Source organism: Acidovorax sp. (assembly GCF_046314175.1).
In the GTDB taxonomy this organism is placed as follows: Bacteria; Pseudomonadota; Gammaproteobacteria; order Burkholderiales; family Burkholderiaceae_C; genus Acidovorax.
Window position 1 is genome coordinate 1 of sequence record NZ_JBKBXG010000036.1, and the last position, 49784, is coordinate 49784.

Consider the following 49784-nt stretch of genomic DNA (forward strand, 5'->3'; position numbering starts at 1 on the left):
AGCCCGCGCCCGCAGCCAGCCACGCTGCCGCCCTGCTTGCAGGGCAGCAACCACGGCGCACTGCAGGGCCCTGGCTGTGCCCCCTGGCACCCCGCCATTGCTGTAACGGCACCCTGATTGCCATGAGAGCAACGAAGAAGTAACGACAACGAAAGAACGAGGAGAAGAAAAATGATGAAGCTGATCCAACGCACCACCGTGAAGAAGAACGAACGCGCCCTGCTGCTGCGCAACGGCAGCTTTGACCGCGTGCTTCCAAGCGGCACCTACTGGTTGTTTGCGGGCATGGACCAGCTGCGCGTAGAGACCTTCGCACTCGAACAACCCGCCTTCACCCACGGCCTGGCCGACTACCTGATGGCGCAGGAGCCTGCCGTGGTGGCAGCAGAGTTTGTGCAAGTGAACCTGTCGGAGCAGCAAGTGGGCCTGCGCAGCGAAAACGGCGTGCTGGTCGAGGTGCTACCCCCTGGCACCCGCCGCCTTTATTGGAAAGGCCTGGTGGAGGTGAACGTGCAGGTGATCGACCTCGACGCTGGCCCCGAGCTGCCCGCCGCCCTGGTGGCGCGCCTCACGCAAACCCAGCTGCGCCAGCGCAGCGTGACCGGATTGACCGGCGTGCTGCAAGTGCAGGTGCCCGAGGGCCAGTGCGCGCTGCTCACCATCGACGGCAAGGTGGACCGGCTGCTGCCTGCAGGCGCCTACGCGTTCTGGAAGTACGGCCGCACCATCGCCGTGGAGCTGGTGGACCTGCGCCTGCAAGCCGTGGAGGTGTCGGGCCAGGACATCATGACCCGCGACAAGGTGAGCCTGCGGCTAAACCTGTCGGCCACCTTTCGCTACACCGATGTGCTGCGCGCCTTTGCCCAGTTGCAAAAGCCTGCCGACCACCTGTACCGCGAGCTGCAGTTTGCGCTGCGTGCCGCCGTGGGCACCCGCACGCTCGATGAGCTGCTGGAGAACAAGACGGTGATCGACGACGTGGTGACCGCGCAAATGGCCACCAAGCTCATGCCTTTTGGCATGGCGATGGAAAGCGTGGGCGTGAAGGACATCGTGCTGCCTGGCGAGATGAAAACCATCCTGACCCAGGTGGTGCAGGCGGAGAAACAGGCTCAGGCCAACGTGATCCGCCGCCGCGAAGAGACTGCCGCTACGCGCTCGCTGCTCAACACGGCGAAGGTGATGGAGGACAACCCCGTCGCCCTGCGCATGAAAGAGCTGGAGACGCTGGAACGTGTGGCCGAGCGCATCGACAAGATCTCGGTGTTTGGTGGCTTGGACCAGGTGCTCAATGGTTTGGTGAAGATGCGTTGAGCGCAAAACAATGAAGTGAAATCGTGATGAAAACGAAGAAATTGACAGCACGCGAAAGGCGCCTAAGCCGGGAACCCAGTGTGCCGAGTTGCGAGTCCGTGGGCCTAGACCGCGCGGTTTACAACGAGGCATTGCGCTTCCTGTTTGACCGCCCCGTACCCGAAAAAAGCGGACAGGAGTGGTACTGGCATATGTACGAGCCCGAGTTTGAAGCGACACCCTTGCAGTGGACCCATATCCAAACCGTGCTGTTTGCCAATGCCGGGGTCGATCTGGCACCCTACAACGACGATCAGGTAGGGATGGGGCTGAACCATGTGATGAGCAACAACGCCGGAGACATCCCGCACATGGTCAATGACCCATTCGTGCCTCTGGCCGATGCCATGCGCATGATGCGAGCATTGCCCACACTGTGGAGCGATTGCATAGGGCCGCGTCTGGATACCGTGCACCGCAAGATCGGCAGCTGCAGCGACCGCCTCTACTTCGTGAGCTACATGTGGTTTGACGTGTGGCCAACGTTCTGGAACGCCAAGCACATCCCCGAGTGGCAGGACGCGATGTGGCAGGTGTTCTGCGAGATGCTGGCCATGCCCTGGCGCGAAGCGCAGATATCGGCATTGCACGGGATCGGCCATGAGGGCAACCGCCTGAACCGGCCCAAGGAATTGCAGGCACACATGGATGCCTTTATCCGCCAGGTGAAGAACGACGACGAACTGAAAACCTATGCCCAGGCCGCAGCCCGCGGGATGGTGCAATGAACGATAGAAAACGAAAGAACAAGATGAACAACAACAAATACGAACAATACGAAGTGCCGAACGGCGTGCCCGTGAAGATGTGGACCAACGGCGTGCCCGTGGAAGAAGAAGCCCGTAACCAGCTGCGCAACATCGCGCGCCTGCCCATCGTGTTCAAGCACGTGGCGGTGATGCCCGATGTGCACCTGGGGATCGGCGCGACCATCGGCTCGGTGGTGCCCACCCTCAAGGCCATCATCCCCGCTGCGGTGGGGGTGGACCTGGGGTGCGGAATGATGGCGTGCAAGACCACGCTGACGGCCAGCGATCTGCCCGACAACCTGGCCGGCGTGCGCGCCGCCATCGAGCGCGCCGTGCCGGTGGGGATGACGCCCAAACGCATGGGCCGCGATAAAGGAAGCTGGGATACCCCGCCCGCCGAGACCGACCGTGCCTGGGCGGGGCTGGTGGACGAGTTCGAGGAAATCTGCGAAGCGCACCCGCGCATCAAGAACACCAACAACTACAAGCACCTGGGAACGCTGGGTACGGGTAACCACTTCATCGAAATCTGCCTGGACGAACACCAATCCGTGTGGGTGATGCTGCACTCCGGCTCGCGCGGGGTGGGGAACGCCATCGGCACCCACTTCATCGAGCTGGCCAAGAAGGACGCCGAGATGAACCAGCGCAACCTGCCCGACAAGGACCTGGCGTACTTCGAGGAAGGCGCACAGTATTTCGGTGACTATGTGAAGGCCGTGGGGTGGGCACAGAAGTTTGCCGCCGCCAACCGCGAAGTGATGATGGGCCGCGTGATTGCCGCGCTGCGCACGGTGATCACCAAGCCGTTCGAGACGCACGTGGAAGCGGTGAACTGCCACCACAACTACGTGCAGCGCGAAACGCACTTCGGGCAAGAGGTCTTCGTGACCCGCAAGGGCGCAGTGAATGCCGAGCAAGGCAAGCTGGGGATCATCCCGGGGAGCATGGGAGCCAAGAGCTTCATCGTGCGCGGAAAAGGCAACCCCGAGAGCTTCAACAGCTGCAGCCACGGCGCGGGCCGCACCATGAGCCGCACCAAGGCCAAGAAGATGTACACCGTGGCCGACCAGATTGCCGCCACCGAAGGCGTGGAATGCCGCAAGGATGCCGACGTGATCGACGAGATTCCGATGGCCTACAAGAACATCGACGCGGTGATGGCGGCGCAGGAGGATCTGGTGGAGGTGGTTTACACGCTCAAGCAGGTCGTTTGCGTGAAGGGGTGACTACCCCGTGCGGCGCTGGCAACAGCGCCGCACTCAGACACTACATTTTTGATAGCTTCTAGCGCTTATCCAATAAGCGCTACAGCCCATTTTTATGCACAAATTAGAACAACAACAAGAATTTCTGCACTCTGCCCATCCGGTGGAGCCGCACATGCGCGCGCAAGTGATGCAGGAGCTGCAGCGCATCGAATCCACACACGATGTGACCATCCTCTTTGCCTGCGAGTCCGGCAGCCGGGGCTGGGGCTTTGCCTCGCCCGACAGCGATTACGACGTGCGCTTCATCTACGTGAACCGGTTGCCGTGGTACCTCACGGTGGCGCCCGGGCGCGACGTGATCGAGCTGCCGATCAGCGGCGACCTGGATGTGAACGGCTGGGACCTGCGCAAGGCGCTGGGCTTGATGCGTGAATCGAACCCCACGCTGCTCGAATGGCTGGGCTCGCCCATCGTGTACCGCGAAGAGGCAGACACCATGGCGCAGTTCCGCGCGCTGGCGGCGCAGGTGTTCTCCAACGCCAAGGGCTGGCACCACTATGCCTCCATGGCCAAGAAGAACTTTCGCGAGCACTTGCAGGCCGATGAGGTGCGCTACAAGAAGTACCTCTACGTGCTGCGCCCGCTGCTGGCCGCGCGGTGGATACGCACGCAGCCCGGCGTGCCGCCCATGCGCTTTGCCGAACTGGCCCAGCACACGCTGGACCCCTTGCACGACGCGGCGCTGGTCGATGAGATCAATGCACTGCTGGAAGTGAAGATGCGCGCGGGCGAAGCCGCCACCAGCCCGCGCTGGCCGGGCATCCATGCGTTCATCGAGGCCGAGCTGGCGCGCAACGCGGCCGAGCCTGTGCAAGCCTTGCCGGTGCCGGGTAACGCCGCCCTGGATGCTTTGCTGTACGACACGGTGCTGCACTACGACGCCCGGAACATGGGCATAGCGGAGGTGTCGCCATGACGGAGTTGACCTTGTCCCCCCTCACCCTCGACGGCTCTACCGGCGAGGGCGGGGGCCAGATCCTGCGCACCGGCCTGGCCATTTCCATGGTCACTGGCCGCCCATTGCACATCACGCACATCCGCGCCGGGCGGCCTAAGCCGGGGCTGATGCGCCAGCACCTGGCCTGCGTGCAAGCGGCGGTGGCTGTGTGTGGCGGGCAGTCCGACGGGGCCGAGCTGGGGTCGCAGACGTTGCAGTTCACGCCCGGCGCGGTGCGCGAAGGCGACTACCGCTTTCAGATCGCCACGGCGGGCAGCTGCCTGCTGGTGCTGCAGACCGTGCTGCCCGCGCTGATGCTGGCCGATGGAGAAAGCCGCGTGCAGTTGTCGGGCGGCACGCACAACCCGATGGCGCCGCCGTTTGATTTTCTGGAGCGGGCGTTTGCACCGCTGGTGCGGCGGTTGGGTGTGGGCCTGGAGCTGCAACTGCAGCGGCGCGGTTTCTTCCCTGCCGGGGGTGGCGAGCTGGTTGCGCGCATCACGCCGTCCGCACAGCCTTTGGCGCCCGTGGATATTCTGGAGCGCGGCCCGCTCATGAACGGGTGGGCCGAGGCGCTGGTGCCGGGTCTCGCACGCAACATTGCCCACCGTGAGCTGGAGGCCTTTGGCCAGCGCATGGGTTGGACCTTTGACTCTGGTCAGCTGCGCCAGCCGCCCACACGCCAAAACGAAGGCCCCGGCAACGCACTGATCGCCACGCTGGAGTACGCGCACATCACCGAGGTGTTCTGCCAGCTGGGCGAGCGCAGCCTGTCGGCCGAGCAGGTCGCCAAGCGGCTGGTGGACGAGGTGCGTGACTACCAGCGCAGCAGCGGCGCTTTGGGTCCGCACCTTGCCGACCAGTGGATGCTGCCGCTGGCCCTGGCGGTGTGCCGCAGTGGGCAGGCGGCGCGCTACACCTGCACCGAGGTGACGCAGCACACGGCCACCAATGCGCAAACCATTGCACTGGGGTTGCCTGTGCGGGTGCAGATTGCGCCGGTGGAAGGGGCGATGCTGGTAGAGATCAGCCCGCTGCCGTAGGCCCAGGCCCAGGCCGAATCTGGGCAACACTTGCCGATACCCTGGCTATATCCATATCACCAGGGCAGTAGAACAACTGGTTCAGAATGCGCGTGGTACCGAACGCCAGCCCGCGAACCCCGTTTGCTCTGAGCCTGTCGAGGGGGCGACATCGCGCCCCGGCTTCGACAGGCTCAGCCCGAATGGACTGTTGCGATCCGACCGGGGTTATCACCTCCCCTTCTTCCACTTCAAAGGAGACGCCATGAAAGTTGACAACATTCTGCAAACCATCGGCCACACGCCCCACGTGCGCATCAACCGCCTGTTTGGCCCTGGCGCCAACGTGTGGGTGAAGTCCGAGCGCAGCAACCCTGGCGGCTCCATCAAGGACCGCATTGCGCTGTCGATGGTGGAAGACGCCGAGCGCTCCGGCACGCTGCAGCCCGGCGGCACCATCATCGAGCCCACCAGCGGCAACACCGGCATTGGCCTGGCGCTGGTGGCTGCCGTCAAGGGCTATAAGCTGATTTTGGTGATGCCCGACAGCATGAGCATCGAGCGTCGCCGCCTGATGCTGGCCTATGGCGCGCAGTTTGACCTGACCCCGCGTGAAAAGGGCATGAAGGGCGCCATCGCCCGCGCACAGGAGTTGCAGGCGCAGACGCCCGGCGCGTGGGTCCCCCAGCAGTTTGAGAACCCCGCCAATATTGACGTCCACGTGCGCACCACGGCGCAGGAGATTCTGGCGGACTTCCCTGATGGCATTGATGCGCTGATCACCGGCGTGGGCACGGGTGGGCACATCACCGGCGTGGCGCGGGTGCTGAAGGCGAAGTTCCCCAACCTCAAGGTGTTTGCAGTGGAGCCCTCGGCATCGCCCGTGATCTCGGGCGGCGCACCGTCGCCCCACCCCATCCAGGGCATTGGCGCGGGTTTTATCCCGAAGAACCTGGACACCAGCCTGCTCGACGGCGTGATTCAGGTCGATGCCGAACCGGCCCGTGAATACGCACGCCGCTCTGCGCGCGAAGAGGGCATGCTGGTGGGTATTTCGTCGGGCGCCACGCTCGCCGCCATTGCGCAAAAGCTACCCGAGCTGCCTGCGGGCGCCAAGGTGCTGGGCTTTAACTACGACACCGGCGAGCGTTACCTGTCGGTGGAAGGCTTCCTGCCGGCGTAACGGCCACCGCCGCAGATGCGGCACTTTGCCAGGTGAAATGGGGCTATCAGGCCCCATTTTTTCGTCCCCTGCTGCACAAAACCACGGCCAGCCGTCCTACAGCGACAACACAGCGCAGCCCAAACAATCGAGTCATCCCTCGGCCCGCCCCTGGCGGCCATTGCGCCCATCGCGGCGGCTTCGCTGGGGACCCACTCCAAAGATTGTTTGACTGCCCATGGCCACCACAGCCGCTACCGATCCCCAGCCCATCGCGTTCAAGGTGCTCACCGTGAACGTGCACAAGGGCTTCACCACCTTCAACCGGCGTTTCATGCTGCATGAGCTGCGGGATGCTGTGCGCGATGTGGCGGCGGATTTGGTGTTTTTGCAAGAGGTGCAAGGCACGCACCACCGGCACGCCAGCCGCTTGGCCAATTTTCCGCAGGTGCCGCACTACGAGTTTCTGGCGGACACCATCTGGTCGCAATACGCCTACGGGCGCAACGCGGTGTATGACAACGGCGACCATGGAAACGCGTTGTTGTCCAAGTTTCCGATCACGCACTACGAGAACCACGACATCTCCATCAGCGGGCCTGAGCGGCGCGGCATGCTGCACTGTGTGCTGCAGCCGCCGGGCCACCACCTGCCGGTGCATGCCATCTGTGTGCACCTGGGGCTGCAGGAGTCGCACCGCCAAAAGCAACTCATGCGCGTGTGCGACTTGGTGCGCACCTTCCCTGCCAACGAGCCGGTGGTGCTGGCCGGTGACTTCAACGACTGGCGCAACCGCGCGCACGAGGTGCTGGCGCGCGAGGCGGGCTTGCAAGAGGTGTTTGTACAAGCCTTTGGCCGTGCTGTGCGCACGTTTCCGGCGTCCATGCCGCTGCTGGCGCTGGACCGCATCTATGTGCGCAACGCTGCGGTGCATTCCCCGCTGGCGTTGCCCAAGAAACCGTGGGACAAGCTCTCGGACCATGCGCCTTTGGCGGCGGAGATCCTGCTATGAAACGCCCTGCTTTCCGCCTGCCCCGCTCGACCCGCTGGGTACCGGGCAATCAATTTGAGTTACTGGAAAACGGGGAGGAGTTCTTCCCCCGCGTATTCGACGCCATTGCCCAGGCCCGGCGCGAGGTGATGCTGGAGACCTTCATCCTGTTCGACGACAAGATCGGAAAGGAGCTGCATGCAGCCCTGCTGGTGGCAGCGCAGCGTGGTGTCGAAGTGCATGTGCTGGTGGACGGCTTCGGCTCGCCCGATTTGTCGGATGCGTTTGTGGGCAGCCTGGTGGAGGCAGGTGTGCGGTTTCGAATTTTTGACCCGGGCCGCCCCTTCATGGGGCAGCGCCTGAACGTGCTGCGCCGCATGCACCGCAAGATTGTGGTGGTGGATGGCGAGCTGGGCTTCATTGGCGGCATCAATTACTCGGCCGACCACGTGGCCGACTTTGGCCCTGAGGCAAAGCAGGACTATGCGGTACAGGTGCGCGGGCCCATCGTGGCGCAGATGCACCGTTTCACACGTGAGGCGGTGCTGGACCGCACGGGGCACAAACGTCGCAGCGCCGCAGCCGCTACCGAGCAGCCCCATGCGGGCACGGCCCATGCCATGTTTGTGACACGCGACAACCAGCAGCACACCAATGACATAGAACGCCACTACCGCGTAGCGCTGCGTGCCGCGCGCAGCCGCGTGGTGATTGCCAATGCCTACTTTTTCCCTGGCTACCGGTTCATCCGCGAAATGCGCCGTGCCGCCAAGCGTGGCGTGGATGTGCGCCTGATCCTGCAAGGCCAGCCCGATATGGCCATCGTAAAAACGGCGGCCGGCCTGCTCTACGACCATTTGCAGCGCGCGGGTGTGCGCATTTATGAATACTGCGACCGCCCGCTGCACGGCAAGGTGGCTCTGGTGGACGAGGACTGGTCCACCGTGGGCTCCAGCAACCTCGACCCGCTGAGCCTGTCGCTGAACCTGGAGGCCAACGTGATCATCCAAGACCGCGCCTTCAATACCCACCTGCACCGCCGCCTGTCGCACCTGATGGAGCACAGCTGCAACCAGATTGAAGTCGCAGCGCCCAGCCGATGGAATGGGCTGGCCGTATTGCGCAGCTACGCGGTGTTCCATCTGATGCGCTGGTTCCCGGCCTGGGCAGGCTGGCTGCCCAAACACCAACCCACGATCACGCTGGCCAACCCGGGAGCTGCAGGCACGACCGGGGCCGAACCCGCCAACAGCCCGGCTGCCTGAACACGCCTGAGCGATCCTTCCATGGCCGCCCCCACCTTGCTCGCCGATACAGACACCACCGACACCGACGCCACGGATGGGCCGGGGCGCCGGAGCGGCTGGCGCAATTGGCCCCAGCAGGCCTGGTGGCCGTGGGCGACCCGGGGTGTTGCAGCCGCTTTTTTTGCGGTGGTGGCCTGGCTGATCTTTCAGCAGGCGCGCACCGTGGACTGGCCCGCTGTGCTGCAGGCCCTGCGCGATCTGCCCGCCACCGCGCTGGCAGTGGCGGGTGCCCTGGCGTTGCTAAGCCACTTCACGTACGGCACGTTCGACTGGGTGGGTCGCTATTGCAGCGGCCATCAATTGACGCGCCCGACAACGCTGGGCATTGCCATGACCAGCTACCCGTTCACCCTCAACCTGGGTTCGCTGATTGGCGGCGTGGGCGTGCGCTACCGGCTGTACGCACGGCGTGGCGTGGACCCCGGCACCATCGGCCAGGTGGTGGGCACCAGCATCGTGACGAACTGGGTGGGGTACCTGCTGCTGGCGGGTGTCCTGGCCTGGCTGTGGCAGCCTCCTGCGGTGGCGGGATGGGCTGTGGAGCTTTGGCAATGGCGCCTTGGCGGCACCGTGCTGGGTGTTCTGCCACTGGCCTATGTGGGAATGTGTGCCTTGCGCAGTGGCCGCGCGCTTTCGTTGCGCGGCCATGAGTTTCCTCTGCCGCATTGGCTCGTCGCACTGTGGCAGGTGGGCGTGTCAGCCGCCAACTGGATGCTGATGGGTGCCGCGCTGTGGACGGTGCTGCAGGGCCAGGTCAGCTACCCCGCCGCGCTGGCCACCGTGTTGCTGGGGGCGGTGGCCGGGCTGGTGCTGCGTGTGCCTGCGGGCCTGGGCGTGCTGGAGGCCGTGGGCGTTGCGCTGCTGGCCACCAAGGCGCTGGGGCAAGAAGAAGTGCTGGCCGCCTTGCTGGCTTACCGGGCGTTGTATTACTTTGGGCCCCTGGTGCTGGCGGCCGTGGCGTTGGGCGTGGCAGAGCTGCGCTGGCGCCAGCAGGCCAACCCGGATGCAGAAAGCACCGCAGAGCAGAAAATATGAGTAAAATCTGCCTCTAGCGCTTATCCATCAAGCGCTAGCAGCTATTGATTTGATAGTAATTTAGACAAGTTGCTCCACGCGACTTTCCCGCCCCGGATTCCATCCGCAGCGCACACCCCGTATCATCGCGGCCCCACGCCATTGCAACCCGCCCGATCGACACGGGCCCGCAAGAACATGATCCGACTCTCCGAAATCCGGCTGCCCTTCACCGTGGCCGAAGCCCCCGAGGCGCCCCTGCGCGCCGCTGCCAACCAGATCCTGGGCCTGGCCGACGCCGATATCGCCCACCTGCATGTCTTCAAGCGCAGCTTCGATGCGCGCAAGGCCGACCTGCTGGCGGTCTACATCGTGGACATCACCCTCGCGCAGCCCGCGCGTGAAGCCGCCCTGCTGGCCCAGTTTGCGGGTAACCCGCACATCCAGCCCACACCCGACATGGCCTGGCACCCCGTGGGCCAGGCGCCTGCCGACCTGCCCCTGCGCCCCGTGGTGGTGGGCTTTGGCCCCTGCGGCATCTTTGCCGCGCTGGTGCTGGCGCAGATGGGCTTCAAGCCCATCGTGCTGGAGCGCGGCAAGCCCGTGCGCGAGCGCACCAAGGACACCTGGGGCCTGTGGCGCAAGCGCGAGTTGCATGCCGAAAGCAACGTGCAGTTTGGCGAAGGCGGTGCGGGCACCTTCAGCGACGGCAAGCTCTACAGCCAGATCAAGGACCCGCGCCACCTGGGCCGCAAGGTCATGAACGAATTTGTGAAGGCCGGTGCGCCCGAAGAAATTCTGTACGTGGCGCACCCCCATATCGGCACCTTCAAGCTGGTGAAGGTGGTGGAGAACTTGCGCGAGCAGATCATTGCGCTGGGCGGCGAGATCCGCTTTGAGCAGCGCGTGACGGACGTGATCGTTGAGAGCACTGGAGAAAACCGCCACCTGCGCGGCCTCAAGGTGCTGAACCAGGCCACGGGCGAAACGACCGAGCTGCGTGCCGACCACGTGGTGATGGCGCTGGGCCACAGCTCGCGCGACACCTTCGCCATGCTGTACCAGCGTGGCGTGGCCATGGAGGCCAAGCCCTTTTCCATCGGTTTTCGCATCGAGCACCCGCAGGGCGTGATCGACCGCGCGCGCTGGGGCCGCCACGCGGGCCACCCGCTGCTGGGCGCGGCCGACTACAAGCTGGTGCACCACGCCGCCAACGGCCGTGCGGTCTACAGCTTCTGCATGTGCCCCGGCGGTACCGTGGTGGCCGCCACCAGCGAGCCCCACCGCGTGGTGACCAACGGCATGAGCCAGTATTCGCGCAACGAGCGCAACGCCAACGCGGGCATGGTGGTGGGCATCGACCCGCGCGACTACCCCACCGACCCGGCGGCGTTTGAAACCCACCTGGGCAAGACCTACGGTGTGGAAAGCCTCCCTGCCGGGCAGTTTCACCCGCTCGCGGGCAGCGTGCTGCAGCGGCAGCTCGAATCCAACGCCTTTGTTCTGGGCGGGCGCGACTACAGCGCGCCGGGCCAGCTGGTGGGCGACTTCATCAGCGGCACGCCATCCAAACAACTGGGTGACGTGGAGCCGTCTTACAAGCCCGGCGTAGCCCTGGGCGACCTGCACGCCGCCCTGCCCGGCTACGCCGTCGAAGCGCTGCGCGAGGCGCTGCCCGTGTTCGGCCGCAAGATCAAAGGGTTTGACATGCACGACGCGGTGCTGACGGGCGTGGAGACGCGCACCTCGTCCCCGCTCAAGATTGGGCGGGGCGACAACCTGCAAAGCCTGAACACCGCCGGGCTGTACCCGGCCGGTGAAGGTGCCAGCTACGCGGGCGGCATCTTGTCGGCGGGCGTCGACGGCATCAAGGTGGGCGAAGCCGTGGCGCGCAGCCTGCTGGGCACCGGCGCTGCATGACCACGGCGACCCTGGCGCGCCCCAGCATGGCGCAGTTTGTCGCCGCAGCCCTCTCCATGGCAGTGGTTGTGCTGGCATCCAACATCCTGGTCCAGTTCCCCATCAACGACTGGCTGACCTGGGGTGCCATCACCTACCCGGTGGCTTTTCTGGTGAGCGAACTGGTCAACCGCGCCCATGGGCCGCAGCAGGCCCGGCGCGTGGCGTGGGTGGGGTTTGCCGTGGCCGTGGCGGCCTCGCTGGTGCTGGCGCCAGCGCGCATTGCGGTGGCTTCGGGCATGGCGTTTTTGCTGTCGCAGTGGCTGGACATTGGCGTGTTTGACCGGCTGCGGCACGGCACCTGGTGGCGGGCGCCGCTGGTGGCCACGGTGCTCGCGGCGGTGCTGGACACCGCCGTGTTCTGGAGCATTGCGTTTGCAGGCACCGAGGGGCCCTGGGTAACCTGGGCGCTGGGCGATCTGGCCGTGAAGCTGGTGCTGGGCGTGGCGTTGCTGTTGCCGTTTCGCCTGCTCATCGGCCGCCAGCTGGCGCAGCGAGCCGCCTGAAGGAGCAGCGCGCTACAGCCGTGGTGGACTACTTGCGCTGCAAGAAGTCCACCGCCAGTGCCGCCAGCGTGCGGGCGCCCACCGGCAGCTGGTCTTCGTCGATGTCGAACAGCGGCGAATGGTTGGACGGCGCGGTCTTGAAGTCCTTGCCCTTGGGCGGAGCTCCCAGGAAGAAGAAGAACCCGGGCGCCACTTTCTGGAACTCCGAGAAGTCTTCCGAGCCGCTCACCTTGGGGATGATCATGGCCTTGCCGGCCGTGGCGAGCTTGAGTGCGGGCAGGGACGCAGCCGTCAGCTCGGCGGGGTTGGTGGTGACCGGGTAAGCCACAGGGCCAAACCGTACCTTGGCCTTGGCACCGCTCGATGCAGCGATCTGCTCGGCCGTGGTGGTGATGCGTTTCAGGGCTTCTTGGCGCATGCCTTCGTCAAAGGTGCGCAGCGTGCCCAGCATCTCGACACTGTCCGGGATGATGTTGTAGCGCGTGCCGCCCTGGATCTGGCCGATGGTGATGACGGCGGGCTCCTGGCTGATGTTGAGCTGGCGGCTCACCACCGTCTGCAAGCCCAGCACCACTTGGCTGGCGGCCACGATGGGGTCCACCGCATTCCAGGGCGACGAGCCGTGGCCGCCGCGGCCTTCCACCTGAATGCTGATGTTGTCCGAGCCGGCCATCAACGGGCCGCTGCGGTAGCCCACCACGCCCGAGGGCAGGTTGGCGGTGATGTGCAAGCCGTAGATGGCCTGCACATCCTTCAACGCGCCCTCTTCCACCATGGCCTTGGCGCCAAAGCTGGGCACCTTGCCATTGGCATCGGGCTCTACCGGCGCGCCTTCTTCCGCGGGCTGGAAGATGAATTTGATGGTACCGGGCAATTGGGCCTTCATGCCCGCCAGCGCCTCGGCCGCGCCCATCAGCATGGCCACGTGGGCATCGTGCCCGCAGGCGTGCATTACCGGCACTTCCTTGCCCAGGTAGGTGGACTTGACCTTGGAGGCGAACGGCAGGCCGGTGTTCTCTGGCACGGGCAAGGCGTCCATATCGGCACGCAATGCCACCACCTTGCCCGGCAGGCCGCCCTTCAGGGTGCCCACCACACCGGTGCCGCCCACGTTGGTCTGCACTTCCATGCCCAGCTTCTTCAAGTGATCGGCCACCAGCTTGGCGGTGCGCACTTCCTGACCCGACAGCTCCGGGTGGGCATGGATGTCACGGCGCCAGTTGACCATCTTGGCGGCCACGCCATTGATCGCTGCGTCGATGGTTTGCAAGCCAGCGGCGTCCAGTGCCTGGGCCTGTGCGGACGATACGAACGTCAGCCCGCTGATGAGCAGGCCGGAGGCCAGCGAAATGGCAGAGAGGGGTTTGTGCATGTTGGAGCAGATCCGTACGGTGAAAGAGCCAGAGGAGGAGCGCGGTGAAGAACCCCACCGCGCATTCATGCTACGGGCCACCCCAGCGTTGCAGACAAGCGAGAATGGCCATCCATAGAGCCAATATCGCCATGCCCTCTTCCTCTGTCTCGTCCGCGACGGCCCCGGTTTTTCGGGTGGACATCCCGCTGCTGCCCGAATCGGCCGTGGGCAACGCGCTGCAGTTCATCGACCTGCTGCGCAGCGCCAACCTGCTGGCCGGGCTGCGCTTGGGCGCCAGCGCACCGCGGCTGGCGTGGCGGCTGCTGGATGCAAGAGGGGCGCCCCTGCCTGTTCTGCCCGGCCCCCTGGCGGCCTACACCCCCACGCCTGCAGAGCCACCCAGCGGTCCACCGTTCGCGCTGTTCATCCCGTCATTCCATACGGCAGACATCCCGGCCATCCGCAACGCCGTGGCGCGCAACGGCCCGCTCGTTCGCCATATCGGGATCGCGCTGGACGCCGGGCAAAAGGTATTCACTTTGGGAAACGGCGCCTGGCTGGCCGCCGAGAGCGGACGCCTGAATGGCCGGCAGGTCAGCCTGCCGTGGTTTTATGTGGCGGGTTTTGAGCGGGACCATCCGGACATCGGCTTCGCACTGGGCCAGGACATCGCTGAAGACGGCCCGTGGATCAGCGGTGCACTGCCGATCAGCGTCGGCGACCTGGCCGTTTCTTTGATACGCCACACCTTGGGCAGCGCGCTGGCTGAGGCCTGCGCCACCGTGCTAACCCCCGACCACGAACGCACCCGCGCGGCATTGCAGGCCAACGCGCAACAACACATCCCCGCCACCCGCGACAGCACCCTGGCCCGCGCCATTGCCTGGATGGAAGCGCACCTGGACGAGCCGTATTCGCTGGCCAGGCTGGCCGAGGCCGCAGCGGTGAGCACGCGGACCTTGCTGCGGCACTTTCAGCAAGAGCTGTCACAGTCGCCGCTGGACCACCTGCACAGCCTGCGCTGTGCACGCGCCAAGGTCATGCTGGAGGTGACGCTGGAAAGCGTGCCCAGCATTGCCGTGGCCTGCGGCTACAGCGACCCCGCCGCGTTTCGCCGCATCTTTGCGCGCTACACCGGCATGGCCCCGGGGGAATACCGCCAACGCCACGCATTGCGCGCACCGCGCAGGCGCTGGCGCGTGGATGTGGCTGCGCGCTGAGGAGGCTTGGTCACTCGTTCAACGCCTCGGCTGCCGCGCCCATGCTGGCAGCAGAAGTCCCTGATTAACGCAGCGCTACTGCGGATGAACCCGCCGCGCCCTGCGGCAGGCGGAACGCTTCCACCAGTTCGGCCAGTTGCTGCGCCTGCACACGCAGGCCCTGGGCGGCGGCGGAAGATTCCTCCACCAGTGCAGCGTTCTGCTGCGTCATCTGGTCAAGCTGCGAGACGGCCTCGCCGACCTGGCTCAGGCCGGTGGTCTGCTCCCGCGCGGCGGTGCTGATCTCGCCAATGATGGTGGCCACTTGCCGCACGGAATCGACAATTTCACCCATCGTGCTGCCCGCCGCGTGGACCAGCTGAGTGCCTTCACCCACCTGCCGCACGCTGTCGCTGATCAAGCCGCCAATCTCCTTGGCTGCCGTGGCAGAGCGCTGCGCGAGGCTGCGCACCTCGCTGGCCACCACGGCAAAGCCCCGGCCTTGTTCGCCCGCGCGGGCGGCTTCCACCGCGGCGTTCAGCGCGAGGATATTGGTCTGGAAGGCAATGCCATCGATCACGCTGGTGATGTCGGCAATGCGGCGCGACGACAGCGCAATGCCTTCCATGGTGCCCACCACACGGTCCACCGCCTCGCGCCCGCGCTGGGCCACGCCGCTGGCACCGGTGGCCAGGGTGCTGGCCTGGGCAGCGGCGTCGGCGCTGTGGCGCACGGTGGCCAGCAGTTCTTCCATGCTGGCGGCGATCTCTTCGAGGTTGGATGCGGTTTGCTCGGTACGCGCCGACAGGTCGCTGTTACCCGCAGCGATCTCGCTGCTGGCACCCGCCACCGACGTGCTGGCCTGGCGCATGCCCACCACCAAATCAGCCAGCCGCGCCTGCATGCCGCCCAGGCGCGACAGCAAGGCCTGCAGCTCGTCGCGATTGCTCGCTGCATGCGACGGCACGGCGGTGGTGAGGTCGCCCTCGGCGATGCGGTCAGTCACCTCCGAGGCCTGCGCCAACGGCTTCAGGATGGAGCGCGACAGCAGCCAGGCGCATGCAAGGCTCAGCAACAGCCCCACCAGCGATCCCGCGGCCAGCAGGGTGATGCCCTGCTGCTCACTGCGCTCAGCCGCGTCGCGGGCCTCTGCCACGCGCTGGCGTTGGAACTCAGCGAGCTTGTTCACTGCTGCGGCATAGGCATCGGCCGCAGGGCGCAGCTGGTTGGCGATGGCATCGGGAGGCAGGGCCTCGCCGCCCTTGCGGCGTTTCACGAGGTCGTCCCGCACGGTTCTGAATCCGTTGCCGGATTTGTCGATGGCGTCGAACAGCGTCTTCGACTCGGCGTCGTCTGCCAGCTCATCCAGACGCTTGCGCACCTCGGCCGACCGCGCCGAGGTGATCTTGCGGTCAGCGTCGATGCGGGCGGCGTAGGCGGGGTTGTCAATCTCCAGCAGGGTCTCGGCACGCACCGAGCTGAGCACCACAATGGCGTGAAGTTCTCGCGCCAACAACGCCCGCTCGGAGGAGTGTCCACCCAGGTCATCGGCAATGTCTTGCAGTCCGGCCAGCCGCCAGATCCCCACCGCAGCGGACAGCGACATCACCAGACACACAACGCCAAAGGCCAGAGCCAGGCGCATGGCAACACGGGCGTGGGAGAGTTTCATAAAGAGGTCCGCAGAAGAAGGGAAGGCCGACGGAAGAAGCCGTCAGGTTTACCTATAGGCTTGGGCTCCCAGAGGCTCTTCCTAGCTTATCGACAAATCGTTACAAGCGCTTGAGCCTGATGCCGAGCCGCAACAGCCGGTCCAAAAAGGCAAACCGCCGCAGGGCGCGAACCCTGCAGCGGTTTTCAGGAGGCTGCGGCGAGCGTCTCGCCGCTTGTGCAGACCTTAACCCTGCTGCGCGTTCTGCAGCGCGGCAATGCGCTCTTCGATGGGCGGGTGGGTGCTGAACAGCTTGCCGATGCCCCCGGCAATGCCCATGGCAGCCATGCTCTTGGGTAGTTCTGCGGGGTGGCTACCGCCCAGGCGGGCCAGGGCGTTGATCATCGGCTGGCGACGGCCCATGAGCTGAGCAGCGCCTGCATCGGCGCGGAACTCGCGCTGGCGGCTGAACCAGGCCACGATGATCGCAGCCACAAAGCCGAGCAGGATATCGAGCACGATGGTCGTCACGTAGTATCCGATGCCCGGGCCGGAGCTGTTTTCATCGTTCTTGCGCAAGAAGCTGTCCACTGCGTAGCCGATCACGCGCGACAGAAACACCACAAAGGTGTTCATCACGCCCTGAATCAGCGTCATGGTCACCATGTCGCCGTTGGCGATGTGGGCGACCTCGTGGCCGATGACGGCCTCGACTTCTTCACGCGTCATGCCTTGCAGAAGGCCGGTGGACACTGCCACCAACGCGTTGTTCTTGAAAGCACCCGTGGCAAACGCATTGGGGTCGCCCGGGAAGATACCCACTTCCGGCATGCCGATACCGGCCTTGTCGGCAAAACCTCGCACGGTGTCCACAATCCAGCGCTCGTCAGCCGAACCGGTGCCGTCGATGATCTGCACCTTGGCGCTCCACTTGGCCATGGGCTTGCTGATCAGCAGCGAGATGATGGCGCCGCCAAAGCCCATGATCAGCGAGAAACCGAGCAACGCAGTGAGGTTGAGCCCGTTGGCCGTGAGGAAGCGGTTGACGCCCAGCAGGCTCGCCACCACGCCCAACACCAGCACAACGGCAAGGTTGGTCATTACAAATAACAGGATCCGTTTCATGAGTTCTCCGTAGGACAAACAAACAAGGGTGTTGCGGGTTCAGATGGGGGCCGCAGTCCGCGCTTCAAGCCAGCCCGTCCAGACGGCATGAAGGCCTCCGTCGCCCCATTTTGGCAAGTGCTGCAGGAAGTGCCGCTGGCCGCGATTTATCGCGCTATGTTAGGTGCAAATCTGCACCAGGGCCTTATCACACAGGCCTCGGCGGGAATTAGCGCCCCGCCGCAACGCACCCCGCGCGCGGCGCCCTGAACACCTGCGCATCCGCATAGAAAGCCGGATCCTCATTGGCGGCCCACCAGCCCGGCACGCCGAGCACGGGCAAAGGCACAAAGGGCTTGGTGGCCCAATGCGCAGGCTGCATCTCGGTGGCAAGCCAGGCATCCAGATTTACTATTGAATTGATAGCTGCCTGCGCTTTATAGACGTGCGCCACGATGGGTTTTCGGGGTGAAACCAGCTTTTCGAGCAAGGCATGCCCCAGCAAAACCAGCTGCGCCTGCTGCCAGAGCGGGCGCAGGTCCACAAACAGCCGATGCCAGTCCCGCGCCTGCAGGGCCTCCCATAACGCTGGCGGCGCGTGCAGCACGGCCCCGTTTTCATCAAACACCGTGAGCGCATCCCGCAAGGGCCCACGCACCGCCTGCACGCCGTCGGCGGCTATTGCGTGCGCCTGCAAGGCGTTCAGCTGGCGCTTGGTCTGCGGGAAGTGCAGCCAGACCAGGCCGTTGAAGAAGTCATGCAGGTTGTCACGGGTGGGGACCTGGCGGGTATCGAAGATGAATTGCTCGTAGGCGGTGCCCTGGGGCAACTCATGTTGCATCACAAAGCGCATCGGACACGTGCTACCGGCGGCTGCCTGCAGCACGTTATGCGCCGCACATCCGCGTTGCAGCATCTGCTGCGCCATCGGCTCGCCTGCAGTGCGCCACGTTTCCAACCAGGGTGCGGCCCAATCAATCGCGCCGAAGGGACCGTGACCTACACCAGCCGCCACGGCAACGCTTCCCCTGCGCGCAGCGGCTTCAGCTCTGCTTCGCCAAACGCAAAGCTGTCGGGCGGAGTCCAGGACTCCCGATTCAGGGTGATGGTGCCGGTGTTGCGCGGCAGGTTGTAGAAATCGGGGCCGTGGAAGCTGGCGAAGCCTTCGAGCTTGTCGAGCGCGCCTGCGTTGTCAAACGCCTCTGCATACATCTCGATGGCGGCGTGGGCGGTGTAGCAGCCTGCGCAGCCGCTGGCGTGCTCTTTGAGGTGCGCGGGGTGCGGCGCGCTGTCGGTGCCCAGGAAGAACTTGGTGCTGCCGCTGGTAGCCGCCTGCACCAGCGCCACGCGGTGGGTTTCGCGCTTGAGCACGGGCAGGCAGTAGTAGTGCGGGCGCACGCCGCCAATGAAGATGGCGTTGCGGTTGTACAGCAGGTGGTGCGCGGTGATGGTGGCGGCGGTGAAGCGGTCTGCACTGGCCACGTAATCGGCCGCGTCCTTGGTGGTGATGTGTTCAAAGACGATTTTCAGCTCGGGGAAGTCGCGGCGCAGCGGAATGAGTTGCTGCTCGATGAACACGGCCTCGCGGTCGAACAGGTCGATATCGCTGCTGGTAACCTCGCCGTGCACCAGCAGCAGCAGGCCCGACTTCTGCATGGCTTCGAGCGTCTTGTAGGTCTTGCGCAGGTCGGTCACGCCGGCGTCGCTGTTGGTGGTGGCGCCAGCGGGGTAGAGCTTGCAGGCCACCACGCCCGCATCCTTGGCGCGCGCGATTTCTTCGGGCGGCAGGTTGTCGGTAAGGTACAGCGTCATCAAAGGCTCAAAACTCATGCCTGCAGGCACGGCGGCCAGGATGCGCTGTTTGTACGCCAGGGCCTGCTCCGCCGTGGTCACGGGCGGGCGCAGGTTGGGCATGATGATCGCGCGGCCGAACTGGGCCGCCGTGTGTGGCACCACGGTGTGCAGCGCCTCACCGTCGCGCACGTGCAGGTGCCAGTCGTCGGGGCGGGTGATGGTGAGGGTGGAACCGTCGGCGGAAGGGGGGGTGTGGGGTGCGGCTGTCATGGGCAGCATTGTCCCATTGGCTCCAATACTATTAATTTTATAGCATCTAGCGCTTATCCAGTAAGCGCTAGATGCCAAAAATACTCAAAATTCAGAGCAGCACCGCGTCATTCGGCGGAAATGCCCGCCTTGCGCACCACCTCGCCAAAACTCACCAGGCGCTCGGACATCATCTTTTCGAACGCGGCAGGCGGCATTTCTTCGGGCACGATCACGCCGCGGTCTTTGAGGTTGGCCACCATTGCGGGCGACGTAGCAACCTGGCGCACAGCCTTGTACAGCGTCTGCACGATGGCGTCGGGCGTGCCGCCGGGTGCGGCCAGGCCGGTCCATGAGGTGAGGTTGAGTTCGGGGTGACCGACCTCGGCCATGGTGGGCACATCGGGCAGCTGGGGCAGGCGCTGGTCGGCCGCTACGGCCAGGGCGCGCACCTTGCCCGCCTGGATGTGCGGCAGCATGATGACGAGGTTGTCGAGGATGAACTGCACCTCGTTGCCCAGCACGCCGGTGATCAGCGGCGTGCCGCCCCGGTAGGGAATGTGCGTGGTGAACACGCCGGTGGAGACCTTGAGCATTTCCACATTGAGTTGGCCCATGCTGCCCACGCCGCCGCTGCCGTAGTTGAGCTTGCCAGGGTTCTTCTTGGCGTAGTCCACAAACTCCTTGAAGGTCTTGAACGGCAGGCTGCTGTGCACCACCAGCGCGTTGGGCTGGCGGCCCAGGATGGCAATGTTCTCGAAGTCCTTCACCGGGTCATAGCCGATCTTGGGCTGGGTGAGCGGGTTGGCCAGGTGGCTGCTTTGCGACGACACCACCAGCGTGTAGCCATCGGCCTTGGCACGCGCCACATACTGCGCGCCCACCGAGCCGCCCGCACCGGCGCGGTTTTCCACGATGACGGGCACACCCAGCACACGCGACAGCGGCTCGGAATACTGGCGCGCCATGATGTCCACCGACCCGCCGGGCGGGAACGGCACCACCAGCGTGATGGGGCGCGAGGGGTATTTGTCTTGCGACATGGCAGGCAAGGCTGCGAGGCCTGCAAGGCCCAGGCCGGTGGTCAGGATGTGGCGGCGGGAAGGTGTGGTGGTCATGGCTGTCAAAGCACTCGGATAAAAGAACGATGAATGGAGGGGAAAGGGGTCAGGGATGCGCCAGCACGGCCAGCGCCAGGGCCTGTGCACGCGGGACAAAGGTGGACAACTCGCAGTACTCGCGTTCGGTGTGCGCGTGGCCGCCCACGGGGCCGGTGGCGCACAGCGTGGGCACGCCCACCGAGGCAGTGAGGCCACTGTCGGCCGCGCCGCCGGTGAATTCGCCCTGCACCTCAAAGCCCAGCGCGCGTGCGCCTTGCTGGTAGAGCGCCAGCAGGTCATCGGGCGTGGGTTTCATGGGCATGGTGCGGCGGGCGGTGGTGATGCGGCCCTGGGTGCGGGGCACGGATTCTTCTTCGACGATGGCGCGCACACGCTCCAGCAGTTGGTCGGGGTCGGTGTCGGCGGTGAAGCGCAGGTCCACCTCGGCCCGCGCGTGAGGGGCCACCATGTTGGGCACGACGCCGCCCTGCACCACGCCCACGTTGCAGGTGACGCCCGTGGCCGGGTCGGTCATCGCATGCAGCGCCAATGTCTTGCGGGCCAGGGCCTCGATGGCGCTGGCGCCTGCAGCGTGGTTGATGCCCGCATGCGCAGCCACACCCTGCACCTCAAACTCAACCACCATCGAGCCCTTGCGACTGGTGACCACGTTGCCGCTGACGCGGCCAGGCTCGGCGTTGAACACGGCCCGCGCGCCGCGCACGCGGGCCATGATGAGGTCGCGCGTGGCAGGTGAACCAATCTCTTCATCGCACGAGAAAAACAGGTGCAGCGGCGCGCTCAGGCCGCCACAGCGCGCAAAGGCCTCGGCCACAAACACGTTCAGCACCAGACCGGACTTCATGTCGGCCACGCCGGGGCCATAGGCTCGCCCGGCTTCTTCGCGATAGGGGCGTTTGGCCACTGTGCCTGCGGGGAACACGGTGTCCATGTGCCCCATGAGGATGATGGGCGCGCCATCGGCTGCAGCGCCCTCTGCCGGGTTGACCTGCGCATGCAGCAGCACGCCATAGCCGGGCACGGGCTCAAACTGCACCGGCACACCGGCCGCCTGCAGGCGCTCGGCCAGCGCATGGGCCACGGCCGTCACACCCGCTTCATCGCGGCTGCCGCTCTCGATGTTGACCACTTTCTGCAACAGATCTTGCATAGCCTGCTGCTGACCGGCGAGCCAGTCCACAATCTGCTGCCGCACCTGCGCACCGCCGTTTCCTTGCGTATCGAGCATCTTTCCCCTTTGAGAAGCCCCTTCCACGGGGCAAAATTTGGGTGGCAGTGTTGCACGTGAACCTAGTGTTTGCAATACATTTTTCACAAAAGAGACATTTATGAAATTATCGTTGCAGACACAATCAGGACTGCTGACCGAGAGGCTGGCACGCCAAGGCGGCGAGCTGACGGCCAGCGAACGCGCGCTGGCCGAGGCCCTGGGGCGCGACTACCCCCACGCGCTGCTGGAATCGGCCACCGCCCTGGCAACCCGCACCGGCACCAGCGCATCAACCGTGGTGCGGCTGTTTGCCAAGCTCGGCTACGCCAGCTATGCCGAAGCGCAGCGCGAGGCGCGAGCCGAGGTTACGGCCCTGCTGCAGACGGCCGGGCAGCGTGCGCCAGTCACTATCGGCACGCAGCGCAGCCTGCAGCAGTGTGTGGACGATGCCTTGTTACACGACCAGCACAACATCACCGCCACACGCGACGGGCTGGACATGGCGGCATTCGAGGCGATTGCCAGTCGGCTGGCACAAGGCAGTGGTCGCGTCTTCGTACTGGCGCAGATCAACAGCGCCCCCGTGGCCGCCTGGCTGGCGCTGCACCTGAACATGTGCCGCCCCGGTGTGCATGAATTGGGGGCAGGTGCCGTGGACGCGACCGACCAGTTGCTGTGGATTCAGCCTGAAGACGCGCTGCTGGCCTTCAGCATCCGCCGCTACGCCAGCGGGCCGGTGAAGGTGGCGCAGCGCTTTCGCGACGCAGGCGCCCAGGTGCTGGCCATTACCGATAGCGCCACCGCCCCGCTGGCCGCGCTGGCCCACTACCGCGTGCAGGTGCGCACGTCCAACGCGTCGCCATTCGACTCGTACACCGCTGCGTTCTTCCTGTGCAACGCCTTGGTGTCGGCCGTGGCCCAGCTGCGGCACAAGGCGGTGTCTGAGGCGCTTAAACGGCGCGACGAGCTGTGGACGGGATTTGAATCGCAGCTTATTGTGGACAGCCCCCCTGCGCGCAAGTCATCGCGCAGATAGCGCCGGAGCCCTGCCCCAGGCTCAGTTCTGGTCAGCCTTTCGGCGCCATGCGTTGAAGCGCCGCGCGATCTTCGGGGCGATGCGGTCGAACGCCTCCCAGCTGTCAGGTGTCATGGCCTCGTCGTCGTCGCGGAAGTGGTTTGAGGACTGGAACACGGTATTTACGTCGCTCACCCAGCGCTCGGCATCGGGCGTGTCAAAGCCCATGTAGTAGGTGCGCCAGAATCCCGAGGTACCTGCAGCCAAGTCGTCGGTCCAGACCACGCGCCCGCAGGGACCATGTAGCAGTTGCAGCGGCGTTGCCGTGCGCTCGTGCCAGGGCTTGAGCACACTCACTGGGTAGCGCTCGGGGTCCAGCAGCCCCTGCAGAGCACACCAAGTCACTAAGAATGCGTCCTCCACGTATACAAGGTGCTTGATCATCTCGTAATCGGCGCTGGCCTCCATGAAACAACGTTCCGTCGGCAGGCGCGCATCAATGCGCTCAACGCCGTTTCCCGCGTCCGAGCACAGGAAAGTCAGCTCCAGCGTACTGCTGACCGCCTGCTTCACGAAGTTGTCGCCCTCCTCGGGGCCTGGGAACTGTCCCCAGGAAAGGCCATCGGGCAGAGGAACCAGCCCCGCTGCCTTTACCGGCAGGGCGATGCGCGTGACATAGGTGCGCCAGAGGCGCCCGTCCTTGCTGGGCGGCCAGAAGCCACGGTGCTTGGGCGCCATCGAGGCGCTGACTTCGATGCCGTTTGCGCGCACCGAGACATAGGTGCTGTTGTTGTGCGGCGTGGCAGGCCTGAGCGGCTTGGCCCCCACGGCGGACAACCAGTGCTGCACCAGCGGATCGTCGATGCGCCGACCGATGCAGGCCAACATCTGGTCCCAGAGATTGCCCTCAGCGACCGGGGCCTCGACAAGGCTTGCCTGCGCCCCGGATGCCGCCGCGTCGTCTAGCGGCAACCGCCCGGCAATAGCGTCTTCCATCCAGCCGTCGAAGTCGGGCCAGCGCTCCTCGGCTTCGGCAAGAATGTCTTCACCGGTCTCGGGCACCGACAGTCCTTGTGCCCCCAACCACTCCAACAGCTCGGGCGCCACCTCACCGTCTGCCTCCGGCGGCTCATCCAGGTTGTCATACAGCGAAAACTCGTCATAGCCCAAACCGAGTAGCCGCAGGAACTGCGCGGCATCGCTGGCCAGCACCCGGCCACCGCCTTCGGAGCTAAGGTACACCACCGGCATGCCACCCTGTGGTGCACGCCAGATGGCGATGGTCGAGCCGTCCGGCTCGACGCCAAACACACCCAGGTGCCGTGCCGCTGCCTGCCCGCCGACATGCCCCTCCTCTCCGAAATAGCGCGCCACGGCGCTGGGCGGCTCGCAGTGGAAGGCAAACGAGCCGCTCGCATCGGCGCCCGGCTCACACAGCGCCGGGAAAGCCCGCAGCAGGTCGCTCAGGGCGGTGGGCACAGGCAGGTCTGCCGGGAATTCAAAAGGACTGTCGCTGGTGGAGATGATCATGTTCAGGCGGGTTCCATCAGGCTGCGGCCGTGTACCACGCTTCGGCGCACGGCACAGGCATCGGAAGTGGGACAAGACGTGCGAACCTAGCACAGCACCGTTTCGGAGGCACTGCCGCCTACCGCACCGATCCACAACGAAAAAGGCGCCCTAAGGCGCCTTGCGTGACATCCTGCACACTGCGCCACGTTTGCAGGCGCGCGTGTGCAGCATGTTCAGTGCTGCAGAATCTTGTTGAGGAAGTCCTTGGTGCGGGGCTGGCGTGCATCCGGGTTGTTAAAGAAATCGTCCTTGGAGCAGTCTTCCAGGATCTTGCCGCCCACGTCCATGAAGATCACACGGTTGCTGACCTTGCGGGCAAAGCCCATTTCGTGGGTCACGCACATCATGGTCATGCCTTCGTTGGCCAAGCCCACCATCACGTCCAGCACTTCGCCGACCATTTCAGGGTCAAGCGCCGACGTAGGCTCGTCAAACAGCATCACGATGGGGTCCATCGACAAGGCGCGCGCAATGGCCACACGCTGCTGCTGGCCGCCCGACAGTTGGCCCGGAAACTTGTCTTTGTGCGCCATCAGGCCCACACGTTCGAGCATCTTGAGGCCACGCTTCTTGGCGTCGTCGGCACTGCGGCCCAGCACCTTGACCTGAGCAATCGTCAGATTCTCCGTCACCGACAGGTGGGGAAACAGCTCAAAGTGCTGGAACACCATGCCCACGCGGCTGCGCAGCTTGGGCAGGTCCGTCTTGGGGTCGTGCAGTTTGATGCCATCCACCGTGATCTCGCCCTTTTGAAAGGGTTCGAGCGCATTGATGGTCTTGATCAGCGTGGACTTGCCCGAGCCCGAGGGGCCGCAGACCACCACCACTTCACCCTTTTGGATGGTGGCCGTGCATTCGTTGAGCACCTGCACGGGGCCATACCACTTGGATACGTTTTTGAGTTCGATCATTTCTTTTTCCTCAATCCAATCTCTTTAGCACCAGCGTCGATCAGCGGATGATCGCTATCTTCTGGTGCAGGCGCTTGACCGCCCACGACAGCGCAAAGCACATCACAAAGTACAGCACGGCTGCTGCCAGGTACGCCTCGATGGGACGGCCAAAGTTCTTGCCCGCCACTTCAAAGCCCTTGAGCATGTCGTAGGCGCCAATCGCGTAGACCAGCGACGTGTCCTGGAACAGGATGATGGTCTGTGTGAGCAGCACCGGCAGCATGTTGCGGAACGCCTGGGGCAGCACCACCAGCTTCATGTTCTGGCCGTAGGTCATGCCCAGCGCCTGGCCTGCGTGCACCTGACCCCGGGGAATGGACTGGATACCCGCGCGCATGATTTCGCTGAAATACGCCGCTTCAAACGCGATGAAGGTGATGATGGCCGACATCTCGGCGCCGATGGGGCGACCGATGATGGCAGGCATCAGCAGGAAGAACCACAGGATCACCATCACCAGCGGAATGCTGCGCATGCCGTTGACATAGATAGTGGCGGGCACTTCGAGCCACTTCTTGCCCGACAGCCGCATGAGCGCCAGCACCGTGCCAAAGAGCACACCACCAATCGTGGCAATCACCGTAAGCGTCAGGCTGAAGTACAGCCCCTTGAGCACGAAGTTGGAGATCAGGTCCCAGTTGTAGAAGGAGAAATCGATCTTCATATCAATGCCCCCCTCCGGCCGCGCCACTCACCACCATGCCAGGGATGCGCGCACGCTTTTCAATGAACGCCATGATGCGGTTGATGGCAAAAGCCGAGATGACGTAGAGCGCCGTGACAGCCAGGTAGACCTCGATGCCGCGCGAGGTTTCTTCCTGTGCCTGCATGGCGAACATAGTCAGTTCGGCCACCGACACGGCAAACGCCACGGATGAGTTCTTGAAGATGTTCATCGTCTCGCTGGTCAGCGGCGGGATGATGATGCGAAACGCCATGGGCAACAGCACATAGCGGTAGGTCTGAAACGTGGTGAAGCCTACGGCCAAACCTGCGTAACGCTGGCCGCGTGGCAAGGCCTGGATGCCCGAGCGAACCTGCTCGGCAATACGCGCTGATGTGAAAAACCCGAGGGCGAACACCACCAACGCAAACCCAGGCACACCCTGCAGAACAGGGAAAAAGCTCGGCAGCACGTGGTACCACAGGAAAATCTGTACCAGCAGCGGAATATTGCGAAACAGCTCGACCCAGGCGTTGCCCAGGCGAACAATCACCGGCCGGTCCTGCAAGGTGCGCAGCGTGCCAATGAGAGAACCTATAACTAGTGCCAGCACCAAGGCCAGCACCGAAACAGACACCGTCCAGCCCCAGGCCGACAGCATCCAGTCCAGGTAGGTGATATCGCCGCCTTTGCCAAAGCAGCTTTGCACGACTTCCCTGTCCATGGTGTCCTGGCAGAACACCTGCCAATCCCAACTCATAGGATCACCCCTTTAATTCTTGGTATTGCGTTGGGCACAACCCTTTGCCCACCCAACAAAAAAGCCCCCTCGAACCAGCCGGCCGAAGGGGCACAAGCGCTCAGAAGATTACTTCTTTGCGTAGTCTTCCATGGGCTTGTCGTTAGGCGTGGCCCAAGCAGCCTTGGTTGCGTCAGACATCGGCAGGCCGATCTTGGTGTTGGTAGGAGGCACTGGCTGCATGAACCACTTGTCGTACAGCTTGGCCAGCGAACCGTCGGCGATCTGGCGCTTGATGCTGTCGTCCACAGCCTTCTTGAAGGCTGGGTCATCCTTGCGCAGCATGCAGGCGATGGGCTCCACCGACAGCACTTCGCCCACGATCTTGTAGTCGGCAGGTGCCTTGGACTTGGAGATGTTGGCCGCCAGGATCGAGCCGTCCATCACGAAGGCATCGGCACGGCCGGTTTCCAGCATCAGGAAGCTGTCGGCGTGGTCCTTGCCGTAGACTTCCTTGAAGTCGATACCACCGGCGCGTTCGTTTTTGCGCAGGGTTTGCACCGAGGTCGTGCCCGTGGTGGTCGCCACAGTCTTGCCGTTCAGGTCCTTGATGGAAGTAATTGGCGAATTGGCCTTGACGACCATGCGAACTTCTTCCACATAGGTGGTCACCGCAAATGCCACATCCTTTTGGCGGGTGGCGTTGTTGGTGGTCGATCCGCACTCCAGATCAACGGTGCCGTTGGTCACCAGGGGGATGCGGTTTTGCGAGGTGACGGGCTGGTACTTCACGTCCAGCTTGGGCAGGCCCAGTTGCTTTTGGATGTCGGCCAGAACGATCTCACCCATTTCGGTGTGAAAGCCCACAAACTTGCCATTGCCCAGTGTGTAGGAAAGACCGGACGACTCGCGCACCCCCAGGGTCACGCTACCCGATGCCTTGATTTTGGCCAGGGTGTCAGTAGCTTGCGCAAAAGCGCTGCCTGCAGCCAGGGCGGTCACAGCAACCGCGAGCAAATGCTTCTTCATAGGTATCTCCTTGTGTGTAAACAAACGAAAAAAGAGGGGGGATATTCTAGAGATCCACCCATGCCGAACGGGCCGGCTGGCCGAACACTCCAAAAAAGGTGACCACGTAGCCAGATTGTTAGTCAGAACGGAACCTGGTCGGTAGGGTATTTCCAGAAGTCGCGCAACAGATAACTGACCGGAAGGTTCAGCACCGTGTTGTTCGGCGGGATGGGTTTGTTAAACCACTTGTCGTAAATGGGGTAGATGTCGCGGCTGGTGATGAGGCGACGCATCTCGTCGTCGATCAGCTTTTTGAAGTCGGGATCGTTCTTGGGCAACATGATCGCCAGCGGCTCAGTGGTCATAAAACGCCCCACCACCTTGAGCGCCTTGGGGTCCGCGCGCCCAGCGGCCAGGCCATACAGCAGCACATCGTCCATCACAAAGGCTTGTGCCTCGCCCTTCTCCACCATCTCGACCGCCCTGGCGTGGTCAGGAGCTTCAAGGATGGTGATGCCCATCAGGCGCTCGCGGTTGGCCTGTTCAGCGGCCTTGAGCGGCGTGGTGCCTTTGGTGGAGACCAGCTTTTTGCCGTTGAGGTCTTCGACGCGATCAATGGGGCTGGCCGATTTGACGAGCAGGCGCGCACCGGTGATGAAGTGGGGAATGGTGAAGGCAACCTTCTGGCGCCGCTCGGCGTTGTTGGTGGTGGAGCCACACTCAAGGTCTGCCTTGCCCTGCTCAATCATGGTGATGCGGTTGGCGGGGGTCACAGCCACAAACTCGACGGCCATGTCTTTCTTGCCCGTCTTCTTGCGCACCACATCTGCCAATTGCAGGCACAGGTCCACCGCATAGCCCACAGGCTTACCCGATGCGGAATCAATGTAAGAAAACGGCACCGACGACTCGCGGTGCGCAATCACCAATTTGCCGCCCGCACTGATGCGTTCCAGCACGCCTTGGGCCGATGCCGCGCAGGTGAAGCACAGAGCCACAAGGCCCCAGGCAAATCCCCAATGCTGAACTTTCATGCGGTCTCTCGGTAATTGAATGAATTAGATTCGCAAATTTCGTGCCACTGTGCAGTCCGCCCGGGCACACGCTGCGGCTTCGACCCGGCGATGGCGCAGACTGTACGTGTCGTTACCGTGAAATTCCAATGCCGTTTGAGCGCACAACTATGCAAACTGTTTATATCCGTATTTACCCTTAGCATGACCCTGCCTGCGTTTGCAGGTAGGTCCACAGCGCCTGGGCCGTGCCTTTGGGCGCTTCTTTGCCGGCTGGCTTTTCGCGGTAAGCGCGCACATCCATCGTCATCTGCAACGCATCAACATCCGAAGGCGCTGCGCTGACCAGGCGACGTGCCCGCAGTTCTTTCTTTACCGCACTGTGCGGCAAAAAGGCCACGCCGTGGCCTTCCAATGCCATGGCTTTGAGCCCTTCAGCCATGTCGGTTTCGTATACGCGCTCCAGGTGAATGGGCGTGCTGGCTTCCTTCAATATGAGTTCCGTCACCCGACCCAGATAAGCGCCTGGCGCGTAGCCCAGGTAAGGGAGCGGCTGGCCAGCGCGGCCAGGCAAACGATGCACAGGCTGACCGTCGGCGTCAGCCTTGCTGTAGGGCGAGAGCACTTCCTGCCCCAGGCTCACCATCTCGTAGCGGTCAGCATCCAGCTGAAACGGTTGCGATGGGTGGTGGTAAGCGATGAGCAGATCACAGCCGCCTTCGACGAGCCGCATCACCGCGTCATGCACGTTCAAGGCAATCAGGCGGCTTTTGAAGGGGCCGAATTTGTCGTGCAGGCTGGACACCCAGGCTGGGAAGAACGTGAACGCCAGCGTGTGCGGCACGGCAAATTCGATCATGTCCTTGCCCGCGCTGGTGTGCGCCCGCAGCATCGCCCGTGTGTTTTGCAGGGCCTGCAATACCTCCAGCGCCTGGTCGTACAGCGTTTTACCAGCGGGCGTCAGGCGGGTGGGATAAGAGCTTCGGTCCACCAGATCCGTGCCAGCCCAGGCCTCCAGGGCCTGAATGCGCCGTGAAAAGGCGGGCTGCGTGACGTGCCTCAGCTGGGCCGACCGGCTGAAGCTGCGCGTTTCCGCAAGACTGACGAAATCTTCAAGCCACTTGGTTTCCATCAGCGCATTATCCGTGCGGCCCGTGAAGTCCGCTCGACTGGGACCGCAGCCCCCACATGCCCCCGAACGCCAGGCAACACCTACGCACCAATGATGTGCATGCATACGAGCAGGCCGCATAATGCACGGCGCTGCGAACTACCTTATGGCAGCGCCGTCCCCTCCCCTGGTGCACAACATCGACGGGCAGAGCGACAACGCATCCGCTGCTGTGTTTGATCTCCTGACCGCTCGACGACTCCATGCCCTCCACCCCTCCCACCCGGCCCGCCGCCAACGCTGCGCCGTCGGTGCCACCGGCCCCCGCCGAACCCCGTGCACTGCGCCTTGAAGACTGGCTGACGGTGCTGGTGATGGCGGCCCTTGCGCTGATTACCTTCGTCAACGTGCTTGTGCGCTATTTCACCAACTCGTCGTTCGCCTGGACGGAAGAGATTTCGGTGTTCCTGATGATCGTGCTGGCCCTGGTGGGCGGCTCGGCCGCTGTGGCGCGTGACCGCCACATCCGCATCGAGTTCTTCAGCGAAAGCGGCTCGGCCCAACGCCGCCGCGTGTTGGCCCAACTGGGCGCGCTGATGGTGGCCCTGCTGTTTGTACTGATCACCGTGCTGAGCGCGCGCGTGGTGTGGGATGACATCCGCTATGGCGAAACCTCTCCCGGCATTGGCGTGCCGCAGTGGTGGTATTCCATCTGGCTGCCTGTGTTTTCCGCGCTGATCACCCTGCGTGCGGTGGGGCATTTGGTGCGCAGCCGCCGCAAAGTGTTTGTTGACAACGCCGCAGGCAACGAGCCCCCCACTCCATGACCGCCGCGCTGCTGTTTACCGCCTTTGTGGCGCTGATGCTGGCGGGGGTGCCCATTGGCGCCGCGCTGGGCCTAGCGGGGGCCGCGGCCATCGCCGTGGCCAATGCCGATTCGCAGTGGTTTGGCCTGCTGGCCGTGCCGCAGAACTTCTTTGCCGGACTGGGCAAGTACCCGCTGCTGGCCATTCCGATGTTTGTGCTGGTGGGCTCGATCTTTGACCGCTCGGGCGTGGCACTGCGACTGGTGAACCTGGCCGTGTCCATCGTGGGCCGTGGCCCGGGCATGCTGCCGCTGGTGGTGGTGGCGGTGGCCATGTTCCTGGGGGGCATTTCGGGCTCGGGCCCCGCCACGGCGGCTGCCGTGGGCGGGGTGATGATTGTGGCCATGTCGCGCGCGGGCTACCCGGCACCGTTCTCGGCGGCTGTGGTGGGCGCAGCGGCGTCCATCGACATCCTCATCCCGCCCTCCGTGGCGTTCATCGTGTATTCGGTGCTGGTGCCCGGTGCCTCGGTGCCCGCGCTGTTTGCGGCCGGGATGATCCCGGGCATTCTTGCGGGCCTGGCGCTCATCGTGCCCGCCGTGTGGTTGTCGCGCCGCCATGGCATGGGCACCCACGAAGCCCACCTGCCCCGCCCTGCATTCTGGAAAAGCCTGCGCGAAGCGTCCTGGGGCCTGGCGGCGCCGGTGCTCATACTGGGTGGTATGCGCGCTGGCTGGTTCACGCCCACCGAGGCGGCAGTGGTGGCTGTGTTCTACGGCCTGTTCGTGGGCATGGTGGTGCACCGCACCATCAGCGTGCGTGACCTGTTCCCCATCCTGCGCGAATCGGGCGAGTTGTCGGCCGTCATCCTGCTGGTGGTGGCGCTGGCGGGCATCTTCGCGTTCTCGCTGTCCACGCTGGGGGTCATCGACCCCATCACCCGCGCGATCGTCGGCTCGGGCCTCGGCGAATATGGCGTGCTGGCTCTGCTGATCTTGCTGCTCATCATCACCGGCATGTTCCTTGATGGCATCTCGATCTTCCTGATCTTTGTGCCGCTGATGGCGCCCATCATGCTGCACTATCAGTGGGACCCCGTCTGGTTCGGCGTGCTGCTGACGCTGAACGTGGCGCTAGGCCAGTTCACACCGCCTATGGCCGTGAACCTGATGGTATCGAGCCGCATCGCAGGCGTGCGCATCGAGCAGACCTCGCGCTGGGTGGGCTGGTTTCTGGTGGCCATGTGTTTGGTCATGCTGGCCGTGGTCATCTGGCCGCAATTGGCACTGTGGCTGCCACAGCGCCTGGGCTACTGAGCTTTCTCACTTTCTACTTTTTTTCACACAACAACTGGAGACAAACCATGAAACTGCGTACCTTCCTCACCTCTGCCGTGGCCGCTGCTGCCGCCCTCGCCTTCACCGCACCCGCCGCGATTGCGCAAACTGCGTACAAGAGCGAATACCGCATGTCATTGGTGCTGGGCACTGCGTTCCCCTGGGGCAAGGGCGGCGAGCTGTGGGCCAACAAGGTGCGCGAGCGCACCAATGGCCGCATCAACATCAAGCTGTACCCCGGCGTCTCGCTGATCCAGGGTGACCAGACGCGCGAATTCAGCGCACTGCGCCAGGGCGTGATCGACATGGCCGTGGGCTCCACCATCAACTGGTCGCCCCAGGTCAAGCAACTCAACCTGTTCTCGCTGCCGTTCCTGTTCCCCGACTACGCGGCGGTGGATGCGGTGACGCAGGGCGACGTGGGCAAGAGCATTTTTGCCACGCTGGACAAAGCCGGCGTAGTGCCACTGGCCTGGGGTGAAAACGGCTACCGCGAAATCTCCAACTCCAAGAAGGCGATCAAGTCGCCTGAAGACCTCAAGGGGCTCAAGATTCGCGTGGTGGGCTCGCCCCTGTTCTTGGATACCTTCACCGCGCTGGGCGCCAACCCCACGCAGATGAGCTGGGCCGATGCACAGCCCGCGTTCGCCAGCGGTGCCGTGGACGGCCAGGAAAACCCCTTGTCCATCTTCACCGCCGCCAAGCTGCACAGCGTGGCGCAAAAGCACATCACCCTGTGGGGCTACGTGAACGACCCGCTGATCTTTGTCGTGAACAAGGACATCTGGGCATCGTGGACTCCCGCTGACCGCGAGATCGTCAAGCAGGCCGCCATCGACGCAGGCAAGGAAGAAATCGCCATCGCGCGCAAGGGCGTGATCGAAGCCGACCGCCCCCTGCTCAAGGACATCACGGGCCTGGGCGTGACGGTGACCGAACTGAGCGCCAACGAGCGCGCCGCGTTTGTAAAGGCCACCCGCCCTGTGTACGAAAAGTGGAAGGGCCAGATCGGTGCAGACCTGGTGGTGGCGGCTGAAAAGGCGATTGCGGCACGCAAATAGCGAGCAACGAGCCCAGCCTGCCTTCGATGGATTCAAGGATCCGCGAAGTGTGGGCTATCATCCGAAGAAACATATTGTCACATTCGGAGTAATACCATGGCGGTAAGACCTTGGGCAGGCGCCTTGTTGCTTGCCACCGCAGTAAACGCACACGCCGTTTACACGATCAACATTGTGGAAACCGGCGGAAACGTGGTCGCGACCGGTAGCGGAAGCTTGAATACAACCGGTCTAATTTTGTCGGCCAATGCTTCGAATTGCGGAGAAGGGCGCATCTCCGCCGACTTTCTTTGCACCGGCCCCGGGCCTGTTGGGTTGGCTAGTGGCGTAGCGCTAACGCCCGCGCTGAGCGGATTTACCAGCGGGCCTGCCACCGTTGCAAATATCTCGACAGGGTCACCCGTTTACTTACTCGACAGCTTTCTGTACCTGCCAGCAGGATACGTTTCCGGCTCGCCACTGGCCAATTCATCCACGTTCAATGGCAGAACTTTTGCCAGCCTGGGCGTGACCCCCGGCACGCGAACACTGAACCTGCCCAACGACACCATCGTGATCAATGTCGGCGCTGTCGCAACCGCCGCACCCACCCCCGTCCCTACCTTGGGCGAGTATGGTGTGATGGCTCTGGGGTCGTTGGTCGCAATGGCCGGGCTTTGGGCAACTCGTCGGCGGCGCTTGTAATGGCCCCAAGCCTTGGCGCTTGAACCTTGCAACGGCACCGCAGGGTGCCGTTTTCGCGTCTAAGGTTGCGGCGCAGTGGGGGCATGAGGTACAGGGTGCTTGACTGCGTTCTTCACCAGTTTGTTCTCTACCGCCTGGGCCAGATCCACCCCCGCGTGGTCGGCCAGCTGCAGCAGGTACAGCAGCACATCAGCCACCTCATCGGCAATGGGCTCCTTCAGCGCCGGGTTGTCGCGCACGGCCAGCGACTGCTCGGGCGTCATCCACTGGAAGATCTCGGCCAACTCGGCGGCCTCCACCACCAGGGCCATCGACAGATTCTTGGGCGTGTGAAACGGCTGCCAATGCCGCTCTGCCGCAAACGCACGCAACCGCGCCTGCAGGTCCTCTACATCCAGCCGCATTGCAATTACTCCTGATTTAATAGCAAATAGTGCTTATCCAATAAGCGCTATAGGCCATTTTCATTCAAATTTCAAACCGGAGAGACTGGCACCTCGCCCGCGAAGTGCCGGCGTGCGTTTTCCACAAACCGGTCCACCGACGCCTGCACCGCTTCCGGCGACCAGCCGGCCACGTGCGGGGTGAGCACCACGCTGTCCAGATCCAGCAGCTCGGCGGGGGGCGCGGGCTCGCTCTCGTACACGTCCAGGCCCGCACCCGCCACACGTCCGTCTTTCAGCGCCTGCGCCAGCGCCTGGGTGTCGATCACGCTGCCCCGCGCGATGTTGACCACCACGCCGCGCGGGCCCAGCGCGTTCAGCACGGCTGCATTGACAAGGTGCTGGGTACCTGCGCCGCCCGGTGTGGCGACCACCAGAAAATCCGTCCACTCGGCCAGCGCTGTCACGTCTGCGAAGTAGCGGTACGGCACGTCAGCGCGGGCGCTGCGGTTGTGGTACCCCACCTCCACCTCAAAGCCCAGCGCGCGCTGCGCGATCTTTTTGCCGATGGTGCCCAGGCCGATGATGCCTAGCCGCTTGTGCGACACGTTGGGCGGCAGCGGCAAGGCGGTGCGCCAGACGCCGCCGCGCGTGAGTTGGTCGAGCTTGGGGATGCCGCGCACGGCGGCTATCAGCAGCCCCCAGGCGTGGTCGGCCACGCAGTCGTCATTGGTGCCCGCACCGTTGGCCACCACAATGCCACGCGCCTTGGCGTGTGCCACCGCTATGTTCTCGTAGCCTGCGCCGAGCGCGCAGATGAGCGACAGCTGGGGCAGCGCGTCAATCTGCGCGGCGCTCAAGCCCGTGGAGCCAATGGTCAGCACCGCGGTGATGCGCGGGCCGTGCATGGCGATGGCCGCTGTGGCCTGGGCGGTGTCGGGTGCGTAGATCAGATCGAACGACTGCGACAGCTGGGCGCAGTGTTCGTCGGAGAGGAACATGAGGGCGAGCAGGACAGGTTTCATGGCAAATGTTGAATCAGGGAAATATCAATGTGCTCGTTGGTGTGCGGTCAGCCTCGAAAACCGGCGCGGCGCCATCGCGAGGACGGCCAGCAAGGGCCGCCCCGCAGCAAAGGCCGTCGTCCCCCTCAGGGGGAAGGCGCCGCAGGCGACTCAGGGGGAGCCTCCTGTTGTAGCGCCCACATACTGGCGTACCGGCCGCGCTGCGCCAGTAGTTGCGCATGCGTACCGCGCTCGATGATGCGGCCTGCATCCATCACCAGGATCTCGTGCGCGTCCACCACGGTGGACAGGCGGTGCGCAATCACCAGCGTGGTCTTGTTCTGCGCTACGGTTTGCAGCTCGGCCTGGATGGCGCGTTCGTTGGCCGAATCCAGCGCCGACGTGGCCTCGTCAAAAATCAGGATGGGCGGGTTTTTGAGTAGGGTGCGCGCAATCGCCACGCGCTGCTTTTCGCCGCCCGAGAGCTTGAGCCCACGCTCGCCCACCATGGTGCCGTAGCCCTTGGGGGTGCTGGCGATGAAGTCGTGAATACGCGCGGACTGGGCTGCAGCCTCCACCTCGGCCTGGCTGGCGCCGGGGCGGCCGTAGGCAATGTTGTAAGCCACGGTGTCGTTGAAGAGCACGGTGTCTTGCGGCACGATGCCGATGGCCTGGCGCACGCTGGCTTGCGTCACGCTGCGAATCTCTTGCCCTGCGATGGTGATGCGGCCCTGCTGGATGTCATAAAAGCGAAACAGCAGCCGCGCCAGCGTGGACTTGCCCGAGCCCGAGGGACCGACCACGGCCACGGTCTTGCCTGCCGGAATCTCGAAGCTGATGCCCTGCAGGATGGGCCGGCCCGTGCTCAGGTCGTTGCCCTTGCGGGTTTCGTACGAAAAATGCACGTCCTCAAAACGCACCGTGGGGCGGTCAAGACCCGTGAGCGGAACCGCGCCGGGGGCGTCGGCCACCTCGCGCTCCTTGTCCATCAGCGTGAACATCTTGTCCAGATCCGTCAGGCTTTGTTTGATCTCGCGGTAGATCACACCCAGGAAGTTGAGCGGGATGTACAGCTGGATCATGAACGCGTTGACCATGACCAGGTCACCCAGCGTCATGCGGCCATCAACCACCCCCTGCGTGGCCCGCCACAGCATGGCCACCAGGCCGATGGCGATGATGAGCTGCTGGCCGGTGTTGAGCACTGACAGCGTGGTCTGGCTCTTGAGGCGCGCGCGCCGTAGGCGCTCCAGGCTTTCGTCATACCGCGCGGCCTCAAAGCCCTCGTTGTTGAAGTATTTGACTGTTTCGTAGTTCAGCAGCGAATCCACCGCCTTGGTGTGCGCGGCCGAATCAAACTCGTTGGCTTCGCGGCGAAACTGGGTGCGCCACTCGGTCACCAGCACCGTGAAGGTGATGTAGACCGCCAATGCCGCCAGCGTGATCCAGGCAAACCACGCGTCAAACTTGACGGCCAGCACCGACAGCACCAGCACCACCTCGACCAGGGTGGCCACCACGTTGAACAGCGTGAACGAGATGAGGGACTCGATGCCGCGCACGCCACGCTCGATGTCGCGCGTCATGCCGCCGGTCTGCCGCTCCAGGTGAAAGCGCAGGCTTAAAGCGTGCAGGTGCTGAAAGGTCTGCAGCGCAATCGAGCGCGCAGCACCCTGTGTGGCCTTGGCAAACACCAGTTCGCGCAGCTCGGTGAACAGCGAGGTGGACAGCCGCAGGGCGCCGTAGGCCAGCAGCAGGCCCACCGGCACCACCAGCAGCGCGGCCGGGTCGCCCGGCTTGAAGTTCATCGCGTCCACCAGCGTTTTGAGCAGCAGGGGCACGCTGACATTGGCCAGCTTGGCGCCCACCATGAACACGATGGCGGCAATCACGCGCCACTTGTATTGCCACAGGTAGGGCAGCAGCCGGTTCAGGGTGGCCCAGTCCGACGTAACGGGCGCAGGCGTGGTGGTGCCAGAGGGTGGAGGGGCGGTTTCGCCGTGGTGGCGCATGGGGGACAATTCCAGGTGTTTTTGTTATTACCGACCCGGCTGATGCCAAAGTGGTTTGCTGCAGGCCAGGCGCCTCGCGAAACCGTGGTTCCCCAAGATTGGCTCAGCCCCAACCGAGATTGTGCCCATGTCTGCCGTTTTCAGCCCGCCTCCCGCCGCATTACCCACCGACAAGGAGCTGGTGCTCAAAGTGATCCCCATGCCCGCAGACACCAATGGCAATGGCGATATTTTTGGCGGCTGGGTGATGGCGCAGGTCGACCTGGCGGGCTCTGTGCTGCCCGCACGCTACATCCAGGGGCGCATGGCCACGGTAGCGGTCAACGAGTTCATCTTCAAGCAACCGGTGCGCGTGGGCGACATCCTGTCGTTCTTCTCGTCCATCACGCGGGTGGGCAACACCTCGGTCACGGTGCAGGTGGAGGTGTATGCCGAACGTTTTACCGACCAGGGCCGGTATGTGAAGGTGACCGAGGCCCGGCTGACGTATGTGGCCATTGACGACCAGGGCAGACCCCGGCCTGTACCCAAGCCGGCTGCCGCAGCCTGAGCTGAGCTGGGCAACTACTGTCCCGCAGCGCCACAAGCGCCGCGGGTTTGGGGCTCAGGCGGCGAGTACTGCAGGCTCTGGACGCGACAGCGGTGGCGTGCTGCGCTGCATGCCAGTGGGTGACGAAACTGACGGAGACGGCGAGAAGCCTGCTTCGATCTCGCCCGCCAGTTGCCCACCCTCTTCCACGACCAGCTTGCCGTAACGGATCTTGCCGTTGACCTTGCCGGTGCTGTAAATGACGAGCTTCTGGCGCACGGTCAAAGTGCCGTTGAACTCGCCATGGATCTCGGCGATGTCGATCTCGGCCGAGCCTTTGAACGCGCCGCGTTCCGAGATGTGGATCACGCGCGAATCCATCGTGGCTTCAACAGTGCCTTCCACCACCAGGGTGTCGCAATCGGTGATCTCCACACCCTTGAGCTTGATGTTGGGGCCGACGGTAAGTTTGCTGCCCGAGGAATCGCTGGCAGAAGCTGAGGGCACCGCAGGGCTGGTGGCGACTGCAGTGGCTGCCTGAGCAGCCGCAGCTGCATTGCTGGCCGACGTGCTGTTGAGCCCCGTGGATGAAGTGGCGCTGTGGCGGGGCTGGAAAGGTTCGGGTTCACGTTTGCCAAAGAAGGGATTTTGCACGGCCATCAGATCTCCTTGAAAAGAGAGTCATCGTAGGGTTGGGCGGCAGCGAAAGATGCCTTCGTTACGCAAGAACGGTAACCAAACAGTTCTCTCGTAGCATGCGCTTGCAAGGCTTGCAGCGTCACACATTCGCAAGCATGTGCAAGCCCCTTCTGACCGGCGCGTGCACGGCTCGGCGCCTGCTACGACACGATGTAGGCGGCGGCTCCGGCGGACATCAGCTCGCCTTCTGGCCCCAGAAACTCCATGCGCGTGGTCGCCACGCGCGAGCCCAGGCGCAGCACATGCGCGCGCAGCTCGAAATGGCTGCCGATACCGGGCCGAAGGTAGTCGATGCGCAAGTCGATGGTGCCCAGCTTTGCAAAACGGTGCAGCCGCTGCTCGGGCGCCTCGTCCATGTGTTTGGCACCGATGGCCGCCATCACCGCCAGGCCGCCCATCGCGTCCAGCCCTGCGCTGATCACGCCGCCATGCACACGGTTATAGGCATAGTGGCCCACCAGTTCGGGCTTCATGTCGATCCGACCGGTCACCCCGTCGGGCCGCAGGTCGATCACCTTCAACCCGAGCACCTGGTTGAACACGATCTTCTCCTCGAATATCGACTTGAGCCCGGCGATGAATGCGGGCTCGAACTCGTGCGGCGTCGGCGTGGCGGACTTGATCATGTGTTTCCTGTGGGTCGGGGCCGGACGGCGCATGCAAACTGCGCCAACCCGCTTACTCCTGATTTTGTAGCTGCTAGCGCTTTATGGACAAGCGCTAGCAGCCATTTTTACTCAAAAGTAACCATTGCAACGCAGAAACCGGGCCAGACGTCGATGTGCGCCGCGCCCGCTGGGCGCCGCAGTGTCACCCTGGCGACAGGCGTTTCAGACCCTGGTATGGGCCTGCACGGGTGCGCCCCGCGCGGCCCACCTGCCATATCGGACACAACCCTTATTGCGCCCCGCACTGCAGTGGGTCAATATGCGCAGCCTCCTGGACCGCACTCCATCAGGGTTAGCCCCGAGTGCGGTGTGTACCCGGCGCAGGCACCATCATTTATGCAAAGCACCTGCTTTGTAAAAATAATCTGGAGAGCCAGTGTGCAATTTGTGCAACTGTTGATCAGCGGTATCTCTCAGGGGTGCATCTATGGGCTGATCGCGCTCGGCTTCGTGCTCATCTACAAGGCCACCGAAACCGTGAGCTTTGCCCAGGGCGAGCTAATGATGCTGGGCGCGTTCCTGGGCCTTGCGCTGATGACGGTGCTGGGCTTTCCCTTCTGGGTGGCGGTGCTGGCCAGCATCATCGCCATGGGGCTGTTCGGCACGGTGCTGGAGCGCGCGGTGATCCGCCCCATCCTGGGCCAGCCGGCTTTTTCCATCGTCATGCTCACCATCGGCATCGGCTACATGCTGCGCGGGCTGGTGACGATGATTCCCAACATCGGCACCGACACCCACACATTGCCCGTGCCCTACAAGGACATGTCACTGCGCCTGGGCACTCTGGTGCTCAGCGCCGAGCAGCTGGTGGTGATCGGGGCCACCGGCGTGCTGTGCGTGCTGCTGTTTGCCATGTTCCGCTACAGCAAGCTCGGGGTGGCCATGCAGGCCTCGTCGCAGAACCAGCTGGCCGCCTATTACATGGGCATCCCCGTGCAGCGCCTGAATGGGCTGGCCTGGGGGCTGGCCGCTGCTGTGGCTGCCGTGGCCGGGCTGCTGTTGGCGCCCATCACCTTTGTGCACGCCAACATGGGGCTCATCGGGCTCAAGGCCTTCCCGGCCGCCGTGGTGGGCGGCTTTGGCAGCCTGCCCGGAGCCATCGTGGGCGGGCTGGTCATCGGCATTGTCGAATCGCTCTCGGGCTTTTACTTACCCGACGGGTTCAAGGACACGGCGGCGTACATCGTGGTGCTCATCATGCTGATGGTCAAACCCAACGGGTTGTTCGGCGAAAAGCTGCGCAAGAAGGTGTGACCCCATGAGATTCATCTTCAAGACCAGCTACGAACAAGACCTGCGCCTGGCCAAACATGGCGGGCATGTGTTCTGGTACAGCCTGCTGTGCCTGGCCCTGGTCGCCGCCCCCTGGGTGGCGCCAGAGTACTGGCTGGCGCAGCTCACTTTTGTGCTCATCTACGGCATCGTGGGCCTGGGGTTGATGCTGCTGGCCGGGTTTACCGGGCAGTTCTCGCTGGGGCACGCGGCGTTTCTGGGTGTTGGGGCGTACACGCAGGCGGTGCTGACCGGCATGGGCTGGCCGTTTGCGCTGTCGCTGGCCTGTGCAGCGGGGCTGTCGGCGGCAGTGGGTGTGGTGGTGGGCTTACCCGCGCTGCGGGTCAAGGGCATCTACCTGGGCATGGCGACGCTGTCGTTCGGTTTCATCGTCGAAGAGGTGTTTGCCCGGTGGGAGTCGGTCACCGGCGGCAACTCCGGCAAGCACTTGGTGCCGCCCGAAATCTTTGGCTTCAAGTTCGAATCCACCGAGTCGTTCTACTTTCTGTGCCTCGTGATTGCCGTGGTCAGCACGCTGGGCATCCTGAACCTGCTGCGCTCACCCACGGGCCGGGCGTTTGTGGCCATCCGTGATTCAGAGATTTCGGCGCAGAGCATGGGCATTCACCTGGCGCGCTACAAGACGCTGTCGTTCTCGCTCTCTGCCGCGCTGGCGGGCGTGGGCGGCGCGCTGTATGCGCACAAGCTGCAGTTCATCTCGCCCGACCAGTTCAACATCCTGCAGTCCATCGACCTGCTTCTGATGATCGTGATCGGCGGGCTGGGGTCGGTGCACGGCGCGTTCCTGGGGGCCATCTTCCTCATCACCATGCCGCAGATGATTTCACTGGGCAAGGACTGGCTGCCCGCCGCCATCGGCCAGGCGCCCGGGCTGCAGGCCGTGGTGTACGGCGCCGTGCTCATCATCTTCGTGTTGTTCGAGCCCATGGGCCTGTACGGACGCTGGCTCAAGGTACGCACCTGGCTGCAGATGTTTCCGTTCTACCGCCAGGGTATGTTCAAGCGGCAGAAGTCATTCCAGAAGTCCGATAGGTTGAAATGAGACACCCCCCTGAGTCGCTTCGCGCCTTCCCCCCGCTCTCGCTTCGCTGCGCTGCGCGGGCAAGGGGACAACGCCCTCGCTGCGGGGCGGCCCTTGCTCGGCGTTCCTGGTATGGGCCGCGCCAGTCTCAATCCACGTGCAGCACTGCGAGCGCCATGGAGGGGGCGGTATGACGACCGACGTGCTTCTGAGCGCCCAAAACCTCAGCGTCCGCTTTGGCGGCGTGCTGGCGGTCAACAACGTGAGCTTTGACGTGCGCCGTGGCGAGGTCTTCACCCTCATCGGCCCCAACGGTGCGGGCAAGACGACGGTGTTCAACCTCATCAGCCGCATCTACACGCCCACCGCTGGCACCATTGCCTACGCAGGCCCGGGCGGTGCCCTGCTGCCGCTGACGGACCAGCCGCCACACAAGGTGGCCGGGCTGGGCATTGCACGCACGTTCCAGAACATCGAACTCTTTGAGCACGCCAGCGTGCTGCACAACCTGCTGATCGGCCGCCACACGGAACGCGAGACGGGCTTGTGGGCCGACATGTTCTTTACCCCCAAGGTGCGCAACGCCGAGGTGCGAGCCCGCGAGAAGGCCGAGCAGATCATCGACTTTCTGGACCTGCAGCACTACCGCGACACGCTGGTGGCCGGGCTGCCTTACGGCGTGCGCAAGGTGGTGGAGCTGGCCCGCGCGCTGTGCACCGAGCCGCAGCTGCTGCTGCTCGACGAGCCCTCGTCGGGCCTGAACGTGGAGGAGACCGAAGACATGGCCTTCTGGATTCAGGACATCCAGCACGAGCTGGGCATCACTGTATTGATGGTGGAGCACGACATGTCGCTGGTCTCCAAGGTGTCTGACCGCGTGCTGGCCATGAACCAGGGCGAGGTGGTGGCCATGGGAACGCCGCGCGAGGTGCAGGCGCACCCCGGCGTGATCGAGGCCTACCTGGGCACGGTGGACGATGTGAGCAACCTGCGCCGCCCTGCGGGCTCCAGCATGGGGATTCGGACATGAGCGCCGCGCCGGGCCGCCCCAAGCAAGCTCGCACCGTAGTGCGCAGCACGGAGGTTTCCGAATGAGCGCCGTGCTTGCCGCCGTCAATACTCCCGCCGCAGCAACGGCTGACCAGCCCCTGCTGCGCCTGCAGAACGTGGAGAGCGCCTACGGCCCCATCAAGGCGATCCGCGGCGTAAGCCTGCAAGTGCGGCGCGGCGAGATCGCCGCCGTGCTGGGCAGCAACGGCGCAGGCAAGACGACGATCCTCAAGACCATCAGCGGCATCATCGACCCGCGCAAGGGCTCCATCGAGTTCGAAGGCACAGACATCACCGCCAACGACCCAGCCGCCATCGTGCGCCGGGGCCTCATGCACGTGCCCGAGGGGCGCGAGGTGTTCCCTCTGCTGTCGGTGCGCGACAACCTGCTGATGGGCGCCTACACCCGCAGTGACAGCGACGCGGTGGCGCGCGACATCGAAACCGTGTTCGGCTATTTCCCCATCCTGAAGGAGCGCACCGCGCAGGACGCAGGGTTACTCTCGGGCGGGCAGCAGCAGATGCTGGCGATATCACGTGCGCTGATGGCCAACCCGCAACTTATCCTGCTCGACGAGCCCAGCCTGGGCCTGAGCCCCAAGCTGACCAAGGAGATCTTCGAGATCGTGGTGCGTATCAACCGCGAGCGCGGCACCACCATCTTGCTGGTGGAGCAAAACGCCAACATGGCACTCAACGCATCGGACTACGGCTACGTGTTGGAAAACGGCCGCATCGTGATGGAAGACAGCTGCGAGCGCCTGCGCGAGAAGGACGACATCAAGGAGTTCTACCTGGGCATGAAGGATGTCGGCGTGCGTGGCGAGCGACGCTGGAAAAAGAAGAAAACTTGGAGATGAGGACGGCATGAGCAATCTCTGGGACCTTTCTCACATCCAGCCCGCAGGCACCGACGTGCTCGCGGGCGACACCATCCCCGCCATGTTCTGGAACGCCGTGGCCGAGCGCGGGCCGCGCGTGTGGATGCGGCAGAAAGAGCTAGGCATCTGGAAGAGCTGGACCTGGGACCAGACCGGTGAGGCCGTGCGTGAGATCGCGGGCGGCCTCATGTCGCTGGGTTTTGCGCCAGGCGAGTGCACGTCCATCCTGTCGAACACCAACATCGAATGGGTGCTGGCCGACCTGGCGGTGCTCAGCTGTGGCGGCGTGTCTAACGGCATCTACCCCACCGATGCTGCGGCGCAGGTGCACTACCTGAGCGAGGACTCCGCCACCCGCGTGTTGTTTGTGGAAGACGACGAGCAGCTCGACAAGGCGCTGGAGGTGCGGGATGGATTGCCCCTGTTGCGCAAGATTGTGGTGTTCGACATGGAGGGCCTGCGCGGCCTGGACGACCCCGATGTGCTCAGCCTCTCTGCCCTGCGCGAGCTGGGCCGGGCCTTCAACCAGCAGCACCCCGACGAGATCCAGCGCCGCGTGCAGGCCTGCCAGCCCGACGACGTAGCCATCCTCGTCTACACCTCGGGCACCACGGGCAAGCCCAAGGGCGCCATGCACACGCACGCTGCGCTCACTTACACCGTACGCGGCTACAACACACTCATCTCTCGCAGCGAGGCGGACGAGACCATGTGTTTTCTTCCGCTGTGCCACATTGCCGAGCGCATGGGCGGCGAGTACTTTTCGCTGTACACCGGGGCCAAGCTGAATTTTGTGGAGAACCCCGACACGGTACCCGAAAACGTGCGCGAGATTGCGCCCACCGTGTTCACCGCCGTGCCGCGTGTATGGGAAAAGTTCTACTCGGGCGTGATGATTGCGCTGAAGGAATCCACGCGTATGCAGCAGGTGGCGTATGCCTGGTCCATCGGCGTTGGCACACGCATTGCCGACAAGGTGCTGGCGGGCCAGCCGGTGGGCGGCGGCCTCAAGGTGCAGTTCCAGATCGCACGGTGGCTCGCGCTGAACAATGTGCGCAAGCTCATCGGCATCCACCGCGCGCGTTTTCTCGTCACCGGCGCTGCGCCCATCTCGCCCGATCTGGTGAAGTGGTACCTGGCTCTGGGCTTGCCCATGCTGGAGGTGTGGGGCATGACGGAGACCTGCGGCGCCGCCACCGGTGTGCCCGCTAACCGCATGCGGCCGGGCTCCATTGGCCCCGCAGCCAGCTACAACGAGGTGCGCATCGATCCTGCCACTGGCGAGATCCAGGTGCGCGGCCCCAATGTTTTCAAGGGCTATCTCAACCTGCCCGAAAAGACGGCCGAAACCATCGACCCCGACGGCTGGCTGCACACGGGCGATGTGGGCCTGATCGACGCCGACGGCTACCTGCGCATTACCGACCGCATGAAGGACATCATCATCACTGCGGGCGGAAAAAACATCACGCCCAGCGAGCTGGAGAACGAACTCAAGTTCAGCCCCTACATCACCGATGCGGTGGTGATTGGCGACAAGCTGCCGTATCTGACGGTGATCATCATGATCGACCAGGAGAACGTGGAGAAGTACGCGCAGGACAACGACGTGCCGTTCTCCAACTACGCCAGCCTGACCCGCACGCGCGAGGTGCAGGAGCTGATCCAGGCCGAGATCGACCGCGTGAACGCCAAGTTTGCGCGGGTGGAGCAGATCAAAAAATTCTTCCTGCTGGACACACAGCTCACGGCGGAAGATGAGGAGCTGACGCCCACCATGAAGCTCAAGCGCAAGCTGGTGCAGCAGAAGTACGCGCCGCAGATAGAAGCGATGTACCGGTAGGGACCGGCCTTCGACAGGCTTAGGCTGAACGGACTCTGAGCGCGTTGAGGTTTGCCCCCCACCGTTCGGGCTGAGCCTGTCGAAGCCAGGGCACACCGCTAGCCAAAGCGCAGTTCGAGATAGGGAAAGTGCTGGTGCCCCACCCTGGGCATCGTTCTATAACGAGCAACCGAGTTCGATCCAACCGAAGGAGACGTGCCATGAAACTTCATCACATTGCCGCGCTGGCCACCGTGGCCATGGCTGCGGGCGCTGTACAGGCGCAGCCCAGCCAGGGCGTGAGCAAAGACACCATCACGCTGGGGTCCATCCAGGATTTGTCGGGGCCGCTGGCGGGGTTTGGCAAACAGGTGCGGCTGGGCATGATGCTGCGCGTGGACGAGGCCAACGAGCAAGGTGGCATCAACGGCCGCAAGCTCGACCTGAAGGTGGAAGACTCGGGCTACGACCCCAAGAAAGCCGTGCTGGCCGCGCAAAAGCTGGTGAACCAGGACAAGATCTTCATGATGATCGCGCACATCGGCACGGCGCAGAACCTGGCCGCCATGCCCGTGCAGTTCAGCAAGAACGTGATCAACTTCTTCCCCGTGACCGCAGCGCGTGAAATGTATGAGCCCTTCCACAAGCTCAAGTATTCGTTTGCTGCCACCTACTACGACCAGATCCGCCTGGCAGCACCCAAGCTCATCAAGGAAAAGGGTGCCAAGAAGGTCTGCACCATTTACCAGGACGATGAGTTTGGCCTGGAGGTGATGCGTGGCGGCGAGGCCGCCCTCAAGTCCATCGGCATGGAGTTCACCGAGAAGACTTCATACAAGCGCGGCGCCACCGACTTCTCTTCGCAGGTCGCCAAGATGAAGTCCTCGGAGTGCGACTTTGTGATTCTGGGCACCATCATCCGCGAGACCATTGGCACCATTGGCGAGTCGCGCAAGACAGGCTTCAACCCCACGTTCCTGGGCTCCAGCGCGGCGTACACCGACCTGATCCACAAGCTGGGCGGCAAGCCCATGGATGGCCTGTACGCCACCATGACGGTACAGCACCCCTATCTGGACGAGGCCAGCCAGCCTATCCGCTTCTGGGCCAACAAGTACAAGACCAAGTTCAACGAAGACCCTACGGTGTTCTCGGTGTACGGCTATAGCGCGGTAGACGCCTTCATCAGAGCCGCCCAGAAGGCCGGCCCCAGCCTCAGCACCGACAGCTTTATCAAGGCCATGGACACCATGGTGATACCGCCCGACATGTTCGGCAGCGCGGAGGCCACCTACGGCCCGCAAAAGCGCCTGGGCAGCGACCTCTCGCGCCTGTCGCAGATCACCGATGGCAAATGGAAAGTGGTGTCTGACTACGTGAAGTAGCCCACCGCAATGTCTCTCAGCAGGCCGCCTTTGGGCGGCCTTGCTGTTTCAAAGGGTGCGTTTTCAGACCGTCGGTGGCAGAATTTAACCAAGCAGTAACTTTGCATAAATAGACTGAACCGAACACCATGATCGAACGCACCCTCTTCCAGCCCGACCACCAGGCCTTTGCCGACAGCTTTCGCCGCTTCATCGACAAGGAAGTGGTGCCCTTCCACGACCAGTGGGAAGACCAGGGCTACGTGGCCCGCGAAGTGTGGAACCAGGCGGGCGCCCACGGCTTCCTGTGCATGAGCCTGCCCGAGGAATACGGCGGCGCCGGGGCCGACAAGCTCTATTCGGTGGCGCAGATGGAAGAGCTGGCACGCGCTGGCACCACTGGCATCGGCTTTGGGCTGCACAGCGAGATAGTGGCGCCGTACATCCTGCATTACGGCACCGAAGCGCAAAAGCGCCGCTACCTGCCGCAGATGGCCACCGGCGCCGTGGTGGGAGCCATCGCCATGAGCGAGCCTGCGGCGGGCAGCGACCTGCAGGGCATCAAGACCACCGCCATCAAGAGTGCGGACGGGTCGCACTATGTGCTGAACGGCAGCAAGACCTTCATCACCAACGGCTGGCATGCCGACCTGGTGATCGTGGTCGCCAAGACCGACCCCGCCGCTGGCGCCAAGGGCACCAGCCTGTTGCTGGTGGAGCGCGGCATGCCCGGTTTTGAAAAAGGCCAGCGCCTCAAGAAGATGGGCATGAAGGCACAAGACACCTCCGAGCTGTTCTTCACCGACGTGAAGGTGCCCGTGGACAACCTGCTGGGCGGCCCGGCCATGGAAGGGCGCGGGTTCATCTGCCTGATGGAGCAGTTGCCGTGGGAGCGGCTGCAGATCGCCATTACCGCCGTGGCCGCAGCGCAGGCCGCCATCGACTGGACGGTGGACTATGTCAAGCAGCGCAAGGTGTTCGGGCAGAGCGTGGCGTCATTTCAGAACACCCGCCACACCCTGGCCGAGCTGCAGACCCAGGTGCAGGTGGCCCGCGTGTTTGTGGACAAATGCTGCGAGCTGATCGTGCGCGAGCAGCTAGACACCGAAACCGCCAGCATGGCCAAGTACTGGACGACCGACCTGCAGTGCAGAGTCATGGACGAATGCGTGCAGCTGTTTGGCGGCTATGGCTACATGTGGGAATACCCCATCACCCGCGCCTACGCCGATGCGCGCGTGCAACGCATCTACGGCGGCACGAACGAGATCATGAAAGAAGTGATTGCGCGCGCCATGGGCCTGGGCAAATAGCGCCATGAACGGTGCCATGACCCACGCGATGAATGTCGCCGTGACCAACGCCACGGACTACGCCACGACGGGCGCCGAACGCAGTTACAGATACCAGGCGGCGCGGGCTTCCTCGGGGCTGAGCGGCGCGCCGGGGCGGCGGTCCGTGACATTCAACCAGGAGCGCACACCCTGGCTGCCGCTCAGGGCACGCATCAGCAGCAAACCCGCGCCAATGCCGCGTATGGCTGCGGAGCTGCGGCTGGGCGCCATGAAGGCCGCCACCGCCAGCGCGCTGGAAGCGGCGAGAACCACATGGTGCTCCAGCGCAAACCCTTCGCGCGTGTCGTCGTATTCGATAGCGCTGCGCGCGATGCGCTGCAATGCAGGGGATGTATTTCGTTCCATAGCCAGAAATGTAGATAGCAACCGCCGAAAGATAGTGCAAAAACCACTGCACCCGCGTCAGAAAGCACCTTGTAGCGGCGTGGGCCAGCCCAGCTGCTTCACCACGGTACCTACTTGAAGTTTAAAGAAACCACCGGAGACCATTCATGACCGAAGCCTATGTATTCGATGCGCTGCGCACCCCGCGTGGCAAGGGCAAGAAGGACGGCACCCTGCACGAGGTCAAGCCCATCGACCTGCTCGCGGGCCTGCTCACTGAGCTACAGGCACGCCACCGCTTCGACACGGCGGCAGTGGACGACGTGGTCATGGGCATCGTCTCGCCCGTGGGCGAGCAGGGTTCGGTTTTACCGAAGGTGGCCGCACTCAAGGCCGGTTGGGACTTTCGCTGCGCGGGCGTGCAGGTCAACCGCTTCTGCGCATCGGGCCTGGAGGCCGTGAACCTGGCCGCGCAAAAGGTGCGCAGCGGCTGGGAAGACCTGGTGGTGGCCGGTGGCGTGGAAAGCATGAGCCGCGTGCCCATCGGCTCCGACGGCGGCGCCTGGGCGCAAGACCCCGCCACCAACTCCGCCACGCTGTTCGTGCCCCAGGGCATCGGCGCCGACCTGATCGCCACGCTGGACGGCTACACCCGCGCCGATGTGGACGCCTTCGCGCTCGAATCGCAGCGCCGCGCCACCGCCGCGCGCGCGGCGGGCTACTTCAAAAATTCGGTCGTGCCCGTGCGCGACTTCATCGGACAGACCATCCTGGCCGAGGACGAATTCATCAAGCCCCAAACCACGCTGGAAGGCCTGGGCGCGCTCAAGGCCTCGTTTGAGCAACTGGGCGGCATGGGCTTTGACGCCGTGGCGCTGCAGCGCTACCCGCAGGTAGAGCGCATCCACCACGTGCACCACGCGGGCAACTCGTCCGGCATTGTGGACGGCGCTGCCGCAGTGCTCATCGGCAACGAGGCCGCGGCCAAGGCCCACAGCCTCACGCCCCGCGCACGCATCGTGGCCACGGCGCTCAGCGGGGCCGACCCCACCATCATGCTCACCGGCCCCGTGCCCGCCGCCAAGAAAGCGCTGGCCCGTGCGGGAATGACCATCGACCAGATCGACCTGTTCGAAGTGAACGAGGCCTTTGCCGCCGTCCCCATGCGCTTCATGGGCGAGCTAGGTGTGCCGCACGACAAGGTCAACGTGAACGGCGGCGCCATCGCCATGGGCCACCCGCTGGGCGCCACGGGCGCCATGATCCTCGGCACCCTGATTGACGAGCTGCACCGCCGGGGGCAGCGCTATGGTCTGGCCACGCTGTGCGTGGGCGGCGGCATGGGTATCGCCACCATCGTTGAACGCGTATGAGGAACAACCCCCTGAGCGGCTGCGCCGCTTCCCCCTTCTCTCATCGCTGCGCGATGGGAAGGGGGACGACGCCACTGGCCTGGCAAA

46 protein-coding genes are annotated in these 49784 nt (G+C 64.0%); 26 read left to right on the top strand and 20 right to left on the bottom strand.

Features of this window, described 5'->3' with window-relative positions:
* Positions 1-174 precede the first annotated feature (174 nt).
* The 11 genes from ACK4OE_RS12075 (at position 175) to ACK4OE_RS12125 (ending at position 12271) form a co-directional block, all read left to right on the top strand.
* A complete protein-coding gene (locus ACK4OE_RS12075; RefSeq protein WP_409885098.1) occupies positions 175-1314 on the top strand; it encodes a slipin family protein in 1140 nt (379 codons plus the stop codon).
* A 98-nt stretch (positions 1315-1412) separates the two neighbouring features.
* The gene (locus ACK4OE_RS12080) at positions 1413-2081 is read left to right on the top strand and encodes a hypothetical protein (protein WP_409885054.1); all 669 of its coding nucleotides are present in this window, start codon (positions 1413-1415) and stop codon (positions 2079-2081) included.
* Positions 2082-2104: 23 nt separating this feature from the next.
* Entirely contained in the window at positions 2105-3331 is a 1227-nt protein-coding gene (locus ACK4OE_RS12085) for an RtcB family protein (protein WP_409885055.1), read from the top strand.
* 94 nt (positions 3332-3425) lie between these two features.
* Positions 3426-4289 (top strand): nucleotidyltransferase domain-containing protein, encoded by an 864-nt coding sequence (locus ACK4OE_RS12090; protein ID WP_409885056.1) that lies wholly within the window; start codon positions 3426-3428, stop codon positions 4287-4289.
* Positions 4286-5353, top strand: a complete 1068-nt coding sequence (rtcA, locus tag ACK4OE_RS12095; protein ID WP_409885057.1) for an RNA 3'-terminal phosphate cyclase — start codon at positions 4286-4288, stop codon at positions 5351-5353. The genes ACK4OE_RS12090 and rtcA overlap by 4 nt, the downstream gene beginning before the upstream one ends.
* A 244-nt stretch (positions 5354-5597) precedes the next feature.
* The gene (gene cysK / locus ACK4OE_RS12100; protein ID WP_409885058.1) at positions 5598-6515 is read left to right on the top strand and encodes a cysteine synthase A; all 918 of its coding nucleotides are present in this window, start codon (positions 5598-5600) and stop codon (positions 6513-6515) included.
* 217 nt (positions 6516-6732) lie between these two features.
* Positions 6733-7506, top strand: coding sequence for an endonuclease/exonuclease/phosphatase family protein (locus ACK4OE_RS12105; RefSeq protein WP_409885059.1), 774 nt, complete (start codon positions 6733-6735; stop codon positions 7504-7506).
* Positions 7503-8750 carry a cardiolipin synthase ClsB gene (gene clsB, locus ACK4OE_RS12110; protein WP_409885060.1) on the top strand — a complete coding sequence of 416 codons (1248 nt, stop codon included), beginning with the start codon at positions 7503-7505 and terminating at the stop codon, positions 8748-8750. The genes ACK4OE_RS12105 and clsB overlap by 4 nt, the downstream gene beginning before the upstream one ends.
* Before the next feature lie 21 nt (positions 8751-8771).
* Complete coding sequence (locus ACK4OE_RS12115) at positions 8772-9827, top strand: YbhN family protein (protein ID WP_409885061.1); 1056 nt, start codon at positions 8772-8774, stop codon at positions 9825-9827.
* 177 nt (positions 9828-10004) lie between these two features.
* Positions 10005-11726 carry an NAD(P)/FAD-dependent oxidoreductase gene (locus tag ACK4OE_RS12120; protein ID WP_409885062.1) on the top strand — a complete coding sequence of 574 codons (1722 nt, stop codon included), beginning with the start codon at positions 10005-10007 and terminating at the stop codon, positions 11724-11726.
* On the top strand, positions 11723-12271 hold the full coding sequence (locus ACK4OE_RS12125; protein WP_409885063.1) for a VUT family protein: 549 nt from the start codon (positions 11723-11725) through the stop codon (positions 12269-12271). The genes ACK4OE_RS12120 and ACK4OE_RS12125 overlap by 4 nt, the downstream gene beginning before the upstream one ends.
* Before the next feature lie 28 nt (positions 12272-12299).
* On the opposite strand, the gene ACK4OE_RS12130 is transcribed toward ACK4OE_RS12125, so the two are convergent.
* Positions 12300-13643: an amidohydrolase gene (locus ACK4OE_RS12130; RefSeq protein WP_409885064.1), complete on the bottom strand. Its 1344-nt coding sequence runs from the start codon at positions 13641-13643 to the stop codon at positions 12300-12302.
* Between the two features lie 131 nt (positions 13644-13774).
* Here ACK4OE_RS12130 and ACK4OE_RS12135 point away from each other — a divergent pair, with 131 nt between their 5' ends.
* Entirely contained in the window at positions 13775-14845 is a 1071-nt protein-coding gene (locus tag ACK4OE_RS12135) for a GlxA family transcriptional regulator (RefSeq protein ID WP_409885065.1), read from the top strand.
* Between the two features lie 64 nt (positions 14846-14909).
* Here ACK4OE_RS12135 and ACK4OE_RS12140 read toward each other — a convergent pair whose 3' ends face one another.
* The 6 genes from ACK4OE_RS12140 to ACK4OE_RS12165 form a co-directional block, all read right to left on the bottom strand.
* On the bottom strand, positions 14910-16496 hold the full coding sequence (locus ACK4OE_RS12140) for a methyl-accepting chemotaxis protein (RefSeq protein ID WP_409885066.1): 1587 nt from the start codon (positions 16494-16496) through the stop codon (positions 14910-14912).
* 225 nt (positions 16497-16721) lie between these two features.
* Positions 16722-17600, bottom strand: coding sequence for a protease HtpX (gene htpX / locus ACK4OE_RS12145; RefSeq protein WP_409885067.1), 879 nt, complete (start codon positions 17598-17600; stop codon positions 16722-16724).
* Positions 17601-17808: 208 nt separating this feature from the next.
* Complete coding sequence (locus ACK4OE_RS12150) at positions 17809-18507, bottom strand: DUF3025 domain-containing protein (RefSeq protein ID WP_409885068.1); 699 nt, start codon at positions 18505-18507, stop codon at positions 17809-17811.
* A gap of 71 nt (positions 18508-18578) precedes the next feature.
* Complete coding sequence (pyrC, locus tag ACK4OE_RS12155) at positions 18579-19643, bottom strand: dihydroorotase (protein WP_409885069.1); 1065 nt, start codon at positions 19641-19643, stop codon at positions 18579-18581.
* Between the two features lie 107 nt (positions 19644-19750).
* Entirely contained in the window at positions 19751-20740 is a 990-nt protein-coding gene (locus ACK4OE_RS12160) for a Bug family tripartite tricarboxylate transporter substrate binding protein (protein WP_409885070.1), read from the bottom strand.
* Positions 20741-20789: 49 nt separating this feature from the next.
* Positions 20790-21971 (bottom strand): M20 family metallopeptidase, encoded by a 1182-nt coding sequence (locus tag ACK4OE_RS12165; protein WP_409885071.1) that lies wholly within the window; start codon positions 21969-21971, stop codon positions 20790-20792.
* Positions 21972-22071: 100 nt separating this feature from the next.
* Between ACK4OE_RS12165 and ACK4OE_RS12170 the strand changes: the two genes are divergently transcribed.
* Entirely contained in the window at positions 22072-22989 is a 918-nt protein-coding gene (locus ACK4OE_RS12170; protein ID WP_409885072.1) for a MurR/RpiR family transcriptional regulator, read from the top strand.
* Positions 22990-23010: 21 nt separating this feature from the next.
* On the opposite strand, the gene ACK4OE_RS12175 is transcribed toward ACK4OE_RS12170, so the two are convergent.
* The 7 genes from ACK4OE_RS12175 to ACK4OE_RS12205 form a co-directional block, all read right to left on the bottom strand.
* Positions 23011-24498, bottom strand: a complete 1488-nt coding sequence (locus ACK4OE_RS12175; RefSeq protein WP_409885073.1) for a hypothetical protein — start codon at positions 24496-24498, stop codon at positions 23011-23013.
* A gap of 215 nt (positions 24499-24713) precedes the next feature.
* Positions 24714-25451 carry an amino acid ABC transporter ATP-binding protein gene (locus tag ACK4OE_RS12180; protein ID WP_409885074.1) on the bottom strand — a complete coding sequence of 246 codons (738 nt, stop codon included), beginning with the start codon at positions 25449-25451 and terminating at the stop codon, positions 24714-24716.
* A 40-nt stretch (positions 25452-25491) separates the two neighbouring features.
* On the bottom strand, positions 25492-26157 hold the full coding sequence (locus ACK4OE_RS12185) for an amino acid ABC transporter permease (RefSeq protein WP_409885075.1): 666 nt from the start codon (positions 26155-26157) through the stop codon (positions 25492-25494).
* Between the two features lies 1 nt (position 26158).
* Positions 26159-26917, bottom strand: coding sequence for an amino acid ABC transporter permease (locus tag ACK4OE_RS12190; RefSeq protein ID WP_409885076.1), 759 nt, complete (start codon positions 26915-26917; stop codon positions 26159-26161).
* Between the two features lie 108 nt (positions 26918-27025).
* Positions 27026-27925 carry an amino acid ABC transporter substrate-binding protein gene (locus tag ACK4OE_RS12195; RefSeq protein ID WP_409885077.1) on the bottom strand — a complete coding sequence of 300 codons (900 nt, stop codon included), beginning with the start codon at positions 27923-27925 and terminating at the stop codon, positions 27026-27028.
* A gap of 122 nt (positions 27926-28047) precedes the next feature.
* Positions 28048-28941: an amino acid ABC transporter substrate-binding protein gene (locus ACK4OE_RS12200; protein WP_409885078.1), complete on the bottom strand. Its 894-nt coding sequence runs from the start codon at positions 28939-28941 to the stop codon at positions 28048-28050.
* A 178-nt stretch (positions 28942-29119) separates the two neighbouring features.
* Positions 29120-30052 carry a LysR family transcriptional regulator gene (locus ACK4OE_RS12205; RefSeq protein ID WP_409885079.1) on the bottom strand — a complete coding sequence of 311 codons (933 nt, stop codon included), beginning with the start codon at positions 30050-30052 and terminating at the stop codon, positions 29120-29122.
* Positions 30053-30294: 242 nt separating this feature from the next.
* Between ACK4OE_RS12205 and ACK4OE_RS12210 the strand changes: the two genes are divergently transcribed.
* The 4 genes from ACK4OE_RS12210 (at position 30295) to ACK4OE_RS12225 (ending at position 33919) form a co-directional block, all read left to right on the top strand.
* A complete protein-coding gene (locus ACK4OE_RS12210; RefSeq protein ID WP_409885080.1) occupies positions 30295-30858 on the top strand; it encodes a TRAP transporter small permease in 564 nt (187 codons plus the stop codon).
* Positions 30855-32153, top strand: coding sequence for a TRAP transporter large permease (locus ACK4OE_RS12215; protein WP_409885081.1), 1299 nt, complete (start codon positions 30855-30857; stop codon positions 32151-32153). Before ACK4OE_RS12210 ends, ACK4OE_RS12215 begins: the two co-directional genes overlap by 4 nt.
* 47 nt (positions 32154-32200) lie before the next feature.
* Positions 32201-33235, top strand: coding sequence for a DctP family TRAP transporter solute-binding subunit (locus ACK4OE_RS12220; RefSeq protein ID WP_409885082.1), 1035 nt, complete (start codon positions 32201-32203; stop codon positions 33233-33235).
* Positions 33236-33331: 96 nt separating this feature from the next.
* Positions 33332-33919: an IPTL-CTERM sorting domain-containing protein gene (locus tag ACK4OE_RS12225; RefSeq protein WP_409885083.1), complete on the top strand. Its 588-nt coding sequence runs from the start codon at positions 33332-33334 to the stop codon at positions 33917-33919.
* A gap of 59 nt (positions 33920-33978) precedes the next feature.
* Here the strand turns inward: ACK4OE_RS12225 and ACK4OE_RS12230 are convergent, their stop codons facing one another.
* The 3 genes from ACK4OE_RS12230 to ACK4OE_RS12240 form a co-directional block, all read right to left on the bottom strand.
* Positions 33979-34323 (bottom strand): nucleotide pyrophosphohydrolase, encoded by a 345-nt coding sequence (locus tag ACK4OE_RS12230; RefSeq protein ID WP_409885084.1) that lies wholly within the window; start codon positions 34321-34323, stop codon positions 33979-33981.
* A 71-nt stretch (positions 34324-34394) separates the two neighbouring features.
* Positions 34395-35327: a 2-hydroxyacid dehydrogenase gene (locus ACK4OE_RS12235; RefSeq protein ID WP_409885085.1), complete on the bottom strand. Its 933-nt coding sequence runs from the start codon at positions 35325-35327 to the stop codon at positions 34395-34397.
* A 125-nt stretch (positions 35328-35452) separates the two neighbouring features.
* A complete protein-coding gene (locus ACK4OE_RS12240) occupies positions 35453-37318 on the bottom strand; it encodes an ABCB family ABC transporter ATP-binding protein/permease (RefSeq protein ID WP_409885086.1) in 1866 nt (621 codons plus the stop codon).
* Between the two features lie 127 nt (positions 37319-37445).
* Between ACK4OE_RS12240 and ACK4OE_RS12245 the strand changes: the two genes are divergently transcribed.
* Positions 37446-37868 carry an acyl-CoA thioesterase gene (locus ACK4OE_RS12245; protein ID WP_409885087.1) on the top strand — a complete coding sequence of 141 codons (423 nt, stop codon included), beginning with the start codon at positions 37446-37448 and terminating at the stop codon, positions 37866-37868.
* Between the two features lie 54 nt (positions 37869-37922).
* Here ACK4OE_RS12245 and ACK4OE_RS12250 read toward each other — a convergent pair whose 3' ends face one another.
* On the bottom strand, positions 37923-38507 hold the full coding sequence (locus ACK4OE_RS12250; protein WP_409885088.1) for a polymer-forming cytoskeletal protein: 585 nt from the start codon (positions 38505-38507) through the stop codon (positions 37923-37925).
* A 179-nt stretch (positions 38508-38686) separates the two neighbouring features.
* Positions 38687-39172: a thioesterase family protein gene (locus ACK4OE_RS12255; RefSeq protein ID WP_409885089.1), complete on the bottom strand. Its 486-nt coding sequence runs from the start codon at positions 39170-39172 to the stop codon at positions 38687-38689.
* Positions 39173-39592: 420 nt separating this feature from the next.
* On the opposite strand from ACK4OE_RS12255, the gene ACK4OE_RS12260 reads away from it, so the two are divergent.
* The 7 genes from ACK4OE_RS12260 (at position 39593) to ACK4OE_RS12290 (ending at position 47958) form a co-directional block, all read left to right on the top strand.
* Positions 39593-40468, top strand: a complete 876-nt coding sequence (locus ACK4OE_RS12260; RefSeq protein ID WP_409885090.1) for a branched-chain amino acid ABC transporter permease — start codon at positions 39593-39595, stop codon at positions 40466-40468.
* A 4-nt stretch (positions 40469-40472) separates the two neighbouring features.
* Positions 40473-41549, top strand: coding sequence for a branched-chain amino acid ABC transporter permease (locus ACK4OE_RS12265; RefSeq protein ID WP_409885091.1), 1077 nt, complete (start codon positions 40473-40475; stop codon positions 41547-41549).
* A gap of 169 nt (positions 41550-41718) precedes the next feature.
* Positions 41719-42558 carry an ABC transporter ATP-binding protein gene (locus tag ACK4OE_RS12270; RefSeq protein ID WP_409885092.1) on the top strand — a complete coding sequence of 280 codons (840 nt, stop codon included), beginning with the start codon at positions 41719-41721 and terminating at the stop codon, positions 42556-42558.
* A 61-nt stretch (positions 42559-42619) separates the two neighbouring features.
* Complete coding sequence (locus ACK4OE_RS12275; RefSeq protein ID WP_409885093.1) at positions 42620-43438, top strand: ABC transporter ATP-binding protein; 819 nt, start codon at positions 42620-42622, stop codon at positions 43436-43438.
* Between the two features lie 7 nt (positions 43439-43445).
* On the top strand, positions 43446-45302 hold the full coding sequence (locus ACK4OE_RS12280; protein ID WP_409885094.1) for an AMP-dependent synthetase/ligase: 1857 nt from the start codon (positions 43446-43448) through the stop codon (positions 45300-45302).
* A gap of 200 nt (positions 45303-45502) precedes the next feature.
* Positions 45503-46666 (top strand): ABC transporter substrate-binding protein, encoded by a 1164-nt coding sequence (locus tag ACK4OE_RS12285; protein ID WP_409885095.1) that lies wholly within the window; start codon positions 45503-45505, stop codon positions 46664-46666.
* A gap of 128 nt (positions 46667-46794) precedes the next feature.
* A complete protein-coding gene (locus tag ACK4OE_RS12290) occupies positions 46795-47958 on the top strand; it encodes an acyl-CoA dehydrogenase family protein (RefSeq protein WP_409885096.1) in 1164 nt (387 codons plus the stop codon).
* Between the two features lie 84 nt (positions 47959-48042).
* Here ACK4OE_RS12290 and ACK4OE_RS12295 read toward each other — a convergent pair whose 3' ends face one another.
* Positions 48043-48345: a hypothetical protein gene (locus tag ACK4OE_RS12295; RefSeq protein ID WP_225581100.1), complete on the bottom strand. Its 303-nt coding sequence runs from the start codon at positions 48343-48345 to the stop codon at positions 48043-48045.
* Positions 48346-48491: 146 nt separating this feature from the next.
* Here ACK4OE_RS12295 and ACK4OE_RS12300 point away from each other — a divergent pair, with 146 nt between their 5' ends.
* On the top strand, positions 48492-49697 hold the full coding sequence (locus ACK4OE_RS12300) for an acetyl-CoA C-acetyltransferase (RefSeq protein ID WP_409885097.1): 1206 nt from the start codon (positions 48492-48494) through the stop codon (positions 49695-49697).
* Positions 49698-49784: the final 87 nt, after the last annotated feature.

What these genes read in the sequence shown, in the direction of transcription:
- ACK4OE_RS12075 (WP_409885098.1), top strand. Translation starts at nt 175, where the DNA reads ATGAAGCTGATCCAACGCACCACCGTGAAGAAGAACGAACGCGCCCTG.
- ACK4OE_RS12085 (WP_409885055.1), top strand. Translation starts at nt 2,105, where the DNA reads ATGAACAACAACAAATACGAACAATACGAAGTGCCGAACGGCGTGCCC.
- ACK4OE_RS12090 (WP_409885056.1), top strand. Translation starts at nt 3,426, where the DNA reads ATGCACAAATTAGAACAACAACAAGAATTTCTGCACTCTGCCCATCCG.
- rtcA (WP_409885057.1), top strand. Translation starts at nt 4,286, where the DNA reads ATGACGGAGTTGACCTTGTCCCCCCTCACCCTCGACGGCTCTACCGGC.
- cysK (WP_409885058.1), top strand. Translation starts at nt 5,598, where the DNA reads ATGAAAGTTGACAACATTCTGCAAACCATCGGCCACACGCCCCACGTG.
- ACK4OE_RS12105 (WP_409885059.1), top strand. Translation starts at nt 6,733, where the DNA reads ATGGCCACCACAGCCGCTACCGATCCCCAGCCCATCGCGTTCAAGGTG.
- clsB (WP_409885060.1), top strand. Translation starts at nt 7,503, where the DNA reads ATGAAACGCCCTGCTTTCCGCCTGCCCCGCTCGACCCGCTGGGTACCG.
- ACK4OE_RS12115 (WP_409885061.1), top strand. Translation starts at nt 8,772, where the DNA reads ATGGCCGCCCCCACCTTGCTCGCCGATACAGACACCACCGACACCGAC.
- ACK4OE_RS12120 (WP_409885062.1), top strand. Translation starts at nt 10,005, where the DNA reads ATGATCCGACTCTCCGAAATCCGGCTGCCCTTCACCGTGGCCGAAGCC.
- ACK4OE_RS12125 (WP_409885063.1), top strand. Translation starts at nt 11,723, where the DNA reads ATGACCACGGCGACCCTGGCGCGCCCCAGCATGGCGCAGTTTGTCGCC.
- ACK4OE_RS12130 (WP_409885064.1), bottom strand. Translation starts at nt 13,643, where the DNA reads ATGCACAAACCCCTCTCTGCCATTTCGCTGGCCTCCGGCCTGCTCATC.
- ACK4OE_RS12135 (WP_409885065.1), top strand. Translation starts at nt 13,775, where the DNA reads ATGCCCTCTTCCTCTGTCTCGTCCGCGACGGCCCCGGTTTTTCGGGTG.
- ACK4OE_RS12140 (WP_409885066.1), bottom strand. Translation starts at nt 16,496, where the DNA reads ATGAAACTCTCCCACGCCCGTGTTGCCATGCGCCTGGCTCTGGCCTTT.
- htpX (WP_409885067.1), bottom strand. Translation starts at nt 17,600, where the DNA reads ATGAAACGGATCCTGTTATTTGTAATGACCAACCTTGCCGTTGTGCTG.
- ACK4OE_RS12150 (WP_409885068.1), bottom strand. Translation starts at nt 18,507, where the DNA reads ATGGCGCAGCAGATGCTGCAACGCGGATGTGCGGCGCATAACGTGCTG.
- pyrC (WP_409885069.1), bottom strand. Translation starts at nt 19,643, where the DNA reads ATGACAGCCGCACCCCACACCCCCCCTTCCGCCGACGGTTCCACCCTC.
- ACK4OE_RS12160 (WP_409885070.1), bottom strand. Translation starts at nt 20,740, where the DNA reads ATGACCACCACACCTTCCCGCCGCCACATCCTGACCACCGGCCTGGGC.
- ACK4OE_RS12165 (WP_409885071.1), bottom strand. Translation starts at nt 21,971, where the DNA reads ATGCTCGATACGCAAGGAAACGGCGGTGCGCAGGTGCGGCAGCAGATT.
- ACK4OE_RS12170 (WP_409885072.1), top strand. Translation starts at nt 22,072, where the DNA reads ATGAAATTATCGTTGCAGACACAATCAGGACTGCTGACCGAGAGGCTG.
- ACK4OE_RS12175 (WP_409885073.1), bottom strand. Translation starts at nt 24,498, where the DNA reads ATGATCATCTCCACCAGCGACAGTCCTTTTGAATTCCCGGCAGACCTG.
- ACK4OE_RS12180 (WP_409885074.1), bottom strand. Translation starts at nt 25,451, where the DNA reads ATGATCGAACTCAAAAACGTATCCAAGTGGTATGGCCCCGTGCAGGTG.
- ACK4OE_RS12185 (WP_409885075.1), bottom strand. Translation starts at nt 26,157, where the DNA reads ATGAAGATCGATTTCTCCTTCTACAACTGGGACCTGATCTCCAACTTC.
- ACK4OE_RS12190 (WP_409885076.1), bottom strand. Translation starts at nt 26,917, where the DNA reads ATGAGTTGGGATTGGCAGGTGTTCTGCCAGGACACCATGGACAGGGAA.
- ACK4OE_RS12195 (WP_409885077.1), bottom strand. Translation starts at nt 27,925, where the DNA reads ATGAAGAAGCATTTGCTCGCGGTTGCTGTGACCGCCCTGGCTGCAGGC.
- ACK4OE_RS12200 (WP_409885078.1), bottom strand. Translation starts at nt 28,941, where the DNA reads ATGAAAGTTCAGCATTGGGGATTTGCCTGGGGCCTTGTGGCTCTGTGC.
- ACK4OE_RS12205 (WP_409885079.1), bottom strand. Translation starts at nt 30,052, where the DNA reads ATGGAAACCAAGTGGCTTGAAGATTTCGTCAGTCTTGCGGAAACGCGC.
- ACK4OE_RS12210 (WP_409885080.1), top strand. Translation starts at nt 30,295, where the DNA reads ATGCCCTCCACCCCTCCCACCCGGCCCGCCGCCAACGCTGCGCCGTCG.
- ACK4OE_RS12215 (WP_409885081.1), top strand. Translation starts at nt 30,855, where the DNA reads ATGACCGCCGCGCTGCTGTTTACCGCCTTTGTGGCGCTGATGCTGGCG.
- ACK4OE_RS12220 (WP_409885082.1), top strand. Translation starts at nt 32,201, where the DNA reads ATGAAACTGCGTACCTTCCTCACCTCTGCCGTGGCCGCTGCTGCCGCC.
- ACK4OE_RS12225 (WP_409885083.1), top strand. Translation starts at nt 33,332, where the DNA reads ATGGCGGTAAGACCTTGGGCAGGCGCCTTGTTGCTTGCCACCGCAGTA.
- ACK4OE_RS12230 (WP_409885084.1), bottom strand. Translation starts at nt 34,323, where the DNA reads ATGCGGCTGGATGTAGAGGACCTGCAGGCGCGGTTGCGTGCGTTTGCG.
- ACK4OE_RS12235 (WP_409885085.1), bottom strand. Translation starts at nt 35,327, where the DNA reads ATGAAACCTGTCCTGCTCGCCCTCATGTTCCTCTCCGACGAACACTGC.
- ACK4OE_RS12240 (WP_409885086.1), bottom strand. Translation starts at nt 37,318, where the DNA reads ATGCGCCACCACGGCGAAACCGCCCCTCCACCCTCTGGCACCACCACG.
- ACK4OE_RS12245 (WP_409885087.1), top strand. Translation starts at nt 37,446, where the DNA reads ATGTCTGCCGTTTTCAGCCCGCCTCCCGCCGCATTACCCACCGACAAG.
- ACK4OE_RS12250 (WP_409885088.1), bottom strand. Translation starts at nt 38,507, where the DNA reads ATGGCCGTGCAAAATCCCTTCTTTGGCAAACGTGAACCCGAACCTTTC.
- ACK4OE_RS12255 (WP_409885089.1), bottom strand. Translation starts at nt 39,172, where the DNA reads ATGATCAAGTCCGCCACGCCGACGCCGCACGAGTTCGAGCCCGCATTC.
- ACK4OE_RS12265 (WP_409885091.1), top strand. Translation starts at nt 40,473, where the DNA reads ATGAGATTCATCTTCAAGACCAGCTACGAACAAGACCTGCGCCTGGCC.
- ACK4OE_RS12270 (WP_409885092.1), top strand. Translation starts at nt 41,719, where the DNA reads ATGACGACCGACGTGCTTCTGAGCGCCCAAAACCTCAGCGTCCGCTTT.
- ACK4OE_RS12275 (WP_409885093.1), top strand. Translation starts at nt 42,620, where the DNA reads ATGAGCGCCGTGCTTGCCGCCGTCAATACTCCCGCCGCAGCAACGGCT.
- ACK4OE_RS12280 (WP_409885094.1), top strand. Translation starts at nt 43,446, where the DNA reads ATGAGCAATCTCTGGGACCTTTCTCACATCCAGCCCGCAGGCACCGAC.
- ACK4OE_RS12285 (WP_409885095.1), top strand. Translation starts at nt 45,503, where the DNA reads ATGAAACTTCATCACATTGCCGCGCTGGCCACCGTGGCCATGGCTGCG.
- ACK4OE_RS12290 (WP_409885096.1), top strand. Translation starts at nt 46,795, where the DNA reads ATGATCGAACGCACCCTCTTCCAGCCCGACCACCAGGCCTTTGCCGAC.
- ACK4OE_RS12295 (WP_225581100.1), bottom strand. Translation starts at nt 48,345, where the DNA reads ATGGAACGAAATACATCCCCTGCATTGCAGCGCATCGCGCGCAGCGCT.
- ACK4OE_RS12300 (WP_409885097.1), top strand. Translation starts at nt 48,492, where the DNA reads ATGACCGAAGCCTATGTATTCGATGCGCTGCGCACCCCGCGTGGCAAG.